This is a genomic window from Paenalcaligenes sp. GW821-LYS-B07-1 (assembly GCF_058803365.1).
On sequence record NZ_CM179516.1, the window covers coordinates 3490529 to 3540410 of the forward strand.

Sequence of the window (49882 nt, forward strand, 5' to 3'; positions counted from 1 at the left end):
GCGCCTTTTTATTATCGTTTACTTCGCTGTGGGCATCGCGAACTCTGCCCCTTTCTCTATGCTTTGCGGCCAACGTTGCATGATGGATTTTTGTTTGGTGTAGAAGCGTACACCTTCCTCGCCATACACATGCATGTCACCAAACAAGCTTTGCTTCCAACCACCAAAACCCTGCCATGCCATTGGCACTGGAATAGGCACGTTAATACCTACCATACCTACCTGCACACGACGGCCAAACTCACGGGCCACGTTGCCATCGCTGGTGTAGCACGACACGCCATTACCAAACGCGTGGTTATTAATCAGCTCTAATGCCTGAGCAAAATCAGGAACTCGCACGCATGACAACACAGGCCCGAAGATCTCTTCTTGGTAAATGCGCATATCTGGAGTCACATGGTCAAACAACGTGCCACCGGTAAAGAAGCCTTGTTCATGACCAGCCACTTTCAAACCGCGACCATCAACCACCAGCGTGGCACCTTCCTGCACTCCCGTAGCGATATAACCTTCTATACGCTTTAGCGCTTCGCGGGTCACGATAGGACCCATCTCAGCTTCAGGATTCATACCATTGGTAATTTTTAGTGCGCGAGCACGTTCTGCCAGCTTGGGGATAATGCGCTCAGCCACATCACCCACTAACACCGCCACGGAAATCGCCATGCAACGCTCACCAGCAGAACCGTAAGCCGCGCCGATCAATGCATCTACAGCTTGCTCTATGTCGGCATCAGGCATAACTACCAGGTGGTTTTTGGCACCACCCAATGCCTGTACACGTTTACCAAAGTGTGCCCCCTGCTCGTAGATGTACTTGGCTATAGGTGTGGAACCCACAAAGCTCATCGCAGACACATCCGGGTGTGCCAGCAAAGCATCTACCGTAGGCTTACCACCTTGCACCACATTGAATACCCCATCAGGCAAACCGGCTTGTTTCAGCAAATCAGCCATAAACAGAGATGCAGATGGATCACGCTCGCTAGGTTTCAGGACAAAGCAGTTACCCGTCACCAAAGCGATGGGGAACATCCAACATGGCACCATGCAAGGGAAGTTAAACGGTGTCACCCCAGCCACCACACCCAACGGCTGACGCATCGTCCAGTTATCCATGTTCGTAGATACCTGATCGGTGTAATCCCCCTTCAACAATTGGGGAGCGCCACACGCAAACTCAATAATATCGATACCACGCATCACTTCGCCCTTGGCATCGCTAAACACTTTCCCATGCTCGGCGGTGATGATTTCAGCCAAGGTATCAATGTGCTCATTCATCAGCTCAAGAAACTTCAACATGATGCGAGCACGACGAATAGGGGGCGTATCGGCCCATGCAGGGAAAGCAGCAGTGGCTGCAGCAACGGCTGCATTGATATCTGATGCCGTACCCAAGCGCACTTGGCGTGTAACAGCACCCGTAGCGGGGTTATAGACGGCTTGCGTCTCTGTGCCATTGCCTGCGGTCAGTTTGCCACCAATGAAATGCTGCACTTCCTGCTGTTGATCTGTCATGATGTGGTCTCCTGTGGATAATCATTTTCATACAGTGTAGAAAGTGTGCCCTGCTCTGCCTAGTCAAAAACACTTGATTAATTGTTTAGTATTCTGAACAATCAGTGTATGGACATAGAAAAAATACAATCTCTTTGGGCCCATTTACATTGCTTAAGCGTTCTGCAACAGCAAGGAAGTTTTACAGCTACGGCAAAACGGTTGGGCATCAGTAAAGCCGCTGTGAGCCAACGTATAGCTGAATTGGAAAAAGCCTGTGGACTACCTTTGGTGCGTCGTACCACACGCAGTGTGCAGTTAACGGAGGCCGGCTATAGGTTGGCAGAAAACACCCGACAAGAGTTTGAAAATATTGCCCATCAATTTGCGACGGTACAAGAGTTAGCTACCCACCCACGAGGCTGGTTACGCATCACCGCACCATTAGCTTTTTCTCGTCAACAATTAATTCCCAAGCTGCAAGGTTTTATGAGTCGTTACCCTGACGTGCAGCTGGACTTAAATCTTTCAGATAATTTGCTTTCTCTGGAACAAGAAGCCGTAGATTTGGCCATACGCCATACCAGCACACCACCGGATACCTATGTAGCTTGGCCTCTATGCCAAACACTGTCGTTGTTGGTAGCGAGTCCAGACTATCTGAGCAAGCACGGTGTACCTTTACACCCTGATGATCTGTTGCAGCATCGGTGTCTGCATTATCCGCGATCGCAACGCACTGCTACGTGGACATTTGAACATGCTGATAGCAACATTGCTCAGCGTTTAACTGTACCGATTACGGGGGCGTTTGTAGCAAATAACAGTGAAGCTCTACGTGACATTGCCTTGCAACATCAAGGCATCGCCTTGGTCCCTGACTTTAGTGTGCAAGAAGCTCTACAAACAGGCAGCTTGGTACAGGTAATGGCTGATTGGCAGCCATCCGGCGCGTTTGGTAACTGTGTCTATGCACTGCGTCCCTATTCTGCGCAGGTACCACAGACGGTGCGACTATTTGTGGATTATTTACGCGACGCATTCAAACATGGTTTCAATGTGAGCGGTGACCTAGACTACAAAAAAACAACCCCCTGAAGATCACTTCAGGGGGTTATCGTATTCCGTGTTCTGTCAGTAATGAATTACTGCAGAGCAATTTCCACATCAACGCCAGCTGGCAAATCCAGACGCATCAATGCATCAACTGTTTTATCAGTTGGGTCAACAATATCCATCAAACGCTGGTGCGTACGGATTTCGACCTGGTCACGCGCTGTTTTGTTCACGTGTGGTGAGCTCAACAGGTCGTAACGACGGATACGTGTAGGCAGAGGTACAGGACCACGCACAACAGCACCGGTACGTTTAGCCGTATCAACGATTTCAGCCGCAGACTGGTCGATTAATTTGTAGTCGAAAGCCTTAAGGCGGATACGGATTTTCTGGTTTTTCATGTGATTTCCTAAAGAACGAAAAGTTGCAGGGGCAACACCGCGCCCCTGCATCCAGCTATATCAATAGCTTATTTGATGATTTTGGCTACAACGCCAGCACCAACAGTACGGCCACCTTCGCGGATCGCGAAACGCAGACCTTCTTCCATAGCGATAGGCGCAATCAGCGACACTGTCATGGAAATGTTATCGCCTGGCAGAACCATTTCTTTGTCTTCTGGCAGTTCGATAGTACCGGTTACGTCAGTTGTACGGAAGTAGAACTGAGGACGGTAGCCTTTGAAGAATGGTGTGTGACGACCGCCTTCTTCTTTGGACAGAATGTACACTTCAGCTGTGAAGTCTGTGTGTGGCTTGATCGAACCTGGTTTAGCCAATACTTGACCACGCTCAACGTCTTCACGTTTGGTACCACGCAGCAATACACCAACGTTATCGCCCGCTTCACCTTGATCCAACAATTTACGGAACATCTCTACGCCCGTGCATGTGGATTTTACTGTGTCGCGAATACCAACGATCTCGATCTCTTCACCAACTTTAACGATACCACGCTCGATACGGCCAGTTACCACTGTACCGCGACCGGAGATGGAGAATACGTCTTCTACTGGCATCAAGAATGCACCGTCTACAGCACGTTCTGGTGTTGGGATGTAGCTGTCCAGAGCTTCGGCCAAAGCCAATACTGCTTGGCTGCCCAATGGGCCTTCGTCGCCTTCCAGTGCCAACTTAGCGGAACCTTTAACGATTGGTGTGTCGTCGCCTGGGAAATCGTAGTTCGACAACAGCTCACGAACTTCCATTTCTACCAGTTCCAACAACTCTTCGTCGTCAACCATGTCGGCTTTGTTCAGGAACACGATGATGTAAGGAACACCAACCTGACGGCTCAACAAGATGTGTTCACGTGTCTGAGGCATTGGGCCGTCAGCTGCGGACACTACCAGAATCGCGCCATCCATCTGCGCTGCACCAGTAATCATGTTTTTAACGTAGTCAGCGTGACCTGGGCAGTCTACGTGTGCGTAGTGACGTGCAGGTGTTTCGTATTCTACGTGAGAGGTGCTGATGGTAATACCACGAGCTTTCTCTTCAGGTGCTGCGTCGATTTGCGCGTAGTCACGTGCTTCACCGCCGTATGCTTTTGCCAAAACCGTGCAGATCGCTGCGGTCAGAGTGGTTTTACCGTGGTCAACGTGACCAATTGTACCTACGTTGACGTGCGGTTTAGTCCGTTCAAACTTACCTTTTGCCATGATTTATCTCTACTATGTTTTCAGGAAAACAAAAATTTATAGACCAGCCCGTTTATACAACAGACTGGCCTTAACGTGTTATTTATTTTGCACGCGCGCTGACAACTTCATCAGCTACATGCTTAGGAGCTTCTGAGTACTGCTTAAACTCCATGCTGTACGTAGCACGACCCTGGGTCTGAGAACGCAAGCTGGTTGAGTAACCAAACATCTCGGCCAGAGGAACCTCTGCCTTGATGATTTTGCCACCACCAGGAATGTCTTCCATACCCTGAACCATACCGCGACGGGAGGACAAGTCACCCATCACTGTACCGGCGTACTCTTCTGGCGTTTCAACATCAACAGCCATCATGGGTTCCAGCAGCACTGGATCAGCGCGGCGCATACCCTCTTTGAACGCCATGGAAGCAGCCAGACGGAAAGCGTTTTCGTTCGAGTCCACATCGTGGTACGAACCGAAGAACAATGTTGCTTTCACGTCAACTACTGGGTAACCAGCGATCACACCAGCAGGCAGTGTTTCGCGGATACCTTTATCAACGGCAGGAATGTATTCACGTGGAACCACACCACCTTTGATCTCGTCAACGAACTCGTAGCCACCACCTGGTTCCATTGGCTCGAGTTTCAGTACCACGTGACCGTATTGACCACGACCACCGGACTGACGAACAAATTTGCCTTCAACTTCTGGGCAAACTTTGCGGATAGTTTCGCGGTAAGCCACTTGTGGTTTACCAACGTTAGCTTCCACATTGAACTCGCGACGCATGCGGTCAACCAGAACTTCCAAGTGCAGCTCACCCATACCAGAAATAATAGTCTGGCCAGATTCTTCATCACTTGTTACGCGGAAAGAAGGATCTTCCTGCGCCAAGCGAGAAAGGGCCACACCCATTTTCTCTTGGTCGGATTTGGTTTTTGGTTCAACAGCCTGAGAAATCACTGGCTCTGGGAACTCCATGCGTTCCAGAACGATATGGTTCTGCATGTCGCACAGTGTTTCACCAGTTGTAACTTCTTTCAGACCCACCACCGCAGCGATATCACCCGCTACCAGCTCTTTCAGTTCAGCACGGTTATTAGCGTGCATCTGCAGAATACGGCCGATACGCTCACGCTTGCCTTTCACTGAGTTGTACACAGTGTCGCCAGAGCGCAGAATGCCGGAGTACACACGCACAAACGTCAACTGACCAACGAAGTTATCTGTCATCAGCTTGAATGCCAATGCGGACAATGGAGCGTTGTCGTCAGCAGGACGAGCAATAGGATTGCCGTCATCGTCTTCACCAGCCACGTCAGGAATATCCACTGGGGATGGCATGTAGTCGATCACTGCATCCAGCATGCGCTGAACACCTTTGTTTTTGAACGCTGTACCGCACAGCATTGGCTGGATTTCGCCAGCAATGGTACGTGTACGCAGACCCAAAGTCAGGTCGGCCTCGGACAGGTCGCCTTCTTCCAGGTATTTGTTCATCAACTCTTCGCTGGCTTCAGCTGCAGCTTCAACCAGGTTTTCGCGCCATTTGTTGGCTTCGGCAACCAAGTTAGCTGGAATATCAGCGTATTCAAATTTCACGCCCAGGCTGGCTTCATCCCAGATGATGGCCTTCATTTTGACCAGATCAACAACGCCTTTGAATTCATCTTCAGCGCCGATTGGCAAAACGACTGGCACAGGACTAGCTTTCAAACGCAGTTTGAGCTGGTCGTACACCTTGTAGAAGTTAGCACCGGTACGGTCCATTTTGTTGATGAACAACAAACGTGGCACACCGTATTTGTTAGCTTGGCGCCATACGGTTTCGGACTGAGGCTGCACACCGCCCACAGCACAATACACCATCACCGCACCGTCCAGAACACGCATGGAACGCTCTACCTCAATGGTAAAGTCCACGTGCCCGGGGGTGTCAATAATGTTGATACGGTGCTCTGGGTAATTGCCAGCCATACCGCTCCAGAACGCTGTGGTAGCAGCAGAGGTAATGGTAATACCACGCTCTTGCTCTTGCTCCATCCAGTCCATGGTTGCGGAACCCTCGTGGGTTTCGCCCAGCTTGTGGCTTACACCAGTGTAAAACAGGATGCGTTCTGTCGTTGTGGTTTTACCGGCATCAATGTGTGCCGAAATACCAATATTACGATAGCGCTCGATGGGGGTTTTGCGGGCCATGATTTTGTCCTTTGATTACCAACGGAAATGGCTGAATGCCTTGTTGGCTTCGGCCATTCTGTGCGTGTCTTCACGCTTTCTCATTGCACCACCACGGCCTTCTGCGGCATCCAGCAACTCGCCGGCCAAACGCAGGTCCATGGATTTTTCACTGCGTTTTTTAGCAGCTTCGCGTACCCAACGCATGGCCAGAGCCAAACGACGTACAGGACGAACTTCAACAGGCACTTGATAGTTAGCACCACCAACACGGCGGCCTTTAACTTCAACTACAGGTTTTACGTTATTGATAGCAGTGGTGAACACTTCGATCGGATCTTTGCCGGCTTTTTCCTGGATTTGATCGAGGGCACCATACACGATGCGTTCGGCAACAGCTTTCTTACCGGACAACATCACGATATTCATGAATTTTGCGAGTTCTACGCTACCAAATTTAGGATCTGGCAGGATTTCTCTTTTGGGTACTTCGCGACGGCGAGGCATAATATTTCCTTGTGACTATTCAGTTGAGCCGCTTTTCACGGTCTTGGCCATTCATGACAAATGACCACTTACATGCCTTTGCATCAGGACAGCAAAGGCTGCACGGACACGGGCCAGATTATCCGGCCAGCAGAAAGCAGTAAATTACTTCTTAGGACGTTTCGCGCCGTATTTGGAGCGAGCCTGTTTACGATCTTTCACGCCTTGCAGGTCAAGTGCACCACGAACGATGTGATAACGCACACCTGGTAAGTCTTTTACACGACCACCACGGATCAGAACGACCGAGTGTTCCTGCAGGTTGTGGCCTTCACCACCGATGTACGAAATAACTTCGTAACCGTTGGTCAAGCGAACCTTGGCGACTTTACGCAGAGCAGAGTTAGGTTTTTTAGGGGTTGTAGTGTACACACGGGTGCAAACACCACGACGCTGCGGGCAGTTCTCGAGGGCAGGACTTTTGCTGCCTGGACGAGATACGGCACGCGGCTTGCGTACTAATTGACTAATGGTTGGCATAGCCTCGACGTATCCTTTACGTACAAAAACGAACATATCCTTGCGACAGTATTCGTGTCGCCGGGACGACTTGCACAGAACCGCCCACAACGAACATTTACGTAAAAGAGCGGGCCTGGCAACAAAGGACCACAGAGCAGGGTTTACCGATTAACGTATTGCCATCACAATACAACTCTGACAGCACATGTTGATACGAACCGTAGCAACATGAATTAAAAGGTGTAGCTAAAACAAGCTTTTTTGGGTCTATATAGATGCTTCTATATAGACAGAACCCCGTGCACTGGGTTTATTTACCTAGGAATACCGGCAAAGGATCCCATGAGTAAGCTAGCCAATTTACCACGCAAATGTTTTCTGGGTCAATAGTTTATGCACGGAACGCTAGTGTTTGCGCGGGCTTCGTGACGCCAAAGTAACGGGTAGTTGCATACGATACCCGGCCCCCTAGGGGGAAAAGTTATACTTCCTACAATTTATTGCTTTTAATATTAATGCCCATGAATATTGCCTCCTTGGAAGACGATCCAGTACAAAGCGAAATGATCGTCAAGACACTGGACTCAGCCGGCTACACCTGCTCGCCCTTCCATACTGGAAAATCATTGTTGGCAGCATTGGCTAAGCCGCACGATTTCAATGTGCTGGTATTAGACTGGGAGCTCCCTGACATGAGCGGCCTAGATGTATTACACTGGGTACGGTCTAAATTGGGTTATGCCCTGCCCGTGTTGTTCTTAACCAGCAGAACTGCCGAGGAAGACTTGGTGGTTGGGTTGCAAGCTGGTGCAGACGACTATATGGGTAAGCCCATTCGGCCTGCTGAGCTACAAGCCAGAGTTCAAGCCCTGTTGCGCAGGATGAACCCTGTTACACCTTCTACAGACTCTTTTGAGTTTGGTCCTTACTGTATTGATCCTGCTGCCGGCACCATTACGTTGCACGGTGAAGCGGTAGAGTTGGCTCCTAAAGAATTTGAGCTAGCTCTGTTGTTGTTTCGCAATCCTGGTAGGCTGTTTTCTCGTGATGTACTCAGTACGGCTGTATGGAACCGTGAAATTCCAGCTACCTCGCGTACATTGGATACGCACCTTTCTAACATTCGACGCAAGTTACAACTGCGTCCCGAAAACGGTGTGCGTTTGAACGCTTCTTATGCACTGGGCTATCGTCTGGAAACCGTTAACGAGCTCTAAAATATAAACGCTATATAACAACCATGCTTAAACATCTCGCCCTCGCTTGTTTCACTACATTTAGCTTGTTAGCCGGCACTACCTGTGTGGCCCAACCCTCTGGCGCCGAGGGCGACGATTTTATCTATAACGTACGGTCAGGCGACACACTCTCGGCCCTATCAAAGTTATATACCGGTCAAAGCAACCACTGGCGTACATTGCAAAATCTGAATAATGTAGTGGATCCATTGGCATTACCTATTGGTAAAGCACTACGTATTCCATTTTCGTTAATCGCCGAAGTACCTGGCCAAGCGCGTATTAGTCACTACAGTGGCGACATCACCATCAATGGCCAGCGCCCTCAAACTGGTGGCATGCTGAAAGAAGGTGATTCCATTGTGGTAGGCAGCAACGCTTTTCTAACATTGCAGTTAAGCGATGACAGTACTATCACGCTGCCACCTTCCAGCAACCTGAGCTTGAAACGTCTGCGCGACTTTACCCATGCAGGTTTGACTGACTCTATTATTGAATTGGAAAAAGGCGAACTGGAAACCCGCGTGGCTCCTGACCATCGTGGTGTAGGTCGTTTTGAAGTACACACACCGATTTCCGTTACTGGCGTGCGTGGTACAGACTTACGTGTACGCAGTCACGATGACCGCAGTATTACTGAAGTTATCAGCGGTAGAGCCAAGTTACAGACTGATGCCTCTAACCAAGCCATGTACATAAAGCCCGATCAAGGGACTATCGTGAATGCATCTGGCGAAGTCAGCACCGGTAACTTGTTGCCAGCGCCCGACATGAGCGAACCCGCCCGTGGCCCTAACGGTTGGCAAGTGTCTTTCCCTGCACTGCCAGGTGCGGATGAGTACTTGGTACAAGTAACACTGGATGAAGAAGGCTCACAGATCTACTCTCGTGAAACAACCACCGACACTACCGTTAGTTTCCATGCTGGCGGCACTGGTACTCACTACGTACGCGTAAGGGGTATTGCTGCAGACGGTCTGATGGGACGCGATGCGGTAGCAAGCTTCCCAGGCCAAATGGTCTTACAAAGCTCTGACGGCTCACCCATTATGAGTAGCTTCGACCTGCCAATTACACTGCAAGAATACTAGGCTGAACATTTTGTATGCGCAAGACAGCCTTGCCTCTACGTCCACCTTCGGGCTCCAGTTCGCTGGGGCGCCAGGTGCTACTAGAGTGGCGGATTATGACGTTTTTTTTGATCCTGCTGACTATCTTGCTCATACAGTTCAAAGACGTGCTCAAGCTATCCCAAGTTGATAGCACTTTTTACGACTTCTACATGAAACTGGCGTTGCCAGTTGCAGAACCCGATCCTGATGTTGCTCTCGTGGTCATTGACGAGGGTAGTCTGCAGCAAATGGGATACTGGCCTTGGCGTCGTGCTGAACACGCAAACCTCTTGAAAAATCTCAGCCAAGCTAAGGCCGTAGGCTTCGATATCCTCTTCCAAGATTACAACCCAGCCTACCCACAAGACGATCTCACCTTTGCGAACGCCATCAAGAACCATGGTCGCACCGTGCTGCCTACCATAGTCAGGCCTGACAGCACCCCCACCACGATAGATAAGCCTGTCTCACCACTCGCTGAAAGTGCTGCGGAGTTGGGTTTCATCAATATTTACCCCGATCCGGACGGTGCTGTACGTCGCATCTCGCTGTACACCACAGATGGTGCACAAAAGTTTTCACATATTATTCCCGCCATGCTCAAAGCTGGTGGTGAAGAGCAGATTGCCGATAAGTTACTGACCGCTAAGCCTGCTGAATACATGGTTAATTTCTCAGGGCCACCGGATCACTACCAGACCTATCCCTATTCGGCCGTAGCCAATGGGCTAATTCCAGCTGAAGAATTCAAAGACCGCTACGTCTTGGTCGGAGCATGGAGCAGCGGTCTAGGCGATTACTACCCTACCCCACTTTCATGGGTAGACCGTACCAGCATGGCTGGTGTAGAAATTCTTGCCAATGCGCTTAGCAACGCTCGTGATGACGATTGGATTAAGCCTCTACCCACATGGTTAGTCATCGTCTTAAATATCATCCCCATCTATTTGGTATGTTTGATACTAATACGGTTCTCACCTCGTAAAGCCTTTCTAACCACTACTGCACTGTGGTTGATACTCGTAGGCTTAGACTGGGCGTTACTGCAGTTCCTACACTTCTGGCTGCCCATTTCAAGCAGCTTGGTTGTCATGATGCTAGCTTACCCTGCATGGCACTGGCGCAGCCAAGAAACAGTATTGCGCCATATTAATCATGAACTTTCAGTTCTCAGTGCTCAAGACTCCGCCTTACGTTTAGCCTTAGAGGCCAAAGCACCCACAGAAACTCTGCCGGCACGACTAAGCTTTCTACACCGAGGTATTGAGCTTTTGCGCGAAGCACAACAACGTCGTGAACAGACGCTGCGATTCATTTCGCACGATATGCGTGCACCGCAGAATTCTATTTTGGCATTGGTATCCTTACAGCGTTCCGGCCAAGAAGCGCTGGATGAAAAACAGCTGCTGGGCAAGATAGAATCGTATGCCTCTAACACCCTAGAGCTTGTGAATAACTTTATGGACTTGGCGCGTGCTGAGGCCATGGAGATTGAATTCCACGACGTTAATCTGGGCGATGTGCTGGCTGATGTGTACGACGATGCGTGGTCACGCGCCAAAGCCAAACACATAGAAATTGCATTCGACACTACCGAAGAACAACTGTACGTGTACGGAAACGCCACTATGCTGCGCAGAACATTTAACAACTTGGTGGATAATGCCATCAAGTACAGTTCGGCCAACACCACAGTGCACTGTACACTTACTCAAGAAAACAACTACGCTGTGGTCAGTATTAAAGACCAAGGCTGGGGTATTCCTGATCACCTGCAACCTACCATCTTCCAAGCCTTTAATCGCGCCCACAGTACCGCTGAGGATGCTCCGATAGGCAGTGGTATAGGTTTGGCTTTTGTACAAACAGTAATACAGCGTCACCGCGGCTACATCACACTAGAAAGTGAAGAGGGCAAAGGTAGTACCTTTACCGTCAAGCTGCCCATCAGCGAAGAAGAAACAGCCTAAGCCTGTGTAGCCCATACGCCCTACAGTCATGCCGTCTACATAGACTGGCTTTACTACTCAGCATTCTTTTCAGCCCCCACAAACAACAACCCCCTGTACTCGAAAGTAGCAGGGGGTTGTTGATGCAGTCTATAGACAGCTAACTAGGATTATTCCTCGTCGCCTGTGTCTACCGATGCAGAGGCTTCAGGTTCCGTTGAAGCAGTTTCTTCAACATCCATGAATGGATTGTTGTCGCTCATGAACGGGTTTTCCTGTGCACGTGCTGCCTGACGCTCAGCCAGTTCGAACACTTCCTTGTTGTGGCGGGCATTGTGATATGCCATACCTGTACCAGCAGGAATCAAACGACCAACGATCACGTTCTCTTTCAGACCACGCAGTTCATCACGTTTACCCATGATGGCTGCTTCGGTCAGTACTCGTGTGGTTTCCTGGAAGGAAGCCGCAGAAATGAAGGAGTCTGTGGACAGAGAAGCTTTAGTAATACCCAGCAATACGTTTTCGTATGTTGCTGGGATCTCATCTTTAGCAACTACTCGGTCGTTCTCATTCAGCAACTCGGAACGTTCTACCTGTTCACCAGTAATGAACTCAGTATCACCAGCATCAGTAATGTGAACACGACGCAGCATCTGGCGAACAATCACTTCGATGTGCTTATCGTTAATCTTCACACCCTGCAGACGGTAAACGTCCTGCACTTCGTTAACGATGTAGCTAGCCAACTGCTCAATACCTTTCAAACGCAAGATATCGTGCGGATCAGCTGGGCCGTCAACAATGGTTTCACCCTTGTTCACAACTTGGCCGTCGTGTACCAGAACCTGTTTCTCTTTAGGAATCAGGAACTCGTGACTTACGCCTTCCAAGTCAGTGATGATCAGACGCTGCTTACCTTTGGTGTCTTTACCGAAGGAAACCGTACCAGTAACTTCTGCCAGCAAGCCAGCATCTTTTGGTGAACGAGCTTCAAACAGTTCAGCCACACGTGGCAGACCCCCGGTAATATCGCGAGTTTTCTGGGATTCCTGAGGAATACGAGCCAGAATTTCACCCACACCCACCTGCTGCCCGTCACGCACTGTAATCAGCGCGCCCACTGGGAAGGAGATGTTTACCATGTGGTCTGTACCCGCAATCTTGATCTCTTCGCCTGCTTCATTCAGCAGTTTGATCTGCGGACGTACGGATGTTTTACCACCGCGAGTCTTAGGTGTAATCACCACCAATGTAGACAGACCAGTAACTTCGTCAACCTGACGAGCTACAGTTACGTTCTCTTCGATGTTTTCGAAGCGTACGGAACCGGAGTACTCGGACACGATTGGACGAGTCAATGGATCCCAGCTAGCGATACGTTGACCTGCTTTAACGCTTTCACCATCCGCCACGGCAATGTTCGCACCGTAAGGGATTTTGTGGCGTTCACGTTCACGACGGTTGTCATCATAAATGATGATTTCGCCAGAACGGGAGATAGCAACTTTCTCGCCTTTTCCGTTGGTCACATAGCGCAGGCCAATGGCAAAGCCAACTTGACCAGCAATTTTGGTTTCCACTGTGCTGGTTGTTGCTGCACGAGACGCCGCACCACCGATGTGGAACGTACGCATCGTCAACTGTGTACCAGGTTCACCGATGGACTGAGCAGCGATAACACCCACTGCTTCACCACGGTTAACCAACACACCGCGACCCAGGTCACGACCATAACAATGTGCACATAGACCATGACGTGTTTCACATGTCAGTGGTGTACGGATCTTGACTTCGTCAATACCCAGCGCATCGATCTGCTCAACTTTGTCCTCATCCAGCAATGTGCCGGCAGGGATTGCAGTTTCTTGTGTATCAGGGTTGATGATGTCAGTAGCTGCCACACGACCCAAAATACGATCGCGCAACGCTTCAATAACTTCACCACCATCCAGTACCGCTTTCATGGTGTAACCGCTGGAGGTACCGCAATCGTCTTCAGTGATCACCAAATCTTGGGTCACGTCTACCAGACGACGAGTCAGGTAACCAGAGTTAGCCGTTTTCAGCGCCGTATCAGCCAGACCTTTACGAGCACCGTGAGTGGAAATAAAGTACTGAAGTACGTTCAAACCTTCACGGAAGTTCGCGGTAATAGGTGTCTCAATAATGGAGCCATCGGGCTTAGCCATCAGACCACGCATACCAGCCAACTGACGAATCTGTGCTGCGGAACCACGAGCCCCGGAGTCAGCCATCATGTAAATAGAGTTGAAAGACTCTTGACGGACTTCATCCCCGTGACGGTCAATCACTGGCTCAGTTGCCAGTTGTTCCATCATGGCTTTACCAACGCGGTCACTGGCTTTACCCCAGATATCTACCACGTTGTTGTAACGTTCCTGTGCAGTCACCAGACCGGACGAGTACTGTTTATCAATCTCTTTAACTTCGTTACCGGCTTGCTCAAGGATTTCAGCCTTGACGGTAGGCACCACCATGTCACGCATAGAGATGGAAATACCACCACGCGTAGCCAGACGGAAACCAGACTGCATCAATTTATCAGCGAAAATCACTGTAGCGCGCAGACCGCAACGACGGAAAGACATGTTGATCAGCTTAGAGATCTCTTTTTTCTTCAAAGTCTGGTTCAGAACTTTGAAAGAAAGACCGTGAGGCAGAATCTCGGACAGCAAAGCACGACCAACGGTGGTTTCAAAGCGTTGCAGCCTTTCAACCCACTCACCTGCTTCGTTTTTCTCGTACTCAGGCAAACGCACGGTTACGCGCGATTGCAGCTCAACTTCATGGTTGTCGTACGCACGCTGAACTTCAGCAACGTTGGCGAAGAACATGCCTTCACCTTTACCGTTGATGCGATCACGCGTCGCGTAGTACACACCCAGCACGATATCCTGAGAAGGAACGATAGAAGGTTCGCCGTTAGCTGGGAACAATACGTTGTTCGATGCCAGCATCAAAGTACGCGCTTCTAACTGAGCTTCCAAGGACAACGGCACGTGTACCGCCATCTGGTCACCGTCAAAGTCAGCGTTAAACGCCGCACACACTAAGGGGTGCAACTGAATCGCTTTACCTTCAATCAGCATTGGCTCAAAAGCCTGAATACCCAGACGGTGCAATGTAGGTGCACGGTTCAGCATCACTGGGTGTTCACGAATCACTTCTTCCAGAATATCCCAAACTACGGGTTCCTGATTTTCAACCATGCGTTTGGCGGCCTTGATGGTCTGCGCCAAATCCATTTTTTCCAGACGGTTGAAAATAAAGGGCTTGAACAGCTCCAGCGCCATCAATTTTGGCAGACCACACTGGTGCAGTTTCAATTGTGGACCCACAACGATCACGGAACGACCGGAGTAGTCAACACGTTTACCCAACAGGTTCTGACGGAAGCGACCGCCCTTACCTTTAATCATGTCAGCCAAGGACTTCAATTGACGCTTATTAGCGCCAGTCATGGCTTTACCGCGACGGCCGTTATCCAGCAGCGAATCTACGGACTCTTGCAGCATACGTTTTTCGTTGCGCAGGATGATGTCCGGAGCTTTCAGTTCCAGCAGGCGTTTCAGACGGTTATTACGGTTAATGACGCGACGATACAAATCGTTCAGGTCAGAAGTCGCAAAACGGCCGCCATCCAGTGGTACCAAAGGACGCAGTTCTGGAGGCAACACTGGCAGCACTTCCAAGATCATCCAGTCTGGTTTGATACCAGACTTCTGGAAACCTTCCAGCACTTTCAAGCGCTTGGAAATTTTCTTGATCTTAGCTTCGGAGCCAGTGGCTTTCAGTTCAGCACGCAGAGTTTCTACTTCTCTATCGATGTCGATAGTACGCAGCAACTCACGAACAGCTTCCGCACCCATCAGGGCTTGGAAGTCGTCGCCGTATTCTTCTGTTTTCGCGTAGTAATCGTCATCAGACATGATCTGACCGCGTTTCAGCGGAGTCATGCCTGGCTCGATCACGCACCATGCTTCAAAGTACAGTACACGCTCGATATCGCGCAGAGTCATGTCCAGAACCATACCCAAACGGGAGGGCAAGCTCTTCAGGAACCAGATGTGCGCAACCGGGCAGGCCAACTCAATGTGGCCCATGCGTTCACGACGTACTTTGGATACGGTTACTTCAACACCACACTTCTCGCAGATTACGCCGCGGTGTTTCAGTCGCTTGTACTTGCCGCACAAGCACTCGTAGTCTTTTACTGGGCCAAAGATTTTGGCGCAGAACAGACCATCGCGCTCAGGGCGGAAAGTACGGTAGTTAATCGTTTCTGGCTTACGGACTTCACCGAAAGACCAGGAGCGGATTTTCTCAGGAGACGCGATACCGATGCGAATCGCATCGAATTGGTCATCCTGAGAGACCTGTTTAAAGAGATCGAGTAGCGCTTTCATTATTTACGCTCCAAATCCATGTCAAGCGACAAGGATCGAATTTCCTTGACCAGAACGTTGAATGACTCCGGCATACCGGCATCAATCACATGATCGCCCTTGACGATGTTCTCGTAAACTTTGGTACGGCCAGTGATGTCATCAGACTTCACAGTCAACATTTCCTGCAACGTGTAGGCTGCACCGTAAGCTTCAAGTGCCCAAACCTCCATCTCCCCGAAACGCTGGCCCCCGAACTGTGCCTTACCACCCAGCGGCTGCTGAGTAACCAAGGAGTACGGACCAGTGGAACGAGCGTGCATCTTGTCGTCAACCAAGTGGTGCAGTTTCAGGTAGTGCATGTAACCTACGGTCACAGGACGCTCAAACTGTTCACCAGTACGGCCGTCGAACAAAATCACTTGAGTACGGCTGTTGGCCAATTGCATTTTCTCGGCTACGTCATCTGGGTAAGCCAATGCCAACATCGTTTGGATTTCGTGCTCAGTTGCACCGTCAAATACCGGAGTAGCCAGAGGCACACCGTTGCGCAGGTTATGCGCCATGGAGATCAACTCAGCGTCAGTCAACGAAGCGATGTCTGCATGTTTGCCAGTGGTGTTGTAGACTTTTTCCAGGTAAGCGCGCAGCTCAGCAACTTGATAACCTTTCTCGTTGCTCAGCATTTCGTTAATACGATCGCCCAGACCTTTAGCAGCCCAACCCAAGTGAACTTCCAACACCTGACCCACGTTCATACGTGAAGGCACACCCAGAGGGTTCAGCACGATGTCTACAGGAGTACCATCAGCCAAGTGAGGCATATCTTCTACCGGTACGATGCGGGAAACCACACCTTTGTTACCGTGACGACCAGCCATCTTGTCACCAGGTTGCAGACGACGTTTAACAGCCAAGTACACCTTAACCATTTTCAGAACGCCAGGAGGCAACTCATCACCTTGGGTGAGTTTCTTGCGTTTTTCTTCAAAGGCCAGGTCGAACTGGTGACGTTTCTGTTCCAGAGAGTCTTTGGTATGTTCCAGAACCAGTGCGTGCTCTTCATCAGCCAAGCGGATGTCGAACCACTGCCAGCGATCTAGATCAACCAAGTACTCAGCAGTGATTTCACTGCCTTTAGCCAGACGACGTGGACCACCATTCACAACCTTACCGGTCAGGAATTTAGCAGTACGGTCGAAGGCATCGTCTTCCACGATACGCAACTGGTCATTCAAGTCTTGACGGTAACGACGCAGCTCATCATCGATAATGGACTGTGCACGTTTATCGCGCTCAATACCTTCACGAGTGAACACCTGAACGTCGATCACAGTACCTACCATGCCGGATGGCACGCGCAGGGATGTGTCTTTCACGTCAGAGGCTTTTTCACCGAAAATCGCACGCAGCAGTTTTTCTTCTGGTGTGAGCTGAGTTTCGCCTTTAGGCGTTACTTTACCAACCAGAACGTCATCTGCACGCACTTCAGCACCGATATACACAATACCGGAGTCATCCAGACGGTTCAGCTGAACTTCGGACAGGTTGCTGATATCGCGTGTGATATCTTCAGGTCCCAGCTTGGTGTCACGAGCAACAACCGTCAACTCTTCGATGTGCACCGAAGTGTAGCGATCGTCAGCCACAACTTTCTCGGAGATCAAGATCGAATCCTCGAAGTTGTAACCATTCCAGGTCATGAAGGCAATCTTCATGTTTTGACCCAGAGCCAATTCACCCAAGTCTGTAGACGCACCGTCAGCCAGAACGTCACCACGAGCCACTACGTCACCACGTTTTACGATAGGACGTTGGTTAATGTTGGTGTTCTGGTTAGAACGTGTGTATTTAGTCAGGTTGTAGATGTCTACGCCCACTTCACCCGCAACGTTTTCGTCATCGTTTACACGAATAACCACACGCTCAGCGTCCACGTAGTCTACCAAGCCGCCACGAGTGGCCATCACGGTAGTACCCGAGTCAACTGCAACAGTACGCTCAATACCGGTACCGACCAGAGGTTTCTCTGGACGCAAGCACGGTACAGCCTGACGTTGCATGTTGGCACCCATCAGCGCACGGTTAGCATCATCGTGCTCTAGGAACGGGATCAGTGAAGCAGCAACGGACACGATCTGTGAAGGAGCAACGTCCATGTACTGCACGTTTTCTGGTGCAGTCATCAGCGTTTCGCCCGCTTCCCTACATGCCACCAGATCATCCACAAAGCGGTGATCGTCATCTAACTCGGCGTTAGCCTGAGCGATGATGTAGTTGCTTTCTTCAATAGCCGACAGATACACGATCTCGTCGGTAGCCTGACAATCCACAACTTTACGGTAAGGAGTCTCTAGGAAACCATACTCGTTCAGACGCGCATACAGCGCCATGGAGTTAATCAGACCAATGTTTGGACCTTCAGGCGTTTCAATCGGGCACACACGACCGTAATGGGTTGGGTGCACGTCACGAACTTCAAAGCCTGCACGCTCACGAGTCAAACCACCAGGGCCCAGAGCGGATACACGACGTTTGTGTGTAATCTCGGACAGAGGGTTGGTCTGATCCATAAACTGGGACAACTGGCTTGAACCGAAGAACTCTTTAACCGCAGCCGAGATAGGACGCGAGTTGATCAAGTCGTGAGGCATCAGGTTTTCGCTTTCAGCTTGACCTAGACGCTCTTTCACGGCGCGCTCAACACGTACCAAACCAGCACGGAATTGGTTCTCAGCCAACTCACCAACACAACGTACACGACGGTTACCCAAGTGATCGATATCATCGATCTGGCCAATACCGTTACGCAGATCTACCAACAGTTTGATGGTGTCTACGATGTCTTCGTCGGTCAGTGTAAGTGGACCTTCAATGCTTTCGCCACGGCCCAAACGGCTGTTCACTTTCATGCGGCCAACGCGAGACAAATCGTAAGTCTCGTCGCTGTAGAACAGGCGTTGGAACAGCGCTTCAACCGCTTCTTCGGTTGGAGGCTCACCAGGACGCATCATGCGGTAAATTGCCACACGTGCTGCCATCTGGTCTGCTGTGTCGTCAGTACGCAGTGTCAGAGAGATATAACCGCCCTGATCCAAATCGTTGACGTACAGAGTTTCCAGCTCACGGATGTTTGCATCGCGAGCTTCGGCCAAAATGCCTTCAGTGATTTCGTCGTTTGCCTTAGCAATGATTTCACCTGTTTCTGGATTAACCACGTTCTTGGCCAAGGTGCGGCCCAGCAGGTAATCTTCAGGAATGGAGATGTAATCAATCTTGGCATCTTCCAGCTGACGCAGGTGACGGGCATTAATACGTTTGTCTTTTTCAACAATAACGTTGCCATCGCGATCGGTCACGTCGAAACGCGCCACTTCGCCACGCCAGTGCTTAGCCACGAATTGCAAGCGACCGCCTTCACCCAACAGTTCGATGTGATCGAACTCGAAGAAGTGCGCCAAGATGGCTTCAGGGGTCATGCCGATAGCTTTCAGCAAGATACTGACAGGCATCTTACGACGACGGTCAATACGGAAGAACAGGATATCTTTTGGATCGAACTCGAAATCCAACCATGAACCACGGTAAGGAATTACACGAGCTGAGAAAAGCAATTTTCCAGAGCTATGAGTTTTGCCCCGATCATGCTCAAAAAACACCCCAGGTGAACGGTGTAGCTGCGATACAATGACACGCTCAGTACCATTGATCACAAAAGAGCCGTTGTCAGTCATCAAAGGCATTTCGCCCATGTAGACTTCTTGCTCTTTAACTTCTTTGACTGTGGGTTTACTAACTTCGCGGTCCATAATCACCAGTCGTACCTTGGCACGCAAAGGCGATGCATAGGTCAGACCACGCATTTGGCACTCTTTCACGTCAAATACGGGCTCACCCAGCGTGTAGCTGACGAACTCCAGACGTGCCATGCCATTGTGGCTTACGATAGGGAAAATGGAATTAAACGCTTCTTGCAGACCTTCCGACTTACGTTCAGAAGAAATTGTTTCTCGTTGAAGAAACGTTCTGAAAGAATGTAGCTGGGTCGCCAGCAAATAAGGAACCTGCTGTACGTCTTCACGTTTGGCGAAGCTCTTGCGTATGCGCTTTTTTTCGGTATACGAATAAGGCATGAGCACTCCGACTCAAGGGTTACACGGGCCGTCAACCACGACCCTGGTTTACGACTCTAGAGAACCTGACTCAAGTAATAAAACTAGCTTACTAAAATCACAGGTTTTCTAGAGACGCGAAAGCCCGGGAAGGCAAAAAAGACACTTCCCGGGCATGTACTAAAGTCTTACTTAAGTTCGACTGCAGCACCAGCTTCTTCAAGCTTTTTCTTGGCGTCTTCAGCGTCAGCTTTGGACAGACCTTCTTTAACGTCTTTAGGAGCGCCGTCAACCAGGTCTTTAGCTTCTTTCAAGCCCAAGCCAGTCAATTCACGCACAACTTTAATAACGCTAACTTTGTTTGCGCCAACTTCTTTCAGGTGTACTGTGAACTCTGTTTGTTCAGCAGCAGCTTCGCCGCCTGCAGCAGCAGGAGCAGCAACTGCAACAGCAGCAGCAGCAGCGGATACACCAAATTTCTCTTCCATGTCCTTGATCAGTTCGGACAACTCGAGAACAGTCATGTTTGCAACTGCATCGAGGATTTCAGCTTTAGTAGCCATGTTTCAACTCCAGATATTAGATATAAATGCCAGGTTTGGGTATCGTCCGATACAACAAAATTCCCTAAGGAAAGTAGCGCAATTATGCAGCTTCTTTCTGATCGCGTACGGCCGCCAGGGCACGTGCGAACTTAGTTGGAACTTCGTTAAGCGTACGCACAAATTGCGTGACAGGTGCTTGCATCGTGCCAAGCAGTTTCGCCAACAACTCTTCGCGAGAAGGCATTGTTGCCAATGCTTTAACGCCGTTAACATCCAGCAGGCTATTAGGCATAGCACCGCCTTTGATGACCAACGCGTCGTTAGTTTTAGCGAAATCTGACATGACTTTTGCCGCTGCAACTGGGTCAGTACTGATGGCGTACATCAGAGGACCAACCAGTTGGCTAGACATATCTTGGAAAGATGTGTCTACCAATGCACGGCGAACTAACGTGTTTTTCAAAACACGCAGATACACGCCCGACTCACGCGCTTTTTTGCGCAATACGGTAACGGAAGCGACGTCCAGACCACGATACTCAGCGATAATGATCGATTGTGCCTGTGCTACTTGAGCAGCGACATCTTCGATAACTACCGCTTTCTCTTCACGATTGAGACTCACGGTTTGAACACTCCTATAAAGATGTCCGGACTTCTCCGGGACATCAACCGAATGCGGCGCACCTGGTCGAGTTTCTGAAGTAGAAATTCTTCCGCGGGCGCCGTCTACGTTGGATGGGATAATCCCGATTAAGGTTGCACAACACAGTTGTACAAAGCCTCCAACGGTCTTTGACAGCAGTAGCTGCTATATCAGCCAGCTACGCCCAAAGTTCTGTTTTGCTTTTCTGCTAGCGATTAAGCTTGCAGAGTAGCGATATCTACACGAGCACCGCCGCCCATTGTGGACGATACGGCTACTTTACGCATGTACACACCTTTAGCTGCAGCTGGACGAGCTTTGTTCAGCGCGTCAACCAAAGCTACCAGGTTTTCCTGCAACTTAGCTGTGTCAAAAGAAGCACGGCCAATCGTTGCGTGGATAATACCTGCTTTGTCTGTACGGTATTGGATCTGACCAGCTTTAGCGTTTTTCACAGCTGTAGCAACGTCAGGAGTTACTGTACCAACACGTGGGTTTGGCATCAGACCACGTGGGCCCAATACTTGACCCAGCGTACCAACGATACGCATTGTGTCTGGGGAAGCAATAACTACGTCGAAGTCCATTTGGCCAGCTTTAATTTGCTCAGCCAAGTCTTCCATACCAACGATTTCAGCACCAGCTGCACGAGCTTCTTCAGCTTTCTCGCCTTGTGCAAAAACGGCTACACGCACGCTTTTACCTGTACCGGCTGGCAGAACTACGGAGCCACGAACCAATTGGTCGGATTTACGAGGGTCAATACCCAGCTGAACAGCAACGTCTACTGACTCGTCAAATTTGGCAGTTGCCGTTTCTTTGATCAGGTTCAGCGCGTCGGAAACAGGGTACAGCTTGTTGCGATCGATTTTGGCAGCAATAGCTGCTGCGCGTTTGCTCAATTTAGCCATGACTGATTACACCCCTTCCACGATAACGCCCATACTGCGTGCAGTACCAGCAATGGTACGTACAGCAGCGTCCATATCTGCAGCAGTCAGATCTGGCTCTTTGGTTTTGGCGATTTCTTCGGCTTGAGCACGTGTCAGCGTAGCAACTTTGTCTACGTTAGGACGAGCGGAACCGCTTTTCAGACCAGCAGCTTTCTTGATCAGAACAGTTGCTGGTGGAGTTTTCATGATAAAAGTGAAACTTTTATCAGCGTAAGCAGTAATAACAACTGGAATTGGCAGACCTGGCTCTACTTGCTGAGTCTGGGCATTAAATGCCTTACAAAATTCCATGATGTTCAGACCACGTTGACCCAGTGCTGGACCAATTGGTGGCGATGGGTTTGCTTTACCAGCTGGAACTTGCAGCTTGATAAACCCGACGATTTTCTTCGCCATGATGTACTCCTTGCGGGTGATAGTGCTATGTCAGATGACGTAGCTCCCCGGGGTTAAAAATCAAGTCTTATCGACTTGGTCAAAATCCAGCTCTACAGGTGTGGAACGGCCAAAAATGGTAACCGAAACACGAACCTTGCTTTTTTCGTAGTTAACTTCTTCTACGTTGCCATTGAAATCAGCAAATGGGCCTTCTTTAACACGCACCATTTCACCCACTTCAAACAACGTTTTAGGACGTGGCTTCTCGCCGCCCTCTTCCATTTGCGACATAATTTGTCGCACTTCACGCTCAGGAATTGGTGCCGGACGGTTACCAGAACCTCCCAAGAAACCACTTACACGGTTAGTGCTACGCACCAAGTGCCAGGTCTCATCGGTAAGATCCATTTCCACCAGCACATAGCCAGGGAAAATACGTCGCTCAGTAATTGTTTTTTTGCCGTTCTTTACTTCTACGACTTCTTCGGACGGGATAAGAATATCACCAAAAGCGTGCTCAAGCTCGGCACGCTCAATCCGCTCTTTCAACGCTTTCTGCACACTTTTTTCCATACCGGAATAAACGTGTACTACATACCAACGTTTGCTCATGTGTGCCCTTTATTTCCAGCCTAAGAACAGGCTATAGATGACCCACTCAAGGCCTTTATCAATCAACCAGAGCAGAATAGCCATTACCGTCACGAACAGGAACACAATACCTGTCATTTGGGTAGCTTCTTTACGAGATGGCCAGTGTACGCGTCGGACTTCTTGATAGGAATCGCGAGCAAAACCAATCAATCGCTTGCCAGTTTCGCTTAGGAACACAATGAGGGCTGCCACGATTAGGGCGCCCACGAAGACACCAACCCGTACAAAAGCGGATTGCCCCTCTAACAAGGAGTAACCAACTATGCCAGCAGCGAGCACTAACACTGCAAGGCCCAGCTTTAGACGTTCTGGACCACGATTTACGGTTTCTACGTTGGTATTCGACATAATCCGACGATTAGACGTCACCAGAGTGTGACGAGTGACTGGGTGGCAGGGGCAGAAGGAATCGAACCCTCAACCTTCGGTTTTGGAGACCGACGCTCTGCCAATTGAGCTATACCCCTATACCTTGAAAACCGGTATGCATGAAACCCATACCGATAAGTGCAAAGAGGAATAATACCCTCTTTTGCACTTTTTGGCTACTACTTTATTTAATAATTTTGGCTACAACGCCAGCACCAACAGTACGGCCACCTTCGCGAATCGCGAAACGCAGACCTTCTTCCATAGCGATAGGCGCAATCAGCGACACTGTCATGGAAATGTTATCGCCTGGCAGAACCATTTCTTTGTCTTCTGGCAGTTCGATAGTACCGGTTACGTCAGTTGTACGGAAGTAGAACTGAGGACGGTAGCCTTTGAAGAATGGTGTGTGACGACCGCCTTCTTCTTTGGACAGAATGTACACTTCAGCTGTGAAGTCTGTGTGTGGCTTGATTGAACCTGGTTTAGCCAATACTTGACCACGCTCAACGTCTTCACGTTTAGTACCACGCAGCAATACACCAACGTTATCGCCCGCTTCACCTTGATCCAACAATTTACGGAACATCTCTACGCCCGTGCATGTGGATTTTACTGTGTCGCGAATACCAACGATCTCGATCTCTTCACCAACTTTAACGATACCACGCTCGATACGGCCAGTTACCACTGTACCGCGACCGGAGATGGAGAATACGTCTTCTACTGGCATCAAGAATGCGCCGTCTACAGCACGTTCTGGTGTTGGGATGTAGCTGTCCAGAGCTTCGGCCAAAGCCAATACTGCTTGGCTACCCAATGGGCCTTCGTCGCCTTCCAGTGCCAACTTAGCGGAACCTTTAACGATTGGTGTGTCGTCGCCTGGGAAATCGTAGTTCGACAACAGCTCACGAACTTCCATTTCTACCAGTTCCAACAACTCTTCGTCGTCAACCATGTCGGCTTTGTTCAGGAACACGATGATGTAAGGAACACCAACCTGACGGCTCAACAAGATGTGCTCACGTGTCTGAGGCATTGGGCCGTCAGCTGCGGACACTACCAGAATCGCGCCATCCATCTGCGCTGCACCAGTAATCATGTTTTTAACGTAGTCAGCGTGACCTGGGCAGTCTACGTGTGCGTAGTGACGTGCAGGTGTTTCGTATTCTACGTGAGAGGTGCTGATGGTAATACCACGAGCTTTCTCTTCAGGTGCTGCGTCGATTTGCGCGTAGTCACGTGCTTCACCGCCGTATGCTTTTGCCAAAACCGTGCAGATCGCTGCGGTCAGAGTGGTTTTACCGTGGTCAACGTGACCAATTGTACCTACGTTGACGTGCGGTTTAGTCCGTTCAAACTTGCCTTTAGCCATGGCAGACTCCTGAAGGGAATAATGCAGAGAATAATGAGATGATTGTGGTGCCCATGACGCGAATCGAACGCGTGACCTCTCCCTTACCAAGGGAGTGCTCTACCCCTGAGCCACATGGGCACTTCTTTATCGAGTATCGATAAACTTGGAGCGGGTGAAGGGGATCGAACCCTCGTCTTAAGCTTGGAAGGCTTCTGCTCTACCATTGAGCTACACCCGCAGGTGATCCGTCTACACCCATACAAAAGCCTGTTGCTCTTGCATATAAATATGGTGGTGGGAGTAGGATTCGAACCTACGTAGGCGTAAGCCAACAGATTTACAGTCTGCCCCCGTTAGCCACTTGGGTATCCCACCGTTTAAAGCGAACTTCGTATTATGGACATGTTTAGAATGTAAGTCAAGCACCTGACGAATCTAAGTGACTTGTTATTACCACATACGAAGCATGCTATTGTGCACGGTCTATAAAGCTAAGTCAATAAAAATGGCGGACATTTTGTACATTTATGTCCGCCATCTGCATAAAAGCATAGAAAACGCTTAGAAGTAGGTCAGACCGATAGAGATAATCACACCAGTGACAAACAACTGGATCAAGCAGAAGCCCATGATGTCTTTAGCTTTTAGGCCTGCAATCGCCAATACGGGCAATGCCCAGAATGGTTGCAGCAGATTAGTCCATGCATCGCCCCATGCTACAGCCATCGCTACGCGAGGCATATCAGCACCTAAGGCTTGTGCGCTGGCAATCACTACAGGTGCTTGTACAGCCCACTGACCACCACCGGATGGCACAAACATGTTCACCAAACCCGCACTCATGAAAGTCCAGAACGGCAAGCTGTCTACCGTTGCAAAGGATACGAACCAATCAGACAAGGTTTTAGCCAAACCTGAATCCACCATGATGGCCATAATCCCAGCGTAGAACGGGAATTGGATAATGATCCCTGCCCCACCCTTTACAGCCTCATTCAGTGAGTTCAGCAAATTACGAGCATTCCCGTGCAACACAATAGCCAAGAACAAGAAAGTGAAGTTAATCACGTTCAGGTTCAAGCCACCTTGTTTGATCACATAATAGTTGAACAAGTATGCCAAGCCGGCAATACCGATCAACATCGCGAGAATGCTGCTATTTTCTAAGCGTGCTGCAGGACGGTTGTCTGCTGCATTTGCTGCTTGTTCTTGAGCCTTGGCATCTTGCTCCAACAGCTCAGGTGAGATGTATACGCTTTCTTCCTCAGAAGGCATCATCAAACGGTTAACCAACGGTACAACGATGAACAGTGCCAGAACAATCAGCAGATTGAATGTGGAAAAGATAGTTTCGCCAGTACCGATAATGCCGATTTTGCTTGCTTGGAAGTGACCTTCGGTAGCGATAGTTAGCGGTACCGAACCTGCCAAACCACCATGCCACACGATAAAGCCTGAGTAAGCACTTGCCACTAATAGTCGATAGTCTACTCGTACCTTTTTCGCAATTTCTTTAGCAAAAAGAGCACTCACCACCAAACCAAATCCCCAGTTGATCCAGTCAGCAATCAGCGCAACGAAAGTAACCAGAATAATTGCCGCACCAGGACTACGTGGCAACGAAGCAAGCGCCGACAAAATAGCTTTCACTGCTGGGGTACTTGCCAGCATGTAGCCAGCCATCAACACCAACAGCATTTGCATGGTGAAAGACAGCAAGCCCCAGAAGCCATTACCCCATATATCGATTACCTCCATGGGAGTTTTACTTTCACTCCACATGGCGGCAACACCTGCTACTAAGGTCAGAATTACAACAAAGATATAAGGATCTGGTAAATAACGCTCAACCAGCCTTACAGAAAAACGAGTAATGGATTTAAACATTCAGATACTCCAAAAAAGTATTGTGCGAATTTCAATCCTTAGCCGTTTTTCTGCCTATCAGTAATAACCCTTGGTCTCTTGTTAAGCTTGATCTAAAATTTGTTGTAATCCTTGTTTTTCCAACAAACTATTCAAATGCTCCCAGTCGTGGAAAGCAATCTGCAATTGGCCTTTATTTTTTGCGCCAACCTTAAGCACAACTTTAGTACCTAAGTGTTCAGACAATACTCGCTCTACACGTTGAATATCACCATTTTTTTGTGTAGAAGGCGATTCACGACTATCTTTATCGTTTTCTTCTGCTTCACGCAGCGTCTTGGCCACTAGCTTTTCGGTTTCGCGCACCGATAAGCGCCTAGCAATTACTTCATTTGCCAACATGATCTGGGTTGCTGGGTCAGTAGCCAGAATGCTACGAGCATGCCCCATATCAATATCACCCGCCAACAGCATGATTTGTACTGGCTCAGCCAGATTCAGCAAACGTAGCAAATTGGTGGTAGTAGAACGAGATCTACCAATGGCTTGAGCAGCTTGCTCATGAGTCATTTCAAACTCTTCCAACAACCGTTTCACTCCGTGAGCTTCCTCAAGCGGGTTTAGGTCTTCGCGCTGGATATTTTCGATCAACGCCATAATGGCAGCATTTTCATCAGCCACTTCGCGTATTAATACTGGAACTTTATCTAAGCCAGCTAATTGCGCGGCACGGAAACGGCGTTCCCCCGCAATAATTTCATACTTCCCTTTTTGTTTGCCTTTTAAAGGTCGAACCAAAATGGGTTGCATAATGCCTTGAGTACGAATGGATTCAGCCAACTCATTTAAGGCACCTTCATCCATACGTGTACGAGGCTGGTACTTACCAGCAATCATTTCTTTAACGTACAGTTCAGAACCCGGTGCGGTGCTGACTTCTTTACCTAGGCTACCAATCACATTTGCATCTTCACCCAGTAATGCATCCAGGCCTCTGCCCAGCCCTTTAGGCTTACGTGTTGCCATGATGAATCCTTTTATTCTTTATCAACCTAATATTACGCAGCACTTTTTGCGCTTTTCTTCAGCTGCTTCACTAGTTCTTTGCCGAACTCTACGTATGCTTTAGCGCCACGTGAGTTTTTGTCGTACACAGTACCAGGCATACCGTGACTAGGAGCCTCAGCAAGCCGCACATTGCGCGGAATAACTGTTTTGAATACCCTGTCACCAAAGTGCGCTTCAATTTGCGCTGAGACCTGCTGTTGCAGCGTCACGCGAGCATCAAACATCACACGCAATAACCCAATAAGCTGCAGCTCAGGATTAATGTTGCGATACACACGCTTAATGGTGTTCACCAGGTCAGACAGACCTTCTAAGGCAAAGTACTCACACTGCATGGGAATAATCACACCATGTGCACTGACCAAACCATTTAACGTCAACAACGAAAGCGTTGGCGGGCAATCAATCAAAATGATGTCGTAGTCTTCAGAGGACTCTTGCAATGCTTTTTTTAGTTGTTGCTCACGCTCTTGCATCTGAACGAGGTCGATTTCGGCACCAGAGAGCTCTCTATTGGCCGGCAAAACATCGTAACCACCTGATTCTGAACGTTTTTTTGCTTCAGAGACCTTGTTTTGGCCTATCAATACCTGGTAAATATTGATGTCAGCTGCATTTTTATCAACGCCACTGCCCATCGTAGCGTTTCCTTGAGGATCCAAGTCTATTAACAGCACTTTTTTCTTCAGAGCAGCCAAGGCTGCCGCTAGATTAATCGCTGTCGTTGTTTTTCCTACGCCGCCCTTTTGGTTCGCAATACAAAAGACGGAGGCTTTTTCTTTTTTGGCAGAAGCAACAGACATGCTCAAGACCCTTTACGTTTTAAATAAACTAAACAACGCTGGGCGTCCAATTCAGGAACGTCTAACGCTTCTATTGTCTCTACCACCCAATCGGTTTCTTGTTCCAATTGGTTGATTTCCTCTTCCGGCTGTTTTCCCTTCATCGCCATGATACAACCCTGTGCGGACACATGACGACCTGCCAATGTGACAAAATCAGTCAAGGATGCAAAAGCGCGTGAAATAACCACGTCGGCCTCATAGCAATCCCCTACTTCTACACGCCTATGAGTAGCTGTCAGATTGGGCAATTCCAACACAGCAGACATTTGACGCACAAATGCCATTTTCTTTTCCACAGCATCTACACAGGTAATGTTCCACGTGGAACTCGCCACAGCCAACACTACCCCTGGCAAACCAGCACCGGCACCCACGTCTACAATACGCAGTGATTCTTTTTTTTGTTGTTCCATATACCGCGTCATCGCAGGTACTACTGAGAGACTATCAAATATATGCTGAATCAACATCTGCTCTGGATCACGCAAAGCAGTCAAATTATAAGTTTTATTCCAACGCTGCAATTGAGCGATGTAACGCAGCAATTTTTCTTGCTGCGCTTCACTCAATGCTACGTCTAGCGCATTACAGGCTGAGAGCAGCCTTTGAGAGAAATCCATTACGACTGTTTACTTAAATGTTTGGCAAGCGAGTGCCGTTTCAAATATACCAATAACAAAGAGACTGCCGCTGGCGTAATGCCAGAAATACGGCTAGCTTGGCCTACAGTGGTTGGCTTCGCTGCATTGAATTTTGCCAATGCCTCGTTAGACAGGCCTTTGACCAAACTATAGTCCATATCCTCAGGGATAGGCTGGTTTTCAAAACCTGCTTGTCTTTCAATTTCGATTTTCTGTCTAGTCACGTAACCGGCATACTTCACTTCAATCTCTACTTGATGACGCAGCTCTTCATCAAGTTCAGGATTGTCTTGCAAAATACGTTCTTGATCTACGCTGACTAACTGCAGTAAGGATTCATAGCGTACTTCAGGGCGTTTCAACAAATCATAAAGATTGTACTCACGCTCTATGCCTTTCCCTAAGACTTCGCTCAATGTTTCACGTGGAACAAGTCTGGGGTTAACCCACGTTCCACGTAGTCGTTCAATTTCTTGAGCCAACGCATCACGCTTACGATTGAAAGCATCCCAACGCGCGTCATCAATCAGCCCTAACTTTCTACCCGTCTCAGTCAATCGCTGATCCGCGTTATCTTCACGCAAACTTAGTCTGTATTCAGCGCGCGAGGTAAACATACGGTAAGGCTCAGTCACACCGCGGGTAATCAAGTCGTCGACCAACACACCTATGTAGGCTTCGCTCCGTTGTGGTGTCCACCCATCTAGACCACGGATTAATTGCACTGCATTTAATGCCGCCAACAAACCTTGAGCCGCAGCTTCTTCGTATCCAGTTGTACCGTTAATTTGACCAGCAAAGAACAAACCACGAATCGCTTTGGTTTCCAATGTGGGTTTCAATGCACGTGGATCAAAGTAATCATACTCGATGGCATAACCAGGGCGCAGAATTCTAGCGTTTTCCAAACCGGGGAGACTGTGGACAATTCCTAGCTGAATATCAAACGGCAGGCTTGTGGATATCCCATTAGGATAAATTTCTGTACTTGTAAAACCTTCAGGTTCCAAAAATACTTGATGGCTAGACTTGTCAGCAAACTTGTGAATTTTGTCTTCGATAGAAGGACAGTACCTTGGGCCTACACCTTCGATAGTACCTTCAGGACTATACATAGGTGAACGGTCTAAACCCGAACGGATAATGTCATGTGTTTTGGCATTGGTGTGCGTAATCCAGCATGGCAATTGTTTTGGGTGCATAGCGGCATTACCCATAAACGAAAATACCGGCACAGGATTGGTATCACCATGCTGCTCTTCCAATTGGGAAAAGTTAATGGTGGTTGCATCAATACGTGGAGGTGTACCTGTCTTTAATCTACCTTGTGGTAGTTTCAATTCTTTTAGACGTTCGGCTAATGTAATCGCTGGAGGATCTCCTGCTCTACCACCGGAGTAATTTTCCAACCCTACGTGTATACGACCATTCAAAAATGTACCCGCAGTTAGTACTACTGCCTTGGCTTTAAACCTAACGCCAATCTGCGTAATAGCACCTACAACTTTATCCCCTTCTAGGATCAAGTCATCCACAGGCTGTTGGAATACCATTAGGTTTTTTTGATGCTGCACCATCTGACGAATGGCAGACCTGTACAAAGAACGATCGGCTTGCGCACGGGTAGCTCGCACAGCTGGACCTTTAGACTGATTCAGAATCCTAAATTGAATCCCAGCTTTATCAGTGGCCAGTGCCATTGCCCCACCTAAAGCATCTACCTCTTTTACCAAATGCCCTTTGCCAATCCCACCAATAGAAGGATTGCATGACATTTGACCCAACGTGTCCATGTTATGTGTGAGTAAGAGTGTAGAAGCCCCCATCCTAGCAGCAGCCAATGCGGCTTCTGTTCCAGCGTGGCCACCACCAACGACGATCACATCAAATTCGTCTGGATAAATCATTCTTGTATCTACAAAAAAACGTAAAAGATCATTATACGACTGCGTATTGCTTATTTTGTTTCAAAAACCTTTTTACTTGCAGTATCTTTAAATTTGTACGCATCTACCACAATGTTTCACGTGGAACATAAAACAAAAAAGTGTTCCACGTGAAACACTCATTGGTTGTACAGATGTACTTTGCCCACACTACATCCTCTCCCGATGTAGGACTCATGTTTAGCGCATATAGTTATAACAATGTGTAGGCAGCAGATCGCTTAAGATTTTGATAACAAATTTTCTAGTGCATACAAAATGAATATCGTCTCTAAACTCCCAGATGTGGGAGTGACTATTTTTACTGTGATGAGTCAGCTAGCAACAGACCATCAAGCTATCAATCTTGGGCAAGGTTTCCCAGACTTCAATACAGATAAAGCATTATTGGATGATGTCTATGAGGCAATGCTTCAAGGCTACAACCAATACTCGCCCATGAGTGGTCATCCTCTACTGAAAAAAGCCATCACAGAAAAAACACAGCTTCTTTATGGTTCTGACTATGACCCTAATACAGAAGTGACAGTGACCAGCGGTGCAAGTGAAGCACTAATGAGCAGCATTCTTGCTTTTGTACATCCCAATGATGAAGTGGTCGTCATTGAGCCATTTTATGATTTGTACTTGCCTGTCATTAAATTGGCGGGGGGTATTGCAGTTCCTGTTTCTATGGAAGCCCCAAGTACATCTGAACAAAGTTTCAGCATTGATTGGGACAAAGTAGAAAAAGCCATCACCAATAAGACGCGTATGTTAATTATCAATACGCCTCATAACCCTACTGGTGCCATACTGAAACCAGAAGACTTAGACGCTTTAGAAAAAATTGTCGCTAAGTGGAATATTTTGATTTTGTCAGACGAGGTGTATGAACACCTGGTTTTTGATGGAGCTAAACACTTAAGCATGGCTACTAGGCCTGCACTGAAGAAAAATTCCATCATTGTTTCTTCATTTGGTAAAACGTTTAGTGCTACAGGTTGGAAGATAGGCTACTGTTTAGCTCCGCCAGAGTTAAATACTGAAATTCAAAAAATCCACCAGTTTTCAGTGTTTTCTGTACCTACCCCGTTGCAAGTAGGTTTAGCTGTGTACATGCGTGATACTAATACCTATTTAGACCTGCCTAACTTTTATCAACAAAAACGTGATCAGTTGTACCAAGGGTTACGTAATACTCCATTTACTCCCTACAAAAGTGAAGGCACATTTTTCTTATTGGCTTCATATGAGGGATGGTCTGACAAATCTGAACTCGAGTTCAGCAAATGGTTAACCACCGAATATGGTGTAGGGGTGATACCTGTTTCAGCGTTTTATCGAAATCCTGAATCTAAAGAAGCAAACCAAAATCTCATACGATTCTGTTTTGCAAAACAAGGGCAAACCTTAGCTACAGCCTTAGAGCGTTTACCTAAGAAATAATCCTTCCACAGTTCATTCACATCGTCCCCTATCAAGTTTTTGGTAGGGGATTTTTTATGCACAGGCTTCAAGTGTAAGGAAGCAAATAGCAAAAGACAAGGCTGCTTTGGCCTGTGCAAAGAGTGCATGATGTTAGTAGTTATTCACTAATATTTATATATATTTGGTAGTTAGTATAAGGGGTGTGGATAACTAGGATAACTCTGTGTAGCCCTTATTCTATGCACTTCTACAGAGTTTTCCACCACAGGCAAAACTGCATAAGTCTAGGTGTATAGATTGGGCATAAAAATAAGGATCTCTGTAAACAGTCAGGTTATCCAACAATCATCCACAACTAATCCTCAAGTCCTCGCTCTAGGGCTTATCCACAGAAAATATATTTGCAGTCACGTGTACCTAAAACAACGTTAGGTTTTCAGTAAAGACCATCTTGAAAAACTGTTGTCAAAAGGATGCTTTCAAAAAAAAGTTCGGCAGCTCTTTCCTATTGATGTTGTTAACTATCATATATATCTATAGATGATTAATAATGGGTGTCTGTGGATAAGTGGTACAATCGCTTGAAAGCCTGATTATTCAACGCTTTAACCTATATTTTTGCTTGTTGATGGCTGAGCGTTTTGTTGAGGATGGTTTCTGGATAATTTTTGTGTATAAGTTTCAGACCCAAGTTAAGCCTTTTCACTCCACAACTTATCCACAAGCACTTCCCCTGCAACTATCCACAGGCCTTGTTCCTCAAGAGCCTTGCAGCGACATTGTTTAGATCAACATGTGCAAGATATACTCGCTGCATACCAGCAGTTTTTCTTACTTGATGTTGTATTAGCATGTCTAATGTCGCGGTCTACCGCCTTGCCTCTGACTGGCAAAAAGCTCTTAAAAAAATTCCTGAGCACATTCGCTGTTATGTGAAAGAAGCGGCAAACAGCCATAAAGAGCTACTGGCGTCGTATTTTTATGCCAGCTTGCTGAATGACCAGGCGGCAAACGTGTTCTTAAGCCATGATGAAGTGCAGAAAAGATTGTCTCGTTCTCTGCAAAAATGGCTAAGTGAGCTTTTTTCGGTCGCTCCCGACGATGATTTTGTGGCGTTAGTTGAGTTACAGCGCCAAGTTGGTGATGTACACGCTCGTATAGATCTACCGTTGTATCTGGTCTTAAGTGGCGCTAGGCTATTGAAAGAACGATTTTTTGAAATTGTTCAAGAAGAGCCAAGCTTAGAATTGATAGATAAGATGGCGGCGCAGCAATTTATCGCTGAATCCATAGACATTGCTATTGAGTTTATGAGCCGTGCCTACGCGGCATCGTACGACAGAAAATCCAGAGCGGAAGAGTCCTATAGAGTATTTGCAGCTGTGCATAACTCTGCTGCAGAGCGGGGGCGTCAGCGAGCGGCATTGTTAGACTGGGAAAACAATCTGATGTTTGAGTTAGCCACAGGCATGGTGGATAAACAGTTATCCACCATCAATAGCTCAGAGTTTGGGCTGTGGTTTCACCATAAAGGAGCTCATGCATTTGAGAACCTCAAGGAAACTCAAGTTATACAGAACACGATGGAGCACATTGATCAAGAAGTACTCCCTCGTTTTACACAGGCTAACTCGGCGAACCAGTTAGATGTTTTACGTGAACTACGTACCCAAACGCGTTTGATTCTACTGAGTATGGATTTGCTGTTTGAACAGCAAAATGAAGTAGAAGCAGGGCGTGACACACTGACCAAGTTACTGGGACGTAAATATTTGCCAGTGGTTTTGGGCAGAGAAGTGGCTTATTCACGGCGTAGAGGCGTGAAATTTGCTTTGTTATCCATAGACTTGGATCACTTCAAGCGTGTAAATGATGAGTATGGTCATGAGTCTGGCGATGCTGTATTGCGCCAATTCGCCGAATTATTGAATGCACAATGCCGTGCGGGCGATTATATTTTCCGCTTGGGTGGCGAGGAATTTCTTGTTCTGCTTGTGGATGTGAACGTGGACACTGCTTTGCGTATCGCCAAAAAAATTAGCGAGCGCATACAGCGAGAAAAATTTATCCTGCCTTTTGGCCATGAGTTGAACCTAACGGCAAGTATGGGTTTAGCGCTTTATGATGGTCATCCCGACTATACTCCTACGCTCAGGCGTGTGGATAAAGCCTTGTATCAAGCTAAACATGCCGGGCGTAATCGTATTGAGTTGATGACTTAAGCAATACATTGTGGACATCTTTTAGTGTGTCCCAACTCTTTTGAATGTGTATAAACATGGTAGAACGTCTGGCCATTTGGCTACAGTATTTATTGCCTAAACGCTTGTTAACACAGGCTGTGGGTAAGTTAGCTGCTCACCCTGGTGGAGGCTTAACGACGCGAGCGATTGAGTGGTTCATTAAACGGTACAAGGTGGACATGAGCGAGGCGAGTCAGCCGAACGCCGCTGCCTATGCGACGTTTAATGATTTTTTTACTCGAGAACTCAAAGCCGGTGTGCGCCCTATTGCACAATCCGCCTTAGTGAGTCCTGTGGATGGCGCTATTAGTCAGTTGGGTAAGATTCAGGCACAGCAGATTTTCCAAGCCAAGGGTCATGATTATTCTGCACAAACGCTGTTAGCGGGTGATGCTACGTTAGCGAGCGTATTTGAAAACGGGTTGTTCGCAACGTTATACCTGAGCCCTAAGGATTATCACCGTATTCATATGCCCTGCACCGGCCGCTTACGTACAATGACTTACGTACCTGGCGACTTGTTCTCCGTGAACCCATTAACCGCTCGTAATGTACCTGGTTTGTTTGCTCGTAATGAACGTGTGGTGTGTGTGTTTGACTCCGAACGAGGTCCATTTGTGATGGTATTAGTAGGGGCCACCATCGTGGGGAGCATGAGCACCGTGTGGCACGGCCAAGTTAACCCACCGCGTTATGGTGAGGTTGTGCATTGGCAGTATGACGATCAACAGATCATTTTGCAGCAAGGCGAAGAAATGGGACGTTTCTTATTGGGTTCTACTGTTGTACTACTCTTTCCCGAAAACACCTACCAATTCGATTCAGACTGGTCCGCTACCGGAAAAATCTGCATGGGCCAAAGCATGGGCTCTTACTGCACACTGAATAATCATGATTGAAAAAAATTCGTGGGCCGCATTGCTACGGGGGCGTAATGGTTTGCGCTCCGTGGCTTTAGCCGGCGGCGTAGCGCTGCACGCTATTAATGTGTATTTGGTGACCACTATTTTGCCATCGGTGGTGGCCGACATTGGTGGGTTGTCGTATTACACGTGGAACATGACCTTGTTTGTCATGGCATCCATCATTGGTTCTGTCCTATCACCTAAGTTATTGGAGTTAGTGGGGCTGCGCCACGCATTTGTGGTTGCCATGCTGGTCTTTATGGTGGGGACTATTGTCTGTGCATTGGCATTTTCTATGCCGGCTATGCTCGTGGGCCGTACCGTGCAAGGCTTAGGTGGGGGCTTCTTATTAGGCCTGTGTTATTCCGCCGTACGTTTAGTGTTTCCCGAAGTATTATGGCCCCGCGCCATGGTGCTGGTTTCTAGTATGTGGGGTGTATCTACCCTGATAGGGCCTACCATTGGTGGTGTCTTTGCAGAAAGTGGGCATTGGCGGTTGGCGTTTTGGTCAGTGATCCCCGTTATTGCTTTGCTGATGTTCTTAGTATGTACCCAGATTGAAGCGGGGAAATCGCAAGACAGCAAAAAACTGAAAGTGCCTATGGGCAAATTGCTAGTGTTGGCTATATCAGTACTGTGTGTGTCGTGGGCTAGTTTGTCTGTGAGTTGGATGGTCAATGCAGCAGGCTTGTTAGTAGCAGTGATGCTAAGCGTATTCACAGGACGCGCAGACAAGCACAGCGATGCCAATCTATTGCCACATGGTACATACCAATGGGGTGGCATTTTGGCTGTCCTATACGGCTGTGTAGCGCTGTTAAGCTTGGCGATTACGGTAGAGGTATTCATCCCCTATTTCTTGCAGACCATACACCATCAAAGCCCTCTGGTTGCTGGTTATTTCATGGCGTCATTGTCTTTTTCGTGGACCGCAGGATCTTTCTTGAGTGCAGGCCGTTCGCCCGCCACTACACAGCGTTATATGCAATTCGGGCCATTGGTGTCGGGGTGTGGTTTGTTAGGCCTTGCCATCATGATGCCTATGGGCTTTGGTGACAGCAGCACGATGTACTTCTTGTTGATACCGCTGATGGCAGTAGGCGGTGGTATTGGTGTGTGTTGGCCGCACGTGTTGACTCGCGTGTACCAAGCAGCACCTAAAGGTCAGGAAAACATTGCGTCTTCTGCCATTATCACGGTGCAATTGTATGCGTTGGCTCTTGGGGGCGCATTTGCCGGTATGCTGACTAACTTGGCTGGCTTTGTGGAGCCCGGCGGCTTCGAAGGTGCGCGCCAGGCTTCCGTTGTACTGTTTAGCGTACTAAGTATTGGCCCTTTGTTAACAGTATGGCTGATTTACAAAGGCTTGGCCAAGCACTGATTTAACCGCTAAACCCACCTTCTTTTATGTACTCTATTTCTTCAGGGGTAGAGTCTCGACCCAGAATAGTGTTGCGATGAGGGAAACGGCCAAAGCGTTGAACGATCTCACGATGGTGGTGAGCAAACTCCAACCCTTCGCCTGTTTTTCCTCGTTCGTTTAGGCGCACGGCCAGATCCTGATCTTCTAGGTTTTCAGAGTGTGTAAAAGGCAGATAGCAGAACACTCTCAGTTCTTGTGGCAAGGTGAGGTCACCTTTTCTTTCTACCAGTAATCGAGCGTAGTGACGGGCTAAACCATCGGTGGCATACATGTGACCACTTTCTCTAAAGCAGTTGCGTGGGAACTGATCCAGCAAGATCAGTAACGCTAAACCGCTGTCATCATACTGAATCCAGCTTTCCAATTCGCGACGAGCCGCTTGCCAGTGCAGGGCTTGGCAATGGTGATGAAACTCACGGTCAAATTCGGTACTTTTATTAAACCAGTGATCTTCGTTTTCCGACCAAAATGCTAGAACATCATCATGAGCAATGGCGGACATAGGGTTCTCCTGAATGGATGGACATAAGAAATCCTAGCACAGTACCTAATTTTGGGTATTTACAAGCTGAAAAACTATGTTATAGGCCTGCACGGAAGGCTGTTCATGCCATAGTAAACATTATCTTCATACGATAGGGCTAAAACGTTTGAGGCGTAAACCATCGGTAAATATCTTTAATGTCTTTAATGGCTTAGCGTCAATATCATTACTTTTCATGTTTCCATTATGCCTACTACATGTGTTTGCTAGGTGTAACAGTAGTTATGGGGTGATACGCTTGGACAAAGTAAATTTCAGCTCGGAAACAGCTGTACAGGATTTAGAAAAAACACGGCAGTAAACAGACAAAGCGTTACATATTCCCGATGTTAATTATAAAAAGCCGTATTTTGGCGTGGGAGCCATGTATTTGGAATATGTGTAATCGCTACTATGACGGGTTTGTGACAATAGCGGTAAACGTGTAACTTTTTCGTGCGAAAAAGCAAAGCGACGACGAGAGTCGTGTTGTACTGCTAGGATTTACGTAAAACGCCCCAGCTCTTACTTTTTTGATGCAGCGCTCACCATGTCTAAACTTTCTACTCAGTTGCTACTTATAGGCTTCATTTTGCTGCTGATTACCCTTGGCCTAAATATCTACAGTAGCGTGTCTGCAGACGTGCAGCATGGTGAAACCTTGTTTTCTACCACATGGTGGGCGCGTTGGTTTCCGCTTTATGGGACAGGGGGCGGATTGATGGTGGTAGGGGCTGTATTGCGATGTACAAGTAAAGGGCGCTAGTTGGGGGCTTATTAGTCATGCCTCCTACATAGAGCACGACAATGCTTGTGTAGGAATTACTTCCCAATACAGAAGCTAGAAAAAATTTCGCCCAATAAGTCGTCGCTAGTGAACTCACCGGTAATAGAGCTTAGCGACTCATGTGCTAAGCGCAGTTCCTCTGCGAACAGATCCAATACCTGATCACTGTGTGAAGCATGTTGTGCTGCAATGCTAAGGTGTTCGTTGCTGTTTTCCAGTGCGCGTAGATGGCGTTCACGAGCCAACCACGGAGATTCACCGCCCCCGGTCCACCCTGCTATGTCTAGCAGTGCGCTACGTAGGTTATCTAAGCCCTGCCCTTTCTTGGCTGAGATATGCAAGGTGCGGGCTTGTGGATTGTGTTCAGGTAACGCTGCAGAGGCTGTGTCGTCTAACAGATCGCACTTGTTGTAGACGTTCAAGATAGGTACGTCAGTAGGCAAGCGTGCGGTGATGGCATCATCAAGCTGATCGTTGGGTTGTCTGGCATCGTGTAGATGCAAAATCACGTTAGCTTTGGCGATTTCAGCCCAGCTACGCTCAATACCAATGCTCTCTACGGTATCTTCTGTTTCACGTAGACCAGCAGTATCCACAATATGAATAGGCACACCGTCTAAGTGAATCAGTTGTGTCACGCGATCGCGGGTGGTTCCGGCAATATCGGTCACGATAGCAATGTCGTCGCCTGCCAGCGCATTCAGCAAACTGGATTTACCCACGTTGGGCTGCCCTGCTAACACTACGTGCAAACCATCGCGTAAGACCATACCTTGTTTGGCTTGGCGCATTAGGTCGTGTAGTGTTTGTTGTATGGTTTGTAGCTGTGCTGCCGCTTGGTATTTTTCTAGGAAGTCTATTTCTTCTTCGGGGAAGTCTAAGGTGGCTTCTACCAACATGCGTAGATGTACCAGCTTATCGGCCAACTCGTTCACATGCTGTGAGAACGCCCCCGACAACGATGCCATCGCACTTTTTGCTGCAGCACTTGATGAGGCATTGATCAGGTCAGCGACCGCTTCGGCTTGCGCCAAGTCCATGCGGTCATTTAAGAATGCACGTTGCGTGAACTCACCCGGCTCAGCCAGGCGTAAACCGTATTCTTTACCTACTTCTAAGCAACGTTCTAGTACGCGACGTAATACCGCTGGGCCGCCGTGACCTTGTAGCTCTAGTACGTCTTCGCCGGTGTACGAGTTAGGCGCAGCGAAGAACAGGGCTATGCCTTCGTCTATGCTTTGCCCTTCTGCGTCGTTGAAAGGGATGTAGTGCGCATGACGGGTTTTAAGTTCGGTATTCAGCAATGCTTGAGTAAAGGCACGCAGTTGTGGGCCGGATACGCGAATAACACCGATGCCGCCTCGGCCAGGAGCTGTGGCGATAGCGACAATGGGGGAATGGGAGGTATAGGACATAAGTGGCACACAAAACGGCTGAAAACATCGTTATTGTAAGCCACCCGCCCCCATCGCTGTATGCGTGATGGGGGCGAGGATGCGGTTATTGTTGTGCGCTAGCCTGCACCAGCATATTGGTAGAGATATCTGCAATGCTGCGTGTGCTAGTTAGCGTCATGGCTACGCGCATTTCTTTTTCTATCAATTGCAGCAGGTTGCGTACCCCTGCTTCACCGGCGGTAGACAGTGCGTACAAGAATGCACGGCCAATCATCACCGCATCAGCACCCAGTGCCATCATGCGCACTACATCTAGCCCAGTACGGATACCCGAATCAGCTAGAATTTTTAGGTCGCCTTTGACGGCATCGGCAATAGCAGGCAATGCACGGGCGGATGACAATACGCCATCCAACTGACGGCCACCGTGGTTAGACACCACAATACCGTCGGCACCAAAGCGTACCGCATCGCGAGCATCATCAGGATCCAGAATGCCTTTGATGATCATGGGGCCTTTCCAGAAATCACGAATCCATTCTAGGTCTTTCCATGAAATGGAAGGATCAAAGTTATTGCCTAACCAACCTATGTAATCTTCTAGGCCAATCTTCTTACCTAAGTAGGCGGACACGTTACCTAAATCGTGAGGCTTACCGTTTAGGCCTACATCCCATGACCACTGAGGGTGGGTGACGGCTTGCCAGTAACGGCGCATGGCGGCATTAGGGCCACTCATACCGGAGTGCGCATCGCGGTAGCGCGCACCAGGTACCGGCATATCTACCGTGAATACCAAAGTGCTGCAGCCTGCAGCTTGAGCACGTTCTAAGGCGTTTTTCATGAACCCACGATCGCGCAGCACATACAACTGAAACCACATAGGGCGATTAATCGCTGGGGTGACTTCTTCTATGGGGCAAACAGATACCGTAGACAGGGTAAATGGAATACCGTGGGCGTCGGCGGCGCGGGCGGCTTGTACCTCGCCACGTCGTGCAAACATGCCCGTTAAGCCTACGGGGGCGAGCACCACCGGCATGGACAGGGATTCACCAAATAACTCAGTACTCAAATCTAGATTAGACATGTCTTTGAGTACCCGCTGACGCAGGGCAACATCCGACAAGTCTTCTACGTTACGACGCAATGTGTGTTCCGCATATGCACCACCATCGGCATAGTGAAACAGAAAGGGAGGGAGCCGTTTTTTAGCGGCTTCTCTGTAGTCGGTAGCAGCAGAAATAATCATAGTAGCGGGTCCGGAAGAGAGAAACGGGTTAAGCGCTGGCGACGAGCCAGGTTGTCGTCGTTTTCGCGAATGGTGTCTTGTACATAGTGCAAGTGCTGACTAATAGCGTGTTTAGCTTGTTCTGGATCACCAGCCAAAATGGCATTCATGAGGCTTTCATGCTGGTGCGTCAGGTTTTTAAGCACATTAGGCTGCGAACTTTGGAACATGGTATTGCGGCTTTGGCTAACCACAGAGAGCAGCACATCAAATAGCCCGCGCATGAACTGTATAAGCACAATGTTGTGAGAGGCTTCGGCAATAGACATGTGAAAGCGAGCATCGGCGCGCGAGGATTGCTCGGCATCACCTTGCTGCTGGTAATTCACCATGCTGTCAAAACAGCGCTGTATGTTGGCTTTGTCTTGGTCAGTAGCGCGTAAAGCGGCATACCACGCGGTACTACTCTCTAGTGCGTGGCGGGCTTCCAGCATGTCGTAGTTATAGGCTGGGTCAGCCACGACCAATTGTGCCAAGGGTAATAAGTTTTTTTCTGGCCAATCTTGTATGGGTGACAGCACAAAAGTACCGCCGCCTGGACGAGTGGCTAATAGGCCTTGGCTGGCCAGTGTACGGATGGCTTCACGAATGGGCGGGCGGGACACATTTAACTGTGCCGCCAATACGCGTTCAGCGGGCAAACGCTCGCCTGGCTTTAACTGTTGATCCTGTATCAGTTGTTGTATTTGTTGTGCTATCTGGTCAGACAGGCGCAAAGGAGTGGACATCTTGTGGGCCCAGAATAGTGGAAATGTGGCGTAGTTTGTTTATTTTGGTAATACCAGATTATAACGTTTGTACGGATTTGTGTATCCCTACAAGGGTAAATACGGGTTTCGTGTAAAGTGGTATTACCAATATGATTCAGGGTGTTTATTTTTTAGCTAGGTAAGTGAGTGGTCGTAGAGTGGGATGGATGTAGGCAAAGAAAAACCCACCATTACGTGCTTGCCGATTATTCAGAAGAGTATTAACTATGAGTTCTTTCTACATGCTACTGGCGTTGGCTCCAATTGCTGTAGTGTTCTTGTTGATGGTTGTACTAGAACGCTCTGCAAAATTCTCCATGGGAGTTGCATACGTCGTTACCGCGCTGCTGGCATTGTTTGTGTGGAATGCCCAAGGTACGGTGGTGGCGGCAGCTACTGTGCATGGTTTGATTACAGCCATTACCTTATTATTCATTGTGTTTGGGGCAATTTTGCTGCTGAATACACTGAAAGAAAGTGGTGCCTTACAAGCTATACGCCAAGGATTTACTGATGTTTCCCCTGACCGTCGCATACAAGTCATTATTGTGGCGTGGTTGTTCGGTTCGTTGATCGAGGGCTCTTCTGGTTTTGGTACACCATCAGCGGTAGGCGCTCCGTTGCTCTTGGCTCTGGGTTTCCCTGCCATGGCTGCTGTGATGTCGGTACTGATCATTCAATCCACTCCAGTATCGTTTGGTGCTGTGGGTACCCCTATGTTGGTAGGTGTGCGCTCCGGTATTGATAACAAAGCGGATGTGGCAGCACTGATCTCTCCTAGCACTCCTCTGGAATACTTGCAGCAGATCGTGGATAGCGTAGCGTTAGTACACGCGCTGACTGGTTTTGTGATTCCTCTGATTCTGTGTGGTTTGCTGACACGCTTCTTTGGTGCGAAACAATCCTTCCGTGAAGGCTTGGGTGCATGGAAATTTGCCTTGTTTGCAGGTTTGGCCTTTACGGTGCCGTACTACTTCATCGCTACCATCTTGGGGCCTGAGTTCCCATCTATGTTGGGTGCGTTGATCGGTTTGGCGATTGTGGTACCTGCTGCGAAAAAAGGTTTCTTGATTCCTAAAACCACCTTTGACTTTCCTCCTCGTGATTCATGGGAAGAAAAATGGTTGGGTACGCTGCGTACCGTAGACAATGATCCTAACGCCAAAAAGTTCTCCGTATTGCGTGCGTTCTCGCCTTACGTGTTGGTTGTGGCTTTCCTAATCATCACTCGTACTATTCCTGCCGTAAAAAGTGCGTTGACTGGCCCTGATGCCACCATCACCTTTGCGAACCTGTTTGGTACAAAGATTTCTAGCTCTGCACAGTTCTTGTTCTCGCCTGGTTTTATTTTGATTGTGGTGTCCTTGCTGTGTATTGGCATCTTCAAAATGAACATGCAGCAGTTTGCTCGTGGTATTAAAAGCTCTGGTATTACCATGCTGGATGCTGCTCCTGCCTTGTTGTTGGCGGTGCCTATGGTGCAAGTGTTTATTAACTCTGCAGCGGCAGATGGTTCGCTAAACAGCATGCCATTGGTACTGGCTCAAGGTGCGGCAGGTTTGGCTGGTCACAGTTGGCCTAACGTCGCTCCATGGGTAGGTAGCTTGGGGGCGTTTATTGCGGGTTCTAACACTGTCAGTAACATGATGTTCTCGTACTTCCAGTTTTCCACAGCACAGCACATTGGTCTGGGTATTGATGCATCAGCCATTGTGGTAGCGTTGCAGGCCGTCGGTGGTGCAGCCGGTAACATGATTTGTGTACACAATGTGGTAGCAGCTGGTGCTGTGGTAGGTATGATGAACCGTGAAGGTGAGATCATTCGTAAAACACTGATCCCAATGGCCTACTATTGTATTCAGGCTGGTTTGATCGGTCAGGCTCTGATTACAGGCAGCATGGGCTGGTGGATTGCCGCCTTGGTATGGTTGGTCGCATTCTTCGGAATTCTATCCATCAACAAAGGCAAAGCTTTGAAAGTAGCAAACGCATAACCCGCCTTGCCTATTTAGCCATCCATATGGCGACATTAAGCCCCACGTATTGCACGTGGGGCTTAATGCTTTTTGGATACTGCACGTTAATTGGCAACAGCATAAACCTTATCCACAGCCATAAAAAAAACCGGAACAGCATTAACGCTGCTCCGGTTTTTAGTGTGTAACGATTACGCTTTTGCTAGGGCTTTACGCACACCCTCTGCATAAGCAGGGTCAGCTTGGTGGAAGTGCTCCAGTTGTCTGTCGATGATGAGCTGAGGTACTCCGGCCATAGCAGCGGCAACGTTATCAAACAGTTGTTGCTGTTGGGCTGGGCTCATCAAGCGGAACAAGTCACCGGGTTGGGAGTAGTAATCACTGTCTACACGGTGGCTCCAGTGGTCAGCCGCTTGACCATCCAGTGCCAGAGGAGGTTCTTGGTAGGTAGACTCTTTCCATGTACCCGCACTGTTAGGCTCGTAGTTAGGCTTGTTACCTTGGTTGTCGTCTACACGCATAGCACCATCACGGTGGTAGCTATTGTGGAATGGACATTTGGGTGCATTCACTGGGATCTGGTTGTGGTTGATCCCCAAGCGGTAGCGCTGTGTGTCACCGTAAGCAAATAAACGACCTTGCAGCATACGGTCTGGTGAGTAACCAATACCTGGAACCACGTTGCCGGGTGTAAAGGCGGCTTGCTCGACTTGGGCAAAGTAGTTGTCAGGGTTACGGTTCAGCTCCAACACACCTACATCAATCAGAGGGAAGTCGCCGTGTGGCCATACTTTGGTCAGATCAAAGGGGTTAAGGTGGTAGTTCAGTGCTTGATCTTCAGTCATCACCTGAATGCGCAGTGCCCAGCGAGGGAAGTCGCCCGCATCAATGTGCTCGTATAGGTCACGAATAGCACTTTCGCGGTCTGCTCCCACCACTTTGCTGGCTTCGGCGTTGGTGTAGTTCTCAATACCTTGCATGGATTTGAAGTGGAACTTCACCCAGTGGCGTTTGCCTTCGGCGTTGATCAGGCTGTAGGTGTGAGAACCAAAGCCGTGAATTTGACGGAAGTTTTTAGGCAGACCACGGTCACTCATTAAAATGGTGACCTGGTGCAGAGATTCGGGATTCAGTGACCAGAAATCCCATGCATTTGTCATGCTACGCAGATGGGTTTGTGGATCACGTTTTTGGGTGTGAATAAAGTCAGGGAACTTCAGTGGGTCACGAATAAAGAACACAGGAGTGTTGTTCCCCACCATGTCCCAGTTACCTTCTTCAGTGTAAAACTTCAGCGAAAAACCGCGCACATCACGTTCAGCATCGGCAGCCCCTGCTTCACCTGCTACCGTAGAAAAACGGGCCATTACTTGGGTTTGTTGCCCTTTTTTGAAGACATTGGCACAGGAGTACTGGCTAATGTCGTGTGTGGCGGTAAAAGTACCAAAAGCACCAGCGCCTTTGGCGTGTACTACACGCTCAGGAATACGTTCACGATTAAAGTGTGCCAGCTTTTCCAACAACCAAGTGTCCTGCATCAAGACCGGTCCACGCGGGCCTGCTGTCATGGAATCATTGTTATGGCTGACGGGGGCGCCAGCTGCAGTGGTCATGAGGTCTTTCTTCATTGAAACTCTCCAATTCGGGTGTATGTACAGGGAATCTGTATTGCACTCTATATGTGATCTATTCTAGGAGAGTTTGTTTCTTAGTTGAAATTGAATATATTGAAGAAGGCTATAGCTTTACTTTATCAATACTGCGTATTCGCTTTTACTGGGGCAGAAACACAATCCTGATTTCGTCCGCGGATTTTTGCGGTATAGAGAGCTGTATCTGCAGCTTTATACAGATCCTCAAAAGAGCATAGCCGAGTGCTACCAACCAAACCAGAGGAAAAGGTGTAATAAATTATGCTCTGCGCAGTGGTGAACGGGTGTTTTTGTAGATGTATGCGTAGTTTTTCTAGCAAATCTTGTCCACAAGTAGTGGGAGAGTTGGGCAGTACTACCAGAAACTCTTCTCCGCCGCTGCGCCCTATTACGCCACCAGCAGCACGAATAAGGTTATCAGCTTGTGTTGCGAAATGACGCAATACAGCATCACCTACGGCATGGCCAAAGTTGTCGTTCACCGATTTGAAGTGGTCCAAATCGATAATAGCTAGTGTTAGGGGTTGGCTTTGCCCCAGACTGAACTCATAGAGTTGATGAAAGCGCTGAATGATGGCACCACGGTTAGGTAGCCTGGTGAGGTCGTCTGTTTTGGCTGCAAGTAGCGCTTCGTCGTGGGCTTTTTGTAGGGCGAACTCTTTATTTTTGATGGCGGTGAAATCGGTGATTTGCACCATTGTCCACTGATTCGTAAACGTGACTTCTGTACCCCACATCCAGCGTCCATCTAGCATGACAACCTCAAATGTACGTACGGGAATAGAACGGCGTTTGCTTTGTACCATGTTCACCCATTGCGAGAGCGGCGACGTAATACGTGGGCCTACTTTATGGTGAAAGCAGTGGCTAATGATGCTATTAAAGGTTTGGAGGCCGGGCTGGACCGCATAGAGTGTCAAGAAAGACGGGCTGGCAAAATGCAGTTGATCTTCGGCATTGAAAATGGCTACAGCGGTGTTGCTAGCGAGTACCCATTGCCCTAGTTCTTGTTGTTCTGCCTTGCCGGCAGTTGTGGATAGGAAGGGTGGCGGGAGAAAGGAAGAAGAATCAACCATACGTTCCAGTTGCGAAAAATGTTCGAGGGCGCGATGCAACTGACGCCGTATTAAGAGAAACTAGCTTAAGGTGTAAGCACTAAAAAGGGGCTGACGTTATGTCGGCCCCTTTAGGATAAATCAACGTAGCTTAGCGTTTAGCTGCTGCTGTTTCTTTGTCCAATTTGTGCATGATGTAGCGTTGCTGAGCGATGGACAAGGTGTTGTTCACGCACCAGTACAGCACCAGACCAGCTGGGAAGAAGAACATCATCCCGCCGAATACTAATGGCATGATCATCATGATACGAGCCTGCATTGGGTCTGGAGGTGTTGGGTTCAGCTTGATCTGCAGGAACATGGTAGCCATCATCACTGCTGGCAAGATGAACCATGGGTCACGTGCGGCCAAGTCTTGTACCCATAGGATCCATGGTGCACCGCGCATTTCTACGCTGCCCAACAGTACCCAGTACAGAGCAATAAACACAGGGATCTGTACCAACATAGGCAAGCAACCACCCAATGGGTTGATTTTCTCGGTGCGGTACATTTCCATCATGGCAGCATTCAGCTTGGCTTTGTCGTCACCGTATTTGGCGCGCAGAGCTTGCAAGCGTGGTGTCACCAGTTTCATTTTGGCCATAGAGCGGTAGCTGGCTGCTGACAATGGGTAGAACACCAATTTGATCAGTACAGTCAGTGCCACAATAGACCAACCCCAGTTACCTAGGAAGCTGTGCAACAGCGCCAACAGGTAGTACAAGGGTTTAGCCAAGATAGTCAGCCAACCGTAGTCGACGACCAGATCCAGACCTTCAGCCAAGGAACCCATTGCAGCTTGGTCTTGAGGACCAACCCACAGGTCAGCAATCACGCTTTGGCTTGCGCCTGGAGCAATGCTACCTACAGCTTCGATAGTGCGGATAGCGTACAGGTTATCGCTGACACGCAGCACTTGGTTAGTGCGTGCACTGCCTGCTGGTGGAACCCATGCTGTCGCGAAGTAGTGCTGTACGAAACCGATCCAGCCGTTGTTGGCTTGGGTAGCGTAGCTAGCTTTGTTCTTGTCGATGTCTGAGAAAGAGATTTTCTGGAACTTGTCTTCGCTGGAGTAAACCACTGGGCCAGTGAAGGTGTTGTACAGACGAGAGGAATCAGGTGGGTTGTTACCATCACGAGTCAACTGCAAGTACAGAGACGGTTGGATAACGAGATCGCCCACGTTGAAAATATCGTGTCGTACTTGGATGGCGTAACTGTCGCTACCCAAAGTAAAGGTTTTCACCACACGCACACCGTCGGAAACCGCCTCAAACACCAACGTACGCACATTGGCGCTGTCTACGGTGTTGGATACCAGACCAAACGGGGTCAGGTGAGTAGGATAGTTCTGACCCGGGGCACCCACGATACCGCTCTGTACCATGTACATAGACTCAGCGGAGTTATCCAGCAGCACCATAGGTTGATCAGGAGCGTCGGGAGAGGTGTACTTCAACAGCTCGGCTTTGACCAACTGGGCACCAGTAGGATCAAAACTCAACTTATACACATTGGTTTCAACCTGTACAAGTTCGGTGCTTGGGGTAACCGCAGGACTGACAGGCAATTCAGCAGGCGTGCTGGCTGTCGCTGGTGCGGCTGATGGGATGCTAGCGTCGGACGAGCCGTTTGCTGTAGGTGCACCATCAGTGGTGGCCTGTGCCGTGGTTTCGCTTGCAGGGGTACTGGAAAACAACGAAGGTTTGCCATTGTACTCTTGCCAGTTATTCCATAGCAGCAGGAGCGAGAAGGAGAAGATCATCCAAAGGAGGGTACGACGAATATCCATAGCGCCTGTTTCACAATATGAAGCTGAGCAAACTTAGAAGTTTAACGCAGCTTGATGCTGGACTGATAATTTATGTAGATGTTACAGGGTTAGTGATGACATCCAGGGTGATTATCATGGGAAGTCTGCCCGGAATCTGGCTTTTCAGGGGGAACTGACAAGCGGTTTTTAGCCGGGGGAACGGGATCATAGCCACTACTGCCCCAAGGATGGCAACGGGCAATACGGCGAATGCCCAACCAGAGCCCTTTGAGGGCTCCATGTGTTTGGATGGCTTCAATGGCGTAGGCGGAGCAACTGGGACTGTAACGACAACAGCGGCCTAACCAGGGGCTGATCACATACTGGTAAAAACGTATGGGTGCGATCAGCAAGGCTTTGATCATTGTTGTACCCGTTTGAGGTGTTCTTCCGCCTCGTTTCGCACCAGTTCTTTTAATTGGCGTAGCGAAATATCGGGTACTTTGCTGTGTAATCTGAATACATAGTCGCGAGCAGGAAGTTGATGACGCTGTTTCCTGAAGGTGTCGCGCAATATGCGTTTGATCTGATTACGAGTGACAGCGAGTGGAGCCATGCGCTTGGGGATAATTAATCCCAGACGGGCTTGCTCCTGTGGAAAACTCTCAGCAGATGAACGTGGAGTATTTACAACGAACAAAGCCCCTCTGGCGATACGCCGGCCTTTGAGGGCCTGCACATATTCGGAGGGGCGTTTTAGACGAGCTGTGGCTGGAAAGGTGGCGTCCATGAGATTTCAGGCACTAGCACTGTGCCAGCCATGTCCCGCTAATTTTATACGGCCAGACGTTTACGGCCTTTACCACGGCGTGCGTTCAGAACAGCACGACCAGTGCGGGTTTTCATACGGATACGAAAGCCGTGAGTACGTTTACGGCGTGTAACGGAAGGTTGATAAGTGCGCTTCATGGGGATTTATCCACAAATAAAGGTGCCGCCAGAAAACGCCTAAAAAGGGCCTACCTCCGGCAACCATGCCGGCCTCTGGCAACAAAGAATTCTTGAAAAGCTCACCATTTCAGCAAACTTTTGGCTTTTAGTCAATTGTTTAGGCCATCAATTACAATGTAATTTCTACTGTCTGTGGATAACTGGGTGCCACACGGGGTAGAATCGAAGTTTACACAAGTGAGAAAT

The 49882-nt window shown here is 48.6% G+C and carries 40 protein-coding genes and 4 tRNA genes; 10 read left to right on the forward strand and 34 right to left on the reverse strand.

Annotation, left to right across the window (positions count from 1 at the left end; translation table 11 throughout):
* Positions 1-18: 18 nt before the first annotated feature.
* The gene (locus tag AC3QL0_RS16705; RefSeq protein WP_493009460.1) at positions 19-1524 is read right to left on the reverse strand and encodes a CoA-acylating methylmalonate-semialdehyde dehydrogenase; all 1506 of its coding nucleotides are present in this window, start codon (positions 1522-1524) and stop codon (positions 19-21) included.
* A gap of 108 nt (positions 1525-1632) precedes the next feature.
* Between AC3QL0_RS16705 and AC3QL0_RS16710 the strand changes: the two genes are divergently transcribed.
* Positions 1633-2601, forward strand: coding sequence for a LysR family transcriptional regulator (locus AC3QL0_RS16710; protein WP_493009461.1), 969 nt, complete (start codon positions 1633-1635; stop codon positions 2599-2601).
* Positions 2602-2648: 47 nt separating this feature from the next.
* Here AC3QL0_RS16710 and rpsJ read toward each other — a convergent pair whose 3' ends face one another.
* From rpsJ to rpsL, 5 genes are all read right to left on the reverse strand, one after another.
* Positions 2649-2960: a 30S ribosomal protein S10 gene (gene rpsJ / locus AC3QL0_RS16715; protein ID WP_135863858.1), complete on the reverse strand. Its 312-nt coding sequence runs from the start codon at positions 2958-2960 to the stop codon at positions 2649-2651.
* A 68-nt stretch (positions 2961-3028) separates the two neighbouring features.
* Positions 3029-4219: an elongation factor Tu gene (tuf, locus tag AC3QL0_RS16720; protein WP_493009462.1), complete on the reverse strand. Its 1191-nt coding sequence runs from the start codon at positions 4217-4219 to the stop codon at positions 3029-3031.
* An 82-nt stretch (positions 4220-4301) separates the two neighbouring features.
* Complete coding sequence (fusA, locus tag AC3QL0_RS16725) at positions 4302-6404, reverse strand: elongation factor G (protein WP_493009463.1); 2103 nt, start codon at positions 6402-6404, stop codon at positions 4302-4304.
* 15 nt (positions 6405-6419) lie between these two features.
* Positions 6420-6890, reverse strand: a complete 471-nt coding sequence (rpsG, locus tag AC3QL0_RS16730; RefSeq protein ID WP_135863560.1) for a 30S ribosomal protein S7 — start codon at positions 6888-6890, stop codon at positions 6420-6422.
* A gap of 144 nt (positions 6891-7034) precedes the next feature.
* Positions 7035-7409 (reverse strand): 30S ribosomal protein S12, encoded by a 375-nt coding sequence (gene rpsL, locus AC3QL0_RS16735; RefSeq protein ID WP_135863562.1) that lies wholly within the window; start codon positions 7407-7409, stop codon positions 7035-7037.
* Between the two features lie 503 nt (positions 7410-7912).
* Between rpsL and AC3QL0_RS16740 the strand changes: the two genes are divergently transcribed.
* From AC3QL0_RS16740 to AC3QL0_RS16750, 3 genes are all read left to right on the forward strand, one after another.
* A complete protein-coding gene (locus AC3QL0_RS16740) occupies positions 7913-8608 on the forward strand; it encodes a response regulator transcription factor (RefSeq protein ID WP_493009464.1) in 696 nt (231 codons plus the stop codon).
* A 23-nt stretch (positions 8609-8631) separates the two neighbouring features.
* Entirely contained in the window at positions 8632-9720 is a 1089-nt protein-coding gene (locus AC3QL0_RS16745) for a FecR family protein (protein ID WP_493009465.1), read from the forward strand.
* 95 nt (positions 9721-9815) lie between these two features.
* Positions 9816-11711, forward strand: a complete 1896-nt coding sequence (locus AC3QL0_RS16750; protein ID WP_493009466.1) for a CHASE2 domain-containing protein — start codon at positions 9816-9818, stop codon at positions 11709-11711.
* A gap of 149 nt (positions 11712-11860) precedes the next feature.
* Here the strand turns inward: AC3QL0_RS16750 and rpoC are convergent, their stop codons facing one another.
* The 18 genes from rpoC to mnmG all read right to left on the reverse strand — a co-directional run bounded on the left by rpoC (position 11861) and on the right by mnmG (position 31440).
* A complete protein-coding gene (gene rpoC, locus AC3QL0_RS16755) occupies positions 11861-16120 on the reverse strand; it encodes a DNA-directed RNA polymerase subunit beta' (protein WP_493009467.1) in 4260 nt (1419 codons plus the stop codon).
* A complete protein-coding gene (rpoB, locus tag AC3QL0_RS16760; protein WP_493009468.1) occupies positions 16120-20232 on the reverse strand; it encodes a DNA-directed RNA polymerase subunit beta in 4113 nt (1370 codons plus the stop codon). The genes rpoC and rpoB overlap by 1 nt, the downstream gene beginning before the upstream one ends.
* 167 nt (positions 20233-20399) lie before the next feature.
* Positions 20400-20774 carry a 50S ribosomal protein L7/L12 gene (gene rplL / locus AC3QL0_RS16765; RefSeq protein WP_135863573.1) on the reverse strand — a complete coding sequence of 125 codons (375 nt, stop codon included), beginning with the start codon at positions 20772-20774 and terminating at the stop codon, positions 20400-20402.
* A gap of 82 nt (positions 20775-20856) precedes the next feature.
* A complete protein-coding gene (gene rplJ / locus AC3QL0_RS16770) occupies positions 20857-21381 on the reverse strand; it encodes a 50S ribosomal protein L10 (protein ID WP_493009469.1) in 525 nt (174 codons plus the stop codon).
* A gap of 236 nt (positions 21382-21617) precedes the next feature.
* Positions 21618-22313: a 50S ribosomal protein L1 gene (gene rplA / locus AC3QL0_RS16775; RefSeq protein ID WP_430224059.1), complete on the reverse strand. Its 696-nt coding sequence runs from the start codon at positions 22311-22313 to the stop codon at positions 21618-21620.
* Between the two features lie 6 nt (positions 22314-22319).
* Positions 22320-22751 carry a 50S ribosomal protein L11 gene (gene rplK / locus AC3QL0_RS16780; RefSeq protein WP_493009470.1) on the reverse strand — a complete coding sequence of 144 codons (432 nt, stop codon included), beginning with the start codon at positions 22749-22751 and terminating at the stop codon, positions 22320-22322.
* A 60-nt stretch (positions 22752-22811) separates the two neighbouring features.
* Complete coding sequence (nusG, locus tag AC3QL0_RS16785) at positions 22812-23345, reverse strand: transcription termination/antitermination protein NusG (RefSeq protein ID WP_430221970.1); 534 nt, start codon at positions 23343-23345, stop codon at positions 22812-22814.
* Between the two features lie 9 nt (positions 23346-23354).
* Positions 23355-23735 (reverse strand): preprotein translocase subunit SecE, encoded by a 381-nt coding sequence (secE, locus tag AC3QL0_RS16790; RefSeq protein ID WP_135867103.1) that lies wholly within the window; start codon positions 23733-23735, stop codon positions 23355-23357.
* Positions 23736-23778: 43 nt separating this feature from the next.
* Positions 23779-23854, reverse strand: a tRNA-Trp gene (locus AC3QL0_RS16795).
* A gap of 86 nt (positions 23855-23940) precedes the next feature.
* A complete protein-coding gene (gene tuf, locus AC3QL0_RS16800; protein WP_493009462.1) occupies positions 23941-25131 on the reverse strand; it encodes an elongation factor Tu in 1191 nt (396 codons plus the stop codon).
* 45 nt (positions 25132-25176) lie between these two features.
* Positions 25177-25251 (reverse strand) — tRNA-Thr (locus AC3QL0_RS16805).
* Between the two features lie 26 nt (positions 25252-25277).
* Positions 25278-25351: transfer RNA gene (locus AC3QL0_RS16810), tRNA-Gly, on the reverse strand.
* Between the two features lie 51 nt (positions 25352-25402).
* Positions 25403-25488 (reverse strand) — tRNA-Tyr (locus AC3QL0_RS16815).
* Positions 25489-25674: 186 nt separating this feature from the next.
* Entirely contained in the window at positions 25675-27000 is a 1326-nt protein-coding gene (locus tag AC3QL0_RS16820) for a short-chain fatty acid transporter (RefSeq protein ID WP_493009471.1), read from the reverse strand.
* An 81-nt stretch (positions 27001-27081) separates the two neighbouring features.
* Entirely contained in the window at positions 27082-28005 is a 924-nt protein-coding gene (locus tag AC3QL0_RS16825) for a ParB/RepB/Spo0J family partition protein (RefSeq protein ID WP_493009472.1), read from the reverse strand.
* A gap of 32 nt (positions 28006-28037) precedes the next feature.
* Entirely contained in the window at positions 28038-28850 is an 813-nt protein-coding gene (locus AC3QL0_RS16830; protein WP_493009473.1) for a ParA family protein, read from the reverse strand.
* 2 nt (positions 28851-28852) lie between these two features.
* Positions 28853-29512 (reverse strand): 16S rRNA (guanine(527)-N(7))-methyltransferase RsmG, encoded by a 660-nt coding sequence (gene rsmG / locus AC3QL0_RS16835; protein WP_493009474.1) that lies wholly within the window; start codon positions 29510-29512, stop codon positions 28853-28855.
* Positions 29512-31440, reverse strand: coding sequence for a tRNA uridine-5-carboxymethylaminomethyl(34) synthesis enzyme MnmG (gene mnmG / locus AC3QL0_RS16840; protein ID WP_493009475.1), 1929 nt, complete (start codon positions 31438-31440; stop codon positions 29512-29514). The genes rsmG and mnmG overlap by 1 nt, the downstream gene beginning before the upstream one ends.
* 297 nt (positions 31441-31737) lie before the next feature.
* On the opposite strand from mnmG, the gene AC3QL0_RS16845 reads away from it, so the two are divergent.
* The 4 genes from AC3QL0_RS16845 (at position 31738) to AC3QL0_RS16860 (ending at position 37418) form a co-directional block, all read left to right on the forward strand.
* Positions 31738-32907 carry a methionine aminotransferase gene (locus tag AC3QL0_RS16845; protein ID WP_493009476.1) on the forward strand — a complete coding sequence of 390 codons (1170 nt, stop codon included), beginning with the start codon at positions 31738-31740 and terminating at the stop codon, positions 32905-32907.
* Between the two features lie 833 nt (positions 32908-33740).
* Positions 33741-35111 (forward strand): diguanylate cyclase, encoded by a 1371-nt coding sequence (locus AC3QL0_RS16850; RefSeq protein ID WP_135866459.1) that lies wholly within the window; start codon positions 33741-33743, stop codon positions 35109-35111.
* Between the two features lie 56 nt (positions 35112-35167).
* A complete protein-coding gene (gene asd, locus AC3QL0_RS16855) occupies positions 35168-36031 on the forward strand; it encodes an archaetidylserine decarboxylase (RefSeq protein WP_493009477.1) in 864 nt (287 codons plus the stop codon).
* Positions 36024-37418 (forward strand): MFS transporter, encoded by a 1395-nt coding sequence (locus AC3QL0_RS16860; protein ID WP_493009478.1) that lies wholly within the window; start codon positions 36024-36026, stop codon positions 37416-37418. Before asd ends, AC3QL0_RS16860 begins: the two co-directional genes overlap by 8 nt.
* 1 nt (position 37419) lies before the next feature.
* On the opposite strand, the gene AC3QL0_RS16865 is transcribed toward AC3QL0_RS16860, so the two are convergent.
* The gene (locus tag AC3QL0_RS16865) at positions 37420-37962 is read right to left on the reverse strand and encodes a DUF924 family protein (protein ID WP_493009479.1); all 543 of its coding nucleotides are present in this window, start codon (positions 37960-37962) and stop codon (positions 37420-37422) included.
* Positions 37963-38533: 571 nt separating this feature from the next.
* Between AC3QL0_RS16865 and AC3QL0_RS16870 the strand changes: the two genes are divergently transcribed.
* Positions 38534-38749 (forward strand): hypothetical protein, encoded by a 216-nt coding sequence (locus AC3QL0_RS16870; protein ID WP_493009480.1) that lies wholly within the window; start codon positions 38534-38536, stop codon positions 38747-38749.
* Between the two features lie 56 nt (positions 38750-38805).
* On the opposite strand, the gene mnmE is transcribed toward AC3QL0_RS16870, so the two are convergent.
* The 3 genes from mnmE to lldR all read right to left on the reverse strand — a co-directional run bounded on the left by mnmE (position 38806) and on the right by lldR (position 42186).
* Positions 38806-40185 (reverse strand): tRNA uridine-5-carboxymethylaminomethyl(34) synthesis GTPase MnmE, encoded by a 1380-nt coding sequence (mnmE, locus tag AC3QL0_RS16875; protein ID WP_493009481.1) that lies wholly within the window; start codon positions 40183-40185, stop codon positions 38806-38808.
* Between the two features lie 85 nt (positions 40186-40270).
* Positions 40271-41419 carry an FMN-dependent L-lactate dehydrogenase LldD gene (gene lldD / locus AC3QL0_RS16880; protein ID WP_493009482.1) on the reverse strand — a complete coding sequence of 383 codons (1149 nt, stop codon included), beginning with the start codon at positions 41417-41419 and terminating at the stop codon, positions 40271-40273.
* A complete protein-coding gene (gene lldR, locus AC3QL0_RS16885; protein ID WP_493009483.1) occupies positions 41416-42186 on the reverse strand; it encodes a transcriptional regulator LldR in 771 nt (256 codons plus the stop codon). Before lldR ends, lldD begins: the two co-directional genes overlap by 4 nt.
* A 248-nt stretch (positions 42187-42434) precedes the next feature.
* On the opposite strand from lldR, the gene AC3QL0_RS16890 reads away from it, so the two are divergent.
* Positions 42435-44201 carry an L-lactate permease gene (locus AC3QL0_RS16890; RefSeq protein WP_493009484.1) on the forward strand — a complete coding sequence of 589 codons (1767 nt, stop codon included), beginning with the start codon at positions 42435-42437 and terminating at the stop codon, positions 44199-44201.
* Positions 44202-44374: 173 nt separating this feature from the next.
* On the opposite strand, the gene AC3QL0_RS16895 is transcribed toward AC3QL0_RS16890, so the two are convergent.
* The 6 genes from AC3QL0_RS16895 to rpmH form a co-directional block, all read right to left on the reverse strand.
* Complete coding sequence (locus AC3QL0_RS16895) at positions 44375-45811, reverse strand: catalase (protein WP_493009485.1); 1437 nt, start codon at positions 45809-45811, stop codon at positions 44375-44377.
* Positions 45812-45936: 125 nt separating this feature from the next.
* Positions 45937-46911 carry a GGDEF domain-containing protein gene (locus tag AC3QL0_RS16900; protein WP_493009486.1) on the reverse strand — a complete coding sequence of 325 codons (975 nt, stop codon included), beginning with the start codon at positions 46909-46911 and terminating at the stop codon, positions 45937-45939.
* Between the two features lie 130 nt (positions 46912-47041).
* Complete coding sequence (gene yidC, locus AC3QL0_RS16905) at positions 47042-48724, reverse strand: membrane protein insertase YidC (RefSeq protein WP_493009487.1); 1683 nt, start codon at positions 48722-48724, stop codon at positions 47042-47044.
* An 89-nt stretch (positions 48725-48813) separates the two neighbouring features.
* Positions 48814-49110: a membrane protein insertion efficiency factor YidD gene (yidD, locus tag AC3QL0_RS16910; RefSeq protein ID WP_493009488.1), complete on the reverse strand. Its 297-nt coding sequence runs from the start codon at positions 49108-49110 to the stop codon at positions 48814-48816.
* Complete coding sequence (gene rnpA, locus AC3QL0_RS16915) at positions 49107-49475, reverse strand: ribonuclease P protein component (protein ID WP_493009489.1); 369 nt, start codon at positions 49473-49475, stop codon at positions 49107-49109. The genes yidD and rnpA overlap by 4 nt, the downstream gene beginning before the upstream one ends.
* Before the next feature lie 44 nt (positions 49476-49519).
* The gene (gene rpmH / locus AC3QL0_RS16920; protein ID WP_135862368.1) at positions 49520-49654 is read right to left on the reverse strand and encodes a 50S ribosomal protein L34; all 135 of its coding nucleotides are present in this window, start codon (positions 49652-49654) and stop codon (positions 49520-49522) included.
* Positions 49655-49882: the final 228 nt, after the last annotated feature.

Bases quoted from the DNA above. Each gene is read 5' to 3' on its own strand.
- AC3QL0_RS16705 (WP_493009460.1), bottom strand. From the start codon at position 1,524: ATGACAGATCAACAGCAGGAAGTGCAGCATTTCATTGGTGGCAAACTG.
- AC3QL0_RS16710 (WP_493009461.1), top strand. From the start codon at position 1,633: ATGGACATAGAAAAAATACAATCTCTTTGGGCCCATTTACATTGCTTA.
- rpsJ (WP_135863858.1), bottom strand. From the start codon at position 2,960: ATGAAAAACCAGAAAATCCGTATCCGCCTTAAGGCTTTCGACTACAAA.
- tuf (WP_493009462.1), bottom strand. From the start codon at position 4,219: ATGGCAAAAGGTAAGTTTGAACGGACTAAACCGCACGTCAACGTAGGT.
- fusA (WP_493009463.1), bottom strand. From the start codon at position 6,404: ATGGCCCGCAAAACCCCCATCGAGCGCTATCGTAATATTGGTATTTCG.
- rpsG (WP_135863560.1), bottom strand. From the start codon at position 6,890: ATGCCTCGCCGTCGCGAAGTACCCAAAAGAGAAATCCTGCCAGATCCT.
- rpsL (WP_135863562.1), bottom strand. From the start codon at position 7,409: ATGCCAACCATTAGTCAATTAGTACGCAAGCCGCGTGCCGTATCTCGT.
- AC3QL0_RS16740 (WP_493009464.1), top strand. From the start codon at position 7,913: ATGAATATTGCCTCCTTGGAAGACGATCCAGTACAAAGCGAAATGATC.
- AC3QL0_RS16745 (WP_493009465.1), top strand. From the start codon at position 8,632: ATGCTTAAACATCTCGCCCTCGCTTGTTTCACTACATTTAGCTTGTTA.
- AC3QL0_RS16750 (WP_493009466.1), top strand. From the start codon at position 9,816: ATGACGTTTTTTTTGATCCTGCTGACTATCTTGCTCATACAGTTCAAA.
- rpoC (WP_493009467.1), bottom strand. From the start codon at position 16,120: ATGAAAGCGCTACTCGATCTCTTTAAACAGGTCTCTCAGGATGACCAA.
- rpoB (WP_493009468.1), bottom strand. From the start codon at position 20,232: ATGCCTTATTCGTATACCGAAAAAAAGCGCATACGCAAGAGCTTCGCC.
- rplL (WP_135863573.1), bottom strand. From the start codon at position 20,774: ATGGCTACTAAAGCTGAAATCCTCGATGCAGTTGCAAACATGACTGTT.
- rplA (WP_430224059.1), bottom strand. From the start codon at position 22,313: ATGGCTAAATTGAGCAAACGCGCAGCAGCTATTGCTGCCAAAATCGAT.
- rplK (WP_493009470.1), bottom strand. From the start codon at position 22,751: ATGGCGAAGAAAATCGTCGGGTTTATCAAGCTGCAAGTTCCAGCTGGT.
- nusG (WP_430221970.1), bottom strand. From the start codon at position 23,345: ATGAGCAAACGTTGGTATGTAGTACACGTTTATTCCGGTATGGAAAAA.
- secE (WP_135867103.1), bottom strand. From the start codon at position 23,735: ATGTCGAATACCAACGTAGAAACCGTAAATCGTGGTCCAGAACGTCTA.
- tuf (WP_493009462.1), bottom strand. From the start codon at position 25,131: ATGGCTAAAGGCAAGTTTGAACGGACTAAACCGCACGTCAACGTAGGT.
- AC3QL0_RS16820 (WP_493009471.1), bottom strand. From the start codon at position 27,000: ATGTTTAAATCCATTACTCGTTTTTCTGTAAGGCTGGTTGAGCGTTAT.
- AC3QL0_RS16825 (WP_493009472.1), bottom strand. From the start codon at position 28,005: ATGGCAACACGTAAGCCTAAAGGGCTGGGCAGAGGCCTGGATGCATTA.
- AC3QL0_RS16830 (WP_493009473.1), bottom strand. From the start codon at position 28,850: ATGTCTGTTGCTTCTGCCAAAAAAGAAAAAGCCTCCGTCTTTTGTATT.
- rsmG (WP_493009474.1), bottom strand. From the start codon at position 29,512: ATGGATTTCTCTCAAAGGCTGCTCTCAGCCTGTAATGCGCTAGACGTA.
- mnmG (WP_493009475.1), bottom strand. From the start codon at position 31,440: ATGATTTATCCAGACGAATTTGATGTGATCGTCGTTGGTGGTGGCCAC.
- AC3QL0_RS16845 (WP_493009476.1), top strand. From the start codon at position 31,738: ATGAATATCGTCTCTAAACTCCCAGATGTGGGAGTGACTATTTTTACT.
- AC3QL0_RS16850 (WP_135866459.1), top strand. From the start codon at position 33,741: ATGTCTAATGTCGCGGTCTACCGCCTTGCCTCTGACTGGCAAAAAGCT.
- asd (WP_493009477.1), top strand. From the start codon at position 35,168: ATGGTAGAACGTCTGGCCATTTGGCTACAGTATTTATTGCCTAAACGC.
- AC3QL0_RS16860 (WP_493009478.1), top strand. From the start codon at position 36,024: ATGATTGAAAAAAATTCGTGGGCCGCATTGCTACGGGGGCGTAATGGT.
- AC3QL0_RS16865 (WP_493009479.1), bottom strand. From the start codon at position 37,962: ATGTCCGCCATTGCTCATGATGATGTTCTAGCATTTTGGTCGGAAAAC.
- AC3QL0_RS16870 (WP_493009480.1), top strand. From the start codon at position 38,534: ATGTCTAAACTTTCTACTCAGTTGCTACTTATAGGCTTCATTTTGCTG.
- mnmE (WP_493009481.1), bottom strand. From the start codon at position 40,185: ATGTCCTATACCTCCCATTCCCCCATTGTCGCTATCGCCACAGCTCCT.
- lldD (WP_493009482.1), bottom strand. From the start codon at position 41,419: ATGATTATTTCTGCTGCTACCGACTACAGAGAAGCCGCTAAAAAACGG.
- lldR (WP_493009483.1), bottom strand. From the start codon at position 42,186: ATGTCCACTCCTTTGCGCCTGTCTGACCAGATAGCACAACAAATACAA.
- AC3QL0_RS16890 (WP_493009484.1), top strand. From the start codon at position 42,435: ATGAGTTCTTTCTACATGCTACTGGCGTTGGCTCCAATTGCTGTAGTG.
- AC3QL0_RS16895 (WP_493009485.1), bottom strand. From the start codon at position 45,811: ATGAAGAAAGACCTCATGACCACTGCAGCTGGCGCCCCCGTCAGCCAT.
- AC3QL0_RS16900 (WP_493009486.1), bottom strand. From the start codon at position 46,911: ATGGTTGATTCTTCTTCCTTTCTCCCGCCACCCTTCCTATCCACAACT.
- yidC (WP_493009487.1), bottom strand. From the start codon at position 48,724: ATGGATATTCGTCGTACCCTCCTTTGGATGATCTTCTCCTTCTCGCTC.
- yidD (WP_493009488.1), bottom strand. From the start codon at position 49,110: ATGATCAAAGCCTTGCTGATCGCACCCATACGTTTTTACCAGTATGTG.
- rnpA (WP_493009489.1), bottom strand. From the start codon at position 49,475: ATGGACGCCACCTTTCCAGCCACAGCTCGTCTAAAACGCCCCTCCGAA.
- rpmH (WP_135862368.1), bottom strand. From the start codon at position 49,654: ATGAAGCGCACTTATCAACCTTCCGTTACACGCCGTAAACGTACTCAC.